This is a genomic window from Pseudomonas petroselini, from assembly GCF_045037875.1.
Taxonomy (GTDB): Bacteria; Pseudomonadota; Gammaproteobacteria; order Pseudomonadales; family Pseudomonadaceae; genus Aquipseudomonas; species Aquipseudomonas petroselini.
Window position 1 is genome coordinate 3,049,157 of sequence record NZ_CP173614.1, and the last position, 57,671, is coordinate 3,106,827.

A 57,671-nucleotide genomic window follows, 5' to 3' on the forward strand; every position below is an offset into this window, starting at 1 on the left:
CTGGCGTATCTGTTTTCCGGACTGTTGGTGGTGCTGGTCATGCGTATGTTGGGGGAGATGGCGGTGGCCAACCCGGACACCGGCTCTTTCTCAACCTACGCCGACCAAGCCATCGGGCGCTGGGCCGGGTTTACGATCGGCTGGCTGTACTGGTGGTTCTGGGTGCTGGTGATTCCCATCGAAGCGCTGGCTGCCGGGCATATCCTGAACCAGTGGTTCCCGCAGATCGACGCTTGGCTGTTTGCCTTGTTGTCGATCTTTTTGTTGGTGGTCACCAATTTGTTCAGCGTCTCCAAGTACGGCGAATTCGAGTTCTGGTTTGCCATGGCCAAGGTGGTGGCGATCATTGGTTTCATCGGCCTGGGGGGCGCGGTATTGATGGGCTGGATCCCGGAGCGCGAGGCCAGCGGCTTGAGTCGACTGATGGAAGAGCACGGCGGGTTCGCACCGAATGGCTTGTCTGCGGTGGTCGGGGCATTCATTACCATCATGTTCAGCTTTATCGGCACGGAAGCCGTCACCATTGCGGCCGCAGAGTCCAATAACCCGGCGCAGAATATCGCCCGGGCCACGCGTTCGGTGATGTGGCGCATCGGGGTGTTTTACGTGCTGTCGATCTTTGTGGTTATTTCCGTTGTGCCTTGGAATGACCCGCTGTTGGCGTCGGTCGGTTCTTATCAGCGCGCACTGGAGTTGATGAACATTCCCCATGCCAAGCTACTGGTGGACGTGGTGGTGCTGATCGCCGTGGCCAGTTGCATGAACTCGTCCATCTACATTGCGTCGCGCATGCTGTATTCCCTGGGCAAGCGGGGCGATGCGCCCACGCTGATGAAAAAGACATCGGCAGCGAGCGTGCCAAGGGCCGCAGTCATCGCCAGTACGGTACTGGGGGCTGGCGTGACCTTGCTCAGTTACTTCATGCCCGCGGGGCTGTTCCAGTTTCTACTGGCCAGCTCGGGTGCCATCGCCTTGCTGGTGTACCTGGTGATCGCGGTTTCACAACTGCGCATGCGCAAGGTCCTGCAACGCCGCAACGTCACGCTGACGTTCAAAATGTGGCTGTTTCCCTGGTTGACCTGGTTGGTCATCGCCTTCATTTGCACCGCATTGGCGGTGATGCTGTTGACGCCTGAGCATCGCTTTGAGGTGTCTTCGACCATCGGGTTGGCGTTGTTGATTTCCCTGGTCGGCGTCATCACGGCACGGCAACCCGACAGCGCGCAGAAGCCGATGCCCGTCGCTTCGCGCCCATGAACACCCGGCCTGTTACCCGTCTGGTTTTCTTGCTGCTGGACCAGTTCACCCTGATCTCCTTGGCGTCTGCGGTCGAGCCGCTACGCATGGCCAACCAGCTGTCGGGTCAGGAGCTTTATCGTTGGCACACCGCAAGTGTCGACGGTAATCCCGTATGGGCCAGCGATGGCATGCCCATCACACCTGACTGTTCGGCAGGCAGTGCGCCCGCTGCCGATATCGTGTTGGTGTGCGGCGGTACGAGCATTCAGAACACGGTGACCGGCGAGCTCGTGAAGTGGCTGCGCACCCAGGCGCGTTATTCGACGCGCCTGGGCGGTATTTGTACCGGCAGTTGGGTGTTGGCTCGCGCGGGGTTGCTCGATGGATTTGAATGCAGTGTGCATTGGGAGTGGTTGGCGGCCATGCAGGAAGCCTTCCCACGGGTGACCCTCAGTGCCAGCGTGTTCACCCTCGACAGGGATCGCCTCACCAGCTCGGGGGGGCACCGCGCCGATGGATATGATGCTGCATCTGATTGGTCATGATCATGGTCACGAGCTGTCGGCGGCGATTTCGGACATGTTTGTGTACGAGCGCATGCGCAATGAGCAAGACCACCAGCGCGTGCCGCTCAAGCATATGTTGGGCACCCAGCAACCGAAGTTACAGGAAGTCGTCACGCTGATGGAGGCCAACCTGGAAGAGCCGATCAACCTGGATCAACTGGCGGAGTATGTGGCCTTGTCGCGCCGACAGCTTGAGCGAATGTTCCAGAAGTATCTGCACTGTTCACCCTCGCGGTACTACCTTCGGTTGCGGCTGATTCGCGCGCGCCAGTTGCTCAAGCAAACGCCCATCTCGATCGTGGAACTGGCCTTGCTCTGTGGGTTTGTGTCCACGCCGCACTTCTCCAAATGCTATCGGGAGTACTTTGGCGTGCCGCCCAGTGATGAGCGTCTGGTGACGTCCAGCGAGCGAGCCAGCGTGTTGAAACCGATCCTTCAGGTCGTGCCGGTGTCCATGCCGATGAACACCTTGGAGCAGGCACGGGGGGAGTTGACGTTTGCCAGCGTTAAGAACCTGAAATCGTAGGCTCAGGTGAGGACACTCGTTTGAGTGGCCTTGCTAAACCCGAGGTCCATTTTTTTCGCCCAAGGAAACCTCTTCTTTGGCTTTCACCGCGCCCCCCCACCCAAGTGTCGTCGTCGGTGTTACCTTGTGGGACGCTCAGTGGGCCGAAACCCGCCATGGCCGCGCGCGAATAGGGCACTTTGATACTATGCTCATGCCAGTGCAGGCATTATCGCAGTGGCTTTCGTCGGCACTGCCGTGATCTGGGCTTGCTGCGACCCATTCTGCCTCATCAGTTTCGCCCGCGATGTTCGCATAGGTTTGAGCGTCGATGGCGTGCAATCCCAGGAGCAACCAGAGAGGCAAGCGCCTTCCCGACTATGAGCGACTGCTCCAACCAGACCAAGCAGTCGATCCAGGCTGTCGCCGGGTGCTGGTGGATTACTTTTTGGTAAATCCCATGCACGATGGAGAACAGCATGAACGCTAAATCAATCCACAGAAGCTTATGGCGCTTCGCCGGCTGCGTGACCGGGCTGGTGATGGTGGTTGCCAACCCAGCCCAGGCCGCCGGCGACTCAACCGCAAGTCATAGCATTGCCTTCAGCAACTCCTATGCCGGCAGCGATTTTCGCAAGGTGATGGTGCGCAACTGGCAGGAGATTGCGCTCCAAGCGCAAAAGGATGGCGTGATCCGGGAGGCCCCGGTGGTCAGCGCCAATAACTCGGCGTCGGAACAAGCAGCCCAGATCCAGGACATGATCGTCGAGGGCGTCAACGCGATCGTCATCCTGGCCGCGTCCGACACAGCCCTCAACGGAGTGATCCGCGATGCCTGCAATGCCGGCATCGTGGTGGTCGTCATGGCCAGCCTGGTCACCGAACCTTGCGTCTATACCGTGGACTACAATTGGTCCGCCATGGGCCGCGTGGAAATGGACTATATCGCCGAGCGCCTCAAGGGCAGCGGAACGCTGTTAGAGATCCGCGGCATTGCCGGCGACGCCACCGATAAAAATATCAGCGACGGCATTCGCAAGGCCGCCAGCGATTACCCTGGCCTGAAGTTCGCCAAGACCGTGTACGGGAACTGGACGGCGTCCGTCGCACGCAAGGAGGTGGCGCTGGCGCTGGCGTCGCTGCCCCGCATTGATGCCGTCGCTACTCAAGGGGGCGACGGTTATGGCGCCGCCATGGCGTTCAAGGCGGCGGGACGCCCGTTGCCGATCATTGTGATGGGGAACCGTCAAGACGAACTCGCCCTGTGGCAACAGGAACGCGATGCCAACGGCTACGAGACCGTCTCGGTCTCCGCCTCCCCGAGCGTCTCCCAAGTGGGGTTCTGGGTGGCCCAGCAGATTCTGGCGGGCAAGCAGGTGCCGAAGTTCGTCGAGGTACCGCTGGTGCGCATCGATGCGAAAGACCTGGACGCCTGGCTCGCCACTATGCCCGTGGGTGGCGCTGCCAATCCGCTCTACAGCCAGGCGTCCGTTGTGGGGATGATCGACGCGGCCAACAACAATACGGTGGCGCCCGCGCCTTTGCCAGAGGTGATGAAGCCGTAGCGGCGGGCGGGGATGCGAGGTGCCATGTTGACATTCAAACCCTTCAGGGACAGACCCATTGCCGTCAAAATTGGCCTGGCGGTCGCTGCACTGGTGTTCCTGATGCTGGCGGTATCGCTGGTGAACCTCTACGGCCTGCGAGGCATGGTACGTGCAGTGGATTCGGCCAGCCATTCTGCGGAAATCCTGGCGTCGGTCAACGCGGCCACGGGGCGGGTGGAAAATTTTATCGCCACCCGCGACCAGGAAAGCCTGATCCAGGCCGAAGGCATGGTGGCGACGGCTATCGTCGGCCTCACTGCCATTCCGGTGGCAGAGGCGCAATCGCTCAAGGGCAGTCTGCAGAGGCTTGCCGCGGCAATCGCTACCTTGCGGGCTGCGACCCTGACCATGGATGGCGAAACGGAGAACATGACCGCCCACTACGGCCGGATGCGAGAGGCGACGATCCTCGTCGAACAGGGCATTGCCGACGGGCTGAAGGAGATTGTTTCGCGTGCCGCCGACCATCAGGTGCGGGTAAGCAACATCGAAAGCGCCCACCGCATCCTGGATATCCTGCGCAACAGCGAACGGATCATCACCGCCAATCTGGCCAAGATGCTGGTGACCGGTGATCGTGCGGCCGGCATCGCGGCGCGGGACACCTGCGCGGCACTGCCGCCCGTGGTCGAGCAATTGCGCGAGGTGATGGCGGCGCCGCAGCAGGTTGAGGCCCTGGATCAGTTGACGACGGCGGTCGCTGCTGCCTGCCTGGCGGTCGAGCACCTTGGCGAGGCGCCCAAGCTCCGGGGCGGCGAGGCGTTGCGGCATCTCGCCGTCCTTGGGGATGTGGCCGAGCGCCTTGAAGCGATGTTGGGTGAACTGGACGAGCACGTTGCCCATGACGCCAATGACATTCAGGCCGCCACGGGTTTACTGCAAAATGCAGCCGCGCTGTCCAAGCGTTTCGCCGAGCGTGTTGCCACCCTTGAGGCGCAGACCTTGTCGTTTCGCTTGTCACCGTCGCCCGAGGTCGCCAGCGCGGTCGGCGCCATCCTGGACGAACTCTCCCGTCTCTCGCGGGTTCTCCCTTCGTCCGTAGGGTTGCAAACCAAGGCTACGGCCTTGACGGTCTACGATCAGATCGCCGGTTACCGGGCGGCATTCGCGAGGTTCCATCAGGCGAGCAACTCCTTGAGCGGCGCGCGCGACCAGGTTCGCAATGAGGCACGGAGCGCCGGCCTGTTGGTTGCGCGCTTCGCGGGTGAAGCGCGCTCCGAGGCCTTGGTTCACAATGATCGCGGAATGCTTGCGACGGTGGTCGCGGGTACCGTTGCCATCCTGCTCGCAAGCGCCATCGCCTGGAGCACGTCGCGGTTTGTCGCGCAGCCCATCGTGGCGTTGGCCTCGGCCATGCGCCGGCTTGCGGCCGGCGACCTGAACGCCGCGATTGCCAGCGCTGGACGCGGCGACGAGATAGGGATCATGACCCGCGCCGTAAGGGTGTTCCAGGAGAACGCCCTGCGTATTCGGGTACTGGAGGCCGAGGCCGAAGCCGAACGACAGCAAGTCCAGGCCTCTTTGGAAAGAATGGTCGCCGAACGCACCGACACGCTGCACCAACAGACCGAGGTGCTGGAGGCGCAGGCCGTCGAGCTGATTCAAGCGCGCAACCAGGCCGAGACAGCTAACCAGGCAAAGAGCGATTTTGTGGCCACGGTCAGCCACGAACTGCGCACCCCCCTGACCCTCATTCTCGCTCCACTGGAGCAGCTCTCGGCGGCGACCCTCCCGCCGGCGGACTGGCGTGTGCAAATCGACCGCGCCCAACGCAACGCACTGCGCTTGATGAACCGGGTGAACGACATCCTCGATTTCTCCAAGGCCGAAGCGGGCAAGTTTGAGTTGTGTCCGGCGCCCATTGACCTGAACAAGATGGTGGGGGTGCTGGCGGAGGATGCCGCCATGGTGGCCGAGGGCAAAGGCTGCACCTTGACCTGCAGCATTGATCCCGCCCTCGGTACGGTGTTCCTGGACCCCCGACACTTCGAGAAGATTCTCCTCAACCTGGTAAGCAATGCCATTAAGTTCACGCCCGCTGGCGGCACCATGCACCTGGCCGTCACTGCGCTTGATGGCGAGCGATTTGAACTCGCGGTGCAAGACTCGGGCATTGGCATTGCGCCAGACAAACTGCCGCTGCTGTTCCAGCGGTTTTCCCAGATCGACAATTCCGCCACGCGCCACTACAGCGGCACGGGCATCGGTCTTGCCCTGGTCAAGTATCTGGTCGAACTGATGGGGGGCGAGGTCGGCGTCAACAGTGAGCCCGGACAAGGCTCGTGCTTCTTCGTTCGACTTCCGCTGGGGGATGAGCAAGACACCTTGCCGACCGAAGCCAGCGATATGCATGAGCGATCGCTGGCGAGCACAACGAGCACCACCGAGCAGCGCCACCTGCGTTTCGACCACGGTCGCCAAGGCAGCGGCAACGACCGCGTTTCGATGCAAGGCGAAGATGACGAGCAGCACTTGGAACACGCCTCGCAGTCCAGGGTGCTCGTGGTCGACGACAGCCCGGAAATGCTGAGCTACCTCAGCGAGCTTTTGCACGATGATTACATCGTCGCCACCGCAGCTGATGGCGAGCAGGCCTGGGCACTCCTGCAGCGTCGGCCCATCGATGTCGTCCTCTCGGATGTAATGATGCCGGAGCTCGACGGCTTTGGCCTGACAGCCAGAATCAAAGCCAGCGCCGGCTTCGCCCATTTACCCGTGATCTTGTTGACCGCTCGCGGCGGCAGCGAGGCCTGCGTCTCCGGGCTGGAGAGTGGCGCCGACGACTATATCGCCAAACCGTTCTCGCCGCTGGAGCTCAAGGCGCGTGTACGTGCGGCGCTACGCATGAGCCAAGTGCAAACCGAACTGCAGGCAAAATCCCGTCAGGCGGGCATGGCCGAAATTGCCACGACGGTGCTGCACAACGTCGGCAACGTCCTCAACAGCGTGAACGTATCGGCGGAACTGGTCAGCAGCCAGATGCGCACCTCCAAAGCCCAAGGGCTGGGCAAGGTGGCTCAGATGATGAACGAACATGTCGATGACCTGAGCGATTTTCTCTCCAGCGACCCCAAAGGACAGATGCTGCCCGGCTACCTGCTCAAGCTGGCGGAAGTGGTGACGGCGGAGCAACAGGGCATCATCGAAGAACTCGAGCAACTCACCAAGGGCATTGACCACATCAAAGCCATTGTTGCTGCCCAGCAGTCCTATGCCGTTGCTGTCAGTGTCGTCGAAACCGTCTCGGTGCCAGTGTTAATCGAGGATGCCTTGCGCCTGAGCGCCGGATCACGGGCGCGCCAGGAGGTGGCGGTGGTCAAGGAGATTGCCGACTTGCCCCTGCTGTCTCTGGACCGGCACCGGGTGCTGCTGATTCTGGTGAACCTGATCGGCAACGCCAGGCAGGCGATGGACGGCGTGGTCAATCGCAACCCGTGCATCACCCTCGATGCGTCCCTCGTTGAGGGGTCAGTGTTGCGAATGTCGGTGGCCGACAACGGCACCGGGATTGCGCCTGAGCACCTGGCGCGTATCTTTTCGCATGGCTTCACTACGCGCAAAGACGGTCACGGTTTTGGCCTGCACAGCTGCGCGCTCGCCGCGCAGGAAATGGGTGGCCGCTTGACCATGCACAGCGACGGGGCTGGACAGGGCGCAACCTTCACCCTCGATATCCCGCTTGATACGCCTCAGAACAAGCCTTTGCTGATGTGAAATGGACTGACCGAGTGCCAGTGATCATTACTGTACCCACTGCACGCTATCGAACACAAAACCCGGGCTCAGAAAGCCTTTACCGGTGTTGCCCGATGCAACACCGATCTCCAGTGTGTTCGCGCCAACCTGCAACGCGCTGGCGGGGATACTGACCTCAAACACCACGTTATTACCCCGATAAGTCCCACGGGTGATGCCCCGGCTGTCCGGCTGGTTCGACGCCGGTGGCACGGGCGCCTGCCAGCGCTGATTGACGCTCACCTGCGGGCGCCCACCGGCTTGAGCCAGGGAAATGAACAGGCGCAGGCGAGCGTCGCGCACTTGGTGGGCGGCCAGCATGAAGGTGATGCGCGTGGGGGTGTTGATGTCACGCCATTGTGCGGCGGGAAATTCGTTGGGGCGGCTGGTGCCGAGGGTGTAGGTGACCGGCTTCCACGGTGCCATGCGTGAGTCGCTGGGATGAGCGGAGGCGAGCAGGTGCGCGTTAAGAAACCCTGCCGGAGTGCCATCAGGTGTACCGATTTGCCATTTCACTTGGCCTGTCGACGGTTGCGCCTGCAGGCGCGTCTGCGTAGTGGCTCCCGCGTTGATATCAACGCTGCGCTGCGCCACCTCCAACTCATTTTGATAGAGCGTTACCCGGTACTGCCCTGGACGTATCCCCGTCAACTGGAACCGGCCGCTGTCGTCGGCACGGGCCCAATATTCGGCGCCGGCATTGCTCAAGCCGATTACCGCCGGCAATGCACTGGCCATGCCCGAAACCTGACCGGCCAGCGCACCTCGTCCTGTGCTGCCCAGGAAGCCGGCAAGGCCGAGGTTATCGTTGACGAAGCTCAGGTCTTTCACGGTGTCGGAGGGCGCGCCACCGTCGGTAAACAACAGCCCGTACACCCCGTGCAAGCCGCCGCGATAGGCTTCGGTCTGGGTGTGATTGGAGAACATGTAGTTGTACAGCTCATGGGTGATCGGCGTTTTCTGGGTGGCGATATCTTTGAAAAACGGCCCCCCAGCACTGAGCTCACGGTTGCCCATCAACATGTAGACCGCCACGCCCGGGCCTTTGACCGCGTGCAGAGGGTCGTCGATCATCGCGTGTGCCGAATAGAACTTGGAGCTGGTGCGCCCGTCGGGCAGCAGAAACACATCCTTGCCTTCGATCGCCGTGCCGACGTTGGAGTCGGTGCCGCGATCGGCCTTGGGCAGCTTGCTGACGTTGAGCCGCGCAACAAAGCGCAGCTCGCCCACCGGTAGCAGGGTTGGCGCGTAGGTCGCCATGTAAATGGCTGCGCGTCCTTTTTTCGCCAGGTAGTAGTGGATCACATTGCCCGCGCGAGCACTGATGACAATCACGTCCGCCACCGTGCGCGCGTCTACTTGCGCGCTGCCCAGGCCGGATGCAAGCTGCGAGGCTTTGGGCTCGGTGGTCTCCAATTCACTGTCGCGGTACCGCATGGAGACCAGGTCGCCATTGCGTGTGTCCACGCTGAACAGCAGGTCTGCACCGGTGTCGACGTCGATTCGGGCGTCGGTGCGCGTGAAGCCGAAGCCGGCGGCGTGTGCCTGGGCCGCAAGCGTACAACACACCATCAGCAGGAATCGTCGCATCAGTGGTTGCCTGGATTGAGGTGGCCCGCACCCGAGTCGCGTGGGACTTCAATCCGCACACTATCGGCGGGCTGCGGGGTAACCAGGTATTGACGGTATGCCGTGAACGCCTCCAGTGCCGCGGCATCCTGGGGACGATAGTCATCGCCACTCAGGTGCTCCAGGTTAGCCACACAGGGCCTGCCTAGCGCGGCCTGGCAGGTGTCGGTGGCCGACTGCACGACGGGATCGAAGAGCGCGTACGCCGTGCCCGGTTGCCGGGTATCGTTGAACAGTGGGTGTGTCACGTCTTCGAACGCATTGCCTTCCACCAGCAAATGGGAGCTGGCGGTACGGGACATGATCGCGCCCTGGTACGTCAGGTGGGCAAACAGGTTATTGACCAGTTGCGCGCGCACCTCGGCATCGCCCATGCCGCCCGAATGGGGCGCCCGGCCCGACGTGTCGTGCACATAGTTTCTGAGCAGCGTCAGCGTGTCGTGATGGCCCAGAAACAGCCACACCCAGTAATGATGACCATCACAGGTCGCGGAGTAGGGCGTGCGGCCGTCGAATTCGTTGTTGGAAATCGTCACATGGGTCGCGCTGCCCCAACCGGTCACGATCATCTGCCGCCCAATACGCGCAAAGGTGTCGTGGTCGATCCACACGCCATCGGCATCGTCCAGGGTGAGTGCATCGCCGCCCCAGACCACGCGTGGGTTGATGTCCGACAGGGTCAGGTTGCGCACAATGACATTGTGCGCGCCGCTTCCGATGAACAACCCCATGCCCTGGATACCGGCATGGGCCCCAACGCCCAATAAGGTCTTGTTCGAGCCGACCTTCAGGCGCTGCAAGCCGGCTTTGTCATAGGTCACCGTGGCGGGTGGTTTCGACTGGCAGAAATGGTTGGCGCCGTCGATTGCCCATTGCCCACCGCCATGGGGACAGGCGTTGGCCATGCACCCGGCCTCTGTCACGTGGGCACTGCCGTCGCTCACCACCGAGCTGCGAAAATCGAAGACATGGTCCAAGGCAATAACGCGCGGAGTGTCATCGGTGCAATTGCCGCGCGTGTCGAAGCGTGCACACAGTGCTTTTTTCAGTTCGGCCGCCGTGGCGGGATGCACGGCCGCAACTTCGCCACCACCGGTTACGGCCTTGGCAAAACCGTCGGGATGACTTGCCGCCAGGGCCAACTGTGGTGTTAGCAAAGAGGCCGACAGCACGAAGGCTGACAGGTACCGCACAAAAGGATTCCGGAGGGGCAACGGCGTTGTCCTGAGTGGTTCATTCCAGGCGGCCAGGCCTTGTTAAACAGGCCGGCTATGATCCGAACACCCATGGGTATTAATCAAACGGTTTAATCGCGATAGCGATTGTCTTCAGCTGAGGTTCAGTTGGACGTTGGCAAATAGCCGTATTTGACCGGTTTTCGTGCGTCTACCGGTTCATCTCGGAAGGCGGAACACTGTACCTGTGGCGAGGGAGCAAGCTCCCTCACCACAGGTGGCTTTAGGCCTATCGCCCTTCAGCGCATATGCAAAATGATCGGGCTGCTGCTCGCCGGGTCCGTATGCCCGCGCAACTCGCGCACCGCTTTCGCGTCGACCGCGCCACCGTTGTTGCCCCATGTACTGCGCATGTAGGTCAGCACCTGGGCGATTTCCGGGTCGGACAATTGCTCACGAAACGCCGGCATGCGGTAGGCATCCGGCACGCCGGCGGCGACTACGCGTTGTGAGCCGTTGAGCGTGATGTTGATCGCGGATGCACTTTCCTTGGCCAGTGCCGAGGTGGCGCCGGCCAGGGGGGGCATCCATTCCGGCTGGCCCTTGCCGTCGAGGCCGTGGCAGGAGGCGCAGCGCGTCGCATAGGTGTGGGCACCGGGCGTGTCCTGGCCTGCGGTTACCGCCTGATACTGCCACGGCGCGCCGTCACGCTGCGGGTCGCCGGGCAGCGACTTGAGGTAGCGGGCGATGGCCGCCAGGTCGTCGTCCTGCATGAACTGCGTGGAGTTGTTGAAGGCCTCGGTCATCGAGCCGTAGACCACGGCATGGGCGTTGCGCCCGGTCTTGAGGAATTGCACGATCTGCGGCTCGCTCCAGCGGCCCAATCCGGTGTTGGGGTCTTGGCGCAGGCTGGGGGCGTACCAGCCGTCGAGCAGGGCGCCGGCGAGGAACGGCGTTCCGGACTCGTCCAGCGCCTTTTCATTGAACGCCAGGCCGCGTGGCGTGTGGCAACTGCCGCAGTGGCCGGGGCCTTGGACAATGTAGGCACCGCGGTTCCACAGTGCGTCTTGGTCGGGCTTGGCGGCGTAAGGGGCGGTCGGCGCGAACACCCCGTTCCACAGCGCGATCGGCCAGCGCAGGTTGAGCGGCCAGGGAATAGCGCTGGGGATATTCGGCTGCTTGGCCGGTTGCACGCCCTGCATGAAAAACGAGTACAGCGCGCGCATGTCGTCGTCGCTGAGCTTCACATAAGACGGGTAGGGCATGGCCGGGTACAGCCGCCGTCCACCCGGCGCGACGCCGTGGCGCACCGCCCGGTCGAAGTCGGCCAGCGTGTAGGCGCCGATGCCGGTGTCCCGGTCCGGGGTGATGTTGGTGGCGTGAATCGCCCCCAGCGGCGTGGCCATCTCCAGGCCGCCGGCGAACGGCGCCTTGCCGGGCAAACTGTGGCAGGCCACGCAATCGCTCAAGCGGGCGACGTACTCGCCGCGACTGACCACTGCGGGCTCGAAGGCGGCGGCGGCCTGTTCCTTTTCAAACGGTGTAGCAGGCTCACGGGTGACATACCAGGCCAGCAGGCCTGCCGCGACCAGGCAGGGCAGCGCCAGCCAGCCTGCGGTTCTTGCGAATCGACGGGTGTTCATGGGCATTTCCTGAAGGTCAACTGAAGGTGTGTCGGCTCATGGGCAGGCTGCGAATACGCTGGCCGGTCAGTTGCGCCACCGCATTGGCCACCGCAGGCGCCACGGCGGGCAGCGGCGGTTCACCGATGCCGCCCATCTTTTCGCCACTTTCGACAACCCGTACATGCACCCGCGCCATGCGCGATGGGGGCAGGATCGGGTAGAGGTCGTAGTTGCGCGCCCGTGGCAGGCCGTTCACGTACACCGCTTCTTCGAGCAAGGTCTGGGATAAGCCCAAGGCCACCGCGCCATTCACCTGCGCTTCGACGATTGCCGGGTTGACGATGCTGCCGGGGTCGATGGCCTGCCAGATATCGTGCACCTTGACTTGGCCGTTTTCGATCGACACTTCCGCGATCACTGCCGCGTGGGAACCGAACGGCGAAGCCATGGCCACGCCACGCGCACGTCGGCTGCCGTCCTCGGCGGTGAAGGGGCCCCGTTTCCAGCCACCGGACAATTCGCCCGCCGCTTGCAGCAGGGTGGTCAGCCGTGGGTTGTCGCGCAGCAGGTGCAGGCGCAGCTCATAGGGGTCGTGCCCGCCTTTGTCCGCCAGTTCATCGAGGAACGCTTCATAAAAGAAGTCATTCAGCGAATTGCCCACCGAACGCCAGTAGCCGAGCATCGCCGGGCCTTTGACGTAGATCTGTGCGATGCGTTTGTTGGGGATGGCGTACGCCTTGCCCGACAAGCCTTCAAGGGCGGTGGGGTCGAGCTTTTCGCCCTGTTTGCCGGCGATGGCTTCGGTCGGGCCTTCGGTGGCGCTCACGGCTTCAATGGCCACCGGCAGGCCTTTGTCATCCAGCGCGGCGCGGAACTTGACCACCGCGACCGGGCGCAGCACATCACGCAGGAACTCTTCCTCGCGGCTCCAGATCACCTTGACCGGACGGCCCACCGCCTTGGCCAGCGCGATGGCCTGCGGATACGGGTTGGCCGAGTCATACAGGAAATGCCGGCCGAAAAAGCCACCCAGCAGGGGCGAATGCAGGTTGATTTTCGCCACGTCGAGACCGGCGCGCTTGGCGATGTCGGCACGGAACATGTCCGGCGCCTGGTTGGGCAGCCAGATATCCAGCGTGCCGTCGGCGTTGTAGCGTGCGAGGGCCGATGGCGGCTCCAGCTGGGCGTGGTTGAGGTATTGGTTGTGGTAGGTGGCGTCGACTGTGGTCTTGGCGCCTGCCAAGGCGGCGGCTACGTCGCCTTCGTTTTCGTCGTCGCGGGCCGGGCCTTGTTGGGCGGCGAGAAAATCGCGGAAGCCATCGCTGGAAAAGTCCGCCGGCATCACGCGCACGGTCGAGTCAGACGCCGCTTCCTGCCAGTCGGCCTGGATCGCTTCCACGGCACGCTTGGCGTGCCACCAGCGTTCAGCGACCACGGCCACTGCGCCGGGCAGTACATGCACCGAGTGCACGCCTTTCATGGCTTCGACCTGCGCCTGGTTACGCACGCCGCCCACGGTCATGCCCAGGCGTGGCGCGTGTTGCACGGCAGCGTGGAGCATGCCGTCCACCTTCAGGTCGATGCTGTACAGCGCCTTGCCGGTGGATTTGTCATAGGCGTCCAGACGCTTGACCGGCTTGCCGATCCAGCGGAACTGGCTCGGGTCGCGCAGGGTGATGCTGGCCGGGTCGGGTACCGGCATGTCGAGGGCGCGACCGGCCAACTCACCGTAGCCCAGCGAGCGGCCGGACGCGGCGTGTACCACCCGGCCCGGCTGGGTGGTCAGTTCGGCCAGCGGTACACCGAGCTGCTCGGCCCCGGCCTGCAGCAACATCGCGCGGGCGAGGGCGCCCAGGCGGCGCATGGTCGGGTAGCTCATGCGCACCGACATGCTGCCGCCGGTAATGCGCATGCCGTTTTCCATCACCACATAAGCTTCGCCGGGCGGAGCGGCCTCGACCACGAAGGTGGCGGGATCGGCGTCCAGTTCTTCGCCGACAATCTGCGCCATGGCGGTGTGCGTGCCTTGCCCGCCTTCCATGAAGGGGCTGAGCAGGCGCACGCTGCCGTCCGGGCGGATTTCCAGGAACGCCGGCACTTGGGTGCCACGTTCTACGGTGGCGGCGGCCTGCACCCTGGCCGAGCCGAGTGGCAAGCCAAAACCGATGACCAGCGCACCCACGGCAGTACTCGCCAGAAAGCGGCGGCGCGACAGGTTGACGGGTTCACCGGATAACAGGTCGAGCAGTTCAGGAGGCGTGTTCATCAGACGCCCTCCTGCTTGGCCAACTCGTCGACGGCCGTGTGAATGGCGTTATACGTGCCGCAGCGGCACAGGTTGATCATAGCGGCGTCGATCTGCGCCTTACTGGGCGCAGGGGTGTGCTTGAGCAGCGCGGTGGCGGCCATCACCTGCCCGGACTGGCAGTAACCACATTGCGCCACCTGGTGCTCGACCCAGGCCGCGACCACGCGCTTGCCCACGTCATCGGTTTCAATGGCTTCGATGGTGGTGACTTCGCGTCCGACCACCCCGGCTACCGGCGTGACGCAACTGCGCACGACATTGCCGTCCACCAGCACCGAACAGGCGCCGCATTGGGCCAGGCCGCAGCCGTATTTGGTGCCGGTCAGCCCCAGGTCATCACGGATCACCCACAGCAGGGGCGTGTCGGCGTCGGCGTCGACCTGATAGGTTTTTTGGTTGATGCGTAATTCCATGGCTCACCTGCTCATCATCGGTGGAGGCGGCCATTTTTAGTATTGAGAGTGCGGCGGCCGCTCATTGTCGAACTCTAGACCAGCGCACAAGGGCTATCTATCCGAAATCCGATAAGTCGGAGGATTAGGCAAGTATTCAAGAGGATTGAGCGATGGCTTAAGCGTACGGATCGGCTGCGCTGTTTCTGACCGACTGTTGATCTGGGTCAGTACAACGCCGATTGGCGCCCATGAGCCGCTGTGGGACAAGGTCGACTCGTTTTTATGAGTGATATCATGATGCCACTATTTTGGCGTGCAGGCGTCAATGTGAACCATGGAAATGAGGCTTCAGGGAAATGCTTAAGAATGCTCCGCTGCGTCTGAAACTGTTGTTGATTCTGCTGCTGCCCATGCTCGGGTTCTTGACCTTGGCCGGCGTGTTTGTGGGAGACAACTACAAGACGCTGCGTGAAATGAACACCACGGTCACGGCCAGCGGCACTGCCCAGACGTTAAGTCGACTCATCACCATGCTGCAGCGTGAACGCGGTGCCAGTGGGGTATTCCTCGGCAGTGGCGGCAAGTCCATGGGCGAGCGGATGGCGCAGATGCGCACAGACTCCAGTGCGGCCGTCGCGGTGGTGCGGGGTTTATCGGTGTCAGGCAGCGCGACGTTGGACAGCGTACTGCGGGCCCTGGATCAGCTACCGGCGGTGCGTGCGCAGGTCGATAAACTCGGCATCACCAGCACTGAGTCAGGCGCGCGTTATACCGAAATCATTAACGTGCTGATCGGATACACCCATTCCCTGGAAGCGAGCGTCAACAACGCAACCATTGTCTACGCGCTCGGCGCACTGAACCAATTTATCGAAATGAAAGAACGCGCCGGCCGCGAGCGGGTGCTGCTGGGCCTGGTCTTCAACCAAGGGCATTTCGATGAGGCGCTGTTGTCGCGCTTCAGCCGCAACCTGGGCGAATTCGGCGCTTACTACGATGCGTTCCGGCGCAAGGCACCCACGGCCTCGCTGCAACAGTTCGACACGCAGATGCAAAACCCCGCCGCCGTCGACGTCGGCAAGTTGCAGCGCCTGGCGTTCGAGGTGCCGATGGGTCAGGCACTGGGGATCAAACCCGAAGCCTGGTTTGAAACTTCCACCCAGCGCATTGACCTGATGGGCCAAGTGGAAGACGCCCTGAGCCAAAGTGTCAGCAACCTGGCGATGCATGAGCGAGATGACGCCAGCCGCGCCCTGTGGTTGACCCTCGGCGCGGTGGTCGTGGCCCTGCTGGCGGTGGCGGTGTTGTCCTACCTGATTATCCGCATGATCGACTTGGCGGTACGGGACGTAAACCGCGTGCTCAACGACTTGGCGCAACGCGATCTGACGGCGCGGGCGACCTATGAGAGCAAGGACGAGTTTGGCCAGATCTCACGCAACCTCAATCGCATGGCAGAGGAGATCAGTGGGGTGGTGCAGGAAATCGGCAACGCCACCGCACAGGTCGCGACGGCGGCGGAGGAGTCGTCCACGGTGACGATTCAGACCAGCCAGAGCGTCGAGCAACAGCGCCAAAGCACCGAGCTGGTCGCCACGGCGATCAACGAGATGAGCGCCACCGTGCGCGAGGTGGCGCACAGCACAAACGATGCGGCGCAGATGTCGCAACAGGTCAACACCAGCACCACCCAAGGGCGCATCGAGATCGAAAGCACCATCGCGCTGATCCGCCAGCTCTCGGGGCAGGCCGAGCAAACAGCACTGATCATTGGCGAGCTCAAACACGAAAGCGATGGGATTTCTTCCGTGCTGGACGTTATCCGCGGCATTGCCGAGCAGACCAACCTGCTGGCGTTGAATGCGGCGATTGAAGCCGCGCGGGCCGGGGATCATGGGCGTGGCTTCGCGGTGGTGGCGTCCGAGGTGCGGGTGCTGGCCCAGAAGACGCAGGAATCCACCGGAAGCATCCAGCGGATGATCAGCAACCTGCAAACCGGTTCGGACCGTGCGACCACCTCCATGCAGGAAACCTTGGGCAAGGCCCAGGACGGTGCGATCAAGGTCGAGCGTGCGGGGGAGTTGCTGTTGGAGATTGCTGAGGGCGTGGCGCGTATCAGCGATCGCAACATTCAGATTGCCTCGGCGGCGGAGGAGCAGAGTGCGGTGTCGGAGGACATCAATCGCAATGTGAACGAGATTAATGACTTGGTTATTCAGGTGAGTGCCGGGGCAGAGCAGACGGCGGTCACCAGCCAGGAATTGGCACGCTTGGCCGAGTATCAGCAGCGTCTGGTCAATCGTTTCAAGGTGGCGTAAGGGGCTGCTATGTTGTCGTACAACTGCTTGAGCTATGATGAGGGTTCATTCGCAAACCGAGAATAACGCGCCCGATGGACTACCCGAACGTCCAACCCAGTGCACGTCGAAAGCACCGCAGCATGGCCGAGGACCTGGTGGCCGAGTTATCTCGGCGCATCCACGCCGGCGAGTTGGCGTGCGCCACCAAACTGCCGACCGAGTCGCAGGTCATGCAGGAGCATGGCGTCAGCCGCACGGTGGTCCGCGAGGCGATTTCGCGCCTGCAGGCGGCGGGGCTGGTGGAAACCCGGCATGGCGTCGGGACGTTTGTGTGTGACATCCCGAGCGCGAGTGGTTTTCGTATCGACCCGGCCAGCATTGTCACGTTGGAGGATGTACTGGCGGTGCTGGAGCTGCGCATCAGCCTGGAAGTGGAGGCCGCCGGCCTGGCCAGCCACCGGCGCACCCCTGAGCAGTTGCAGTTGATGCGTGACTCGCTGGATATTCTCCAATCCAGTGCCATCAGTGCCGAGTATGCGGTGGCCGCGGACTTTCAGTTTCACCAGCAGATCGCCCTCGCCACCGGCAACCGCTACTTCACCGACATCATGCTGCACCTTGAGGTGAGCATTATTCCCCGTGCGCGCATGCACTCCACGCGCCAGGCCAACAACGACAAAGAACCCTATGTAGAGCGCTTGAGCCGCGAGCACGAGGCGATCTACCAGGCCATTGCGCGCGGCGACTCCGACGCAGCGCGCGCGGCCATGCGCTTGCACTTGTCCAACAGCCGTGAGCGGATGCGCCGGTCTTACGCGGCGGCCAGCGCCGCTCAATCGGTGTCGAACGGCCCGGCTGCGGTGAACGCGCCGCCCTGAAACAGCCGGTCGGGATCGTTCTCGCCAGGCTCCGGCTGGCGCTCGACGGTGTCGCGAAACGCCTCCGAACTGTCCTGCGGGTTAAAGCCCAGGTGCGCTGCGTGGCGGTTGTCCCACCAGGTCGTGCGGTTGGCGGAAACGCCGTAGACCACTGTGTGCCCCACATCACGCGCGAGCAGGGCGCGCTCAATCAAGTGGTCCAGGTCGCGGTAGCTCAGCCAGGTCGACAGCATCCGTCGGTTGCGCGGCTGCGCGAATGAAGAGCCGATGCGCAAACTGACCGTTTCAATGCCATAGCGCTGGAAGTAAAAGCTCGCCAAGTCTTCGCCGTAGGCCTTGGACAAGGCGTAATAGCCATCCGGGCGTCGCTCGCTATGGGCATCCAGGGGTTGGTCCTGTGTGTGAAAACCGGTGACGTGATTGGAGCTGGCGAACACCACGCGCTTGATCCCGTGTTTGCGCGCCGCTTCATAAAGATGAAAAGTGCCGCGGATATTGGCGTCGAGAATCGCCTCGAACGCCCGCTCAACGGAAATCCCACCCATGTGCACGATGGCATCCACGTCCTCGACCAGGGCGTGCACGGCCTTTTTGTCGGCCAGGTCGCAGTGCACGACTTCGTCATGGGCGCCGGCGCTGGGTGTCAGGGGGCTGATGTCGGAGGCGCGCACGATATGCGCGTGGGCTTGCAGGGTTTCCCGCAGGATTTGCCCCAGGCCGCCGGCAGCGCCGGTCAACAGAATGCGGTTGAAGGGTTTGGTTGTGGTCACGTTGAATCTTCCTTGTCGAGGTGTAGGCGCGAGCTCGCCACAGCGAACTCGCGACTGCAGTACCAATAGGCGTTACATGAAGTTGTACTGCACCCCCAGGCGCCAGCGGGCCTGGCGGTCTTCGCTGGTGGCGTTGACCTTCACGTCCCCGATTTCCATGAACGGGGCCCACTCTTTGGTCAGTTTGTATTTGACGATCATGTTCTGTTCGTAATCGCTCTTCTTGTTGTCGTAGCGGATGTAGTCGGTCTTGAAATAGATGTACTGGTATTCAAAGGCCCACTTGCTGGCCGGGGTATAGCCCAGCCAGCCTTCGAAGCGATTGGTGTGCTGGTTGTCCTTGGCGCGATCCGGCATGTCCTCGTTGATCTGGTCGCGGTCGAGTTTCTTTGCGTCCAGTCGATAGCGCGTGGCGACGTAGAACGCGTCGTTGATCTTGTAGTTGTATTTGAGGCCGACCTTATAGGTTGTCGAGTCCTTCGAACTGTCCATCTGGAACGCCGGGGTCAGGGTCGATTGCGGGCTGAGCTTGTAGTTGTAGCTCACCGTGAACTCGTGGCCGTTGTTGATCATGTTGTCGTAGGCGACGTCTTCACGATCGCCGGCCGTGCGGTATTTCAACTCCCCCTCGAATCCCAGGCCGCTGTCCATGCGGTAGCCGAGTTTGATCCGGTCAGCGTGGGCGCTGTCGTCTTCGGTGAACTGATGGCGGTAGTTGATGTTGGCGGAGTCGGCGTTGACACAGAAGGGCAGGCCGAGCGCAGTGACAGTCAAAAGCGTGCGTAGGGTGGTGTTCATACGGTCTTCTTTTATTGTTTTTGTTGGAATGTTCTACCGGCCTGACGCCGGCAGTTGTTACGAACCTGTTACGTTTTGCGCGCCGACATACGTTATCGTATGACTATGCAGTGGTCTACGTGTTATCGGTCGTTTTGAAACACTTGGTTACAAATATACGCAATGAATACTGGGTTATTCTCTTGTCTTGTTATTTTGAGTTGTCTTTAAAAGCGAGGGGTTTCGGGGGTTTTAGTGAGATTTGCGGCGCGGAGTGGTTGGCTTTTCAAATGTTGTACGATGACCTATGATCATTCTCAGCAGGCGACGCTCCTGTCACAAATTCAATAAGAAGGCTAAAGACGTCCATGAGAATTACCGCAGTCAACGTCCAGGTGTTTTCCTACCCGACTCGCCGCGCAGTAGACAGTGCCGGCCACGCCCATCCCGGCGAAGTCGCCCAGGCCAAGATGGCCCTGTTGCGTATCCAGACCGAGGAGGGCACCGAGGGTTACGCGTTCGGGCCGCCGGAATTGATCCGCCCTTATGTGCTCGATGGGTTTGTGCGCAAGGTGCTGGTCGGGCAGAACGCTTTTGATCGAGAAAAAATCTGGCACGACCTCGCGCACTGGCAGCGCGGCAGTGCCAGCCAGTTGACCGACCGCGCGCTGGCCTTGGTGGAGCAGGCCTTGTGGGATTGGGCCGGGCGCAAGCTGGGCGTGCCGGTGCACAAACTGATCGGCGGTTTTCGCGACAAGGTTCCGGCCTACGGCTCGACCATGTGCGGGGATGAATTGCCCGGCGGCCTGGCCACGCCCGACGACTATGGGCGGTTTGCCGAGACCCTGGTCAAGCGCGGCTACAAGGCGATCAAGTTGCACACCTGGATGCCGCCTGTGTCCTTCGCCCCGAGCCCGCGCATTGACGTCAAAGCCTGCGCGGCGGTGCGCGAGGCGGTGGGTCCGGACATCGCGCTGATGCTCGACGGCTATCACTGGTACAACCGAACCGACGCCCTGTATATCGGCCGCGAGCTGCAGAAGCTCGATTTCGCCTGGTTCGAAGAACCGATGATGGAAGACTCCGCCGAATCCTATGCCTGGTTGGCGGGCCAGTTGGACATCCCGGTACTGGGCCCGGAAACCCTGTCCGGCAAACACTTGAGCCGCGCCAGCTGGGTGAAGAATGATGTGTGCGACATCCTGCGTGCCGGGGTGGCCGGCGTCGGCGGTATCGGCCCGTGCCTGAAGGTGGCGCACATGGCCGAGTCGTTCGGGATGGATTGTGAAATTCACGGCAATGGCGCGGCCAACCTGGCCGTGGTCGGTGCGATCAAAAACTGCACCTGGTACGAGCGTGGGTTGCTGCACCCGTATTTGGATTACGACGAAGTACCGGCCTACCTCAAGCGCCTGGTCGACCCGATGGACAGCGATGGGTTTGTACACCTGTCCGATTTGCCGGGCCTGGGCGAAGACATCGATTTCGAATTTGTCGAGGCCAACACGCTTAACCGCTTTTGATGTGAACTGAGGTCTCCCGGCCGCGGCCGGGACACCCACGAGCCCTATAAATATAAGAAAGGCGTTTTACTATGAGCATTCTTCCTTCGCTGTGGGCGCGGGTGCTGGCGGCGACCCTGGTGGTTGGCGCAGTCCCTGTGGTGCAGGCCAAGACCCCGGCTGATCAGTTGATCGTCGGCATGAGCATGATCAATCTGCTGTCGCTGGATCCGGCCGCGGCCACCGGGCTGGATGTGTCGGAGATCAATGCCAATCTCTATGACATGTTGCTGGTGCAGGACGTGGCCAGGCCCGACCAATTGGTGCCGGCACTGGCCGAGCGTTGGCAGGTCAGCGATGACCGCAAGACCCTCACCTTTAACCTGCGCACCGATGTGAAATTCCAATCCGGCAACCCGCTGAGTGCCGATGATGTCGCTTGGTCATTGCAGCGGGTGCTCAAGCTGAACCTGGCGCTGGCTTCCACCTGGAAGGCCTATGGCTTCAGCGCCGACAATGTCGAGCGCTACATGCGCGCCACCGACCCCAACACCTTCGTGATCGAACTGCCACGCCCGACCGACCCGCAGCTGGTGCTCAACACCCTGGCGACGTCGCCCAGTGCGTTTATCCTCGACCGTAAAACCGTGCTCGAACACCAGAAAAACAACGACATGGGCGCCGCTTGGCTGGTCACCCACGCGGCCGGCAGCGGCGCGTTCGTGCTCAACGACTGGCGCGCCAACGACGTGATCCTGATGACCCGTTTCGACGGCTACTGGGGTGGCCCGGCCAAACTCAAGCGGATCGTCATGCGCAACATGACCGAGTCCCAGTCGTTGCGCCTGATGATCGAGCGCGGCGACCTGGACATCGCCAAAGGCATGTCCGCACCCGATATCCAGGCCTTGCAGGGTAACCCCAAGGTACGCACCCAGACCCTGCAGCGCGGCACCTTGTATTACGTGGCGTTGAGCGTGAAGCAGCCGATGTTCGCCGACGCCCGCGTGCGCAAAGCCGTGCGTTCGCTGATCGATTACCAGGGCATCAACCAGACGGTGATGCCGCACTACGGCCTGATCAACCAGCGCCCACTGCCGCTGGGCCTGGCCGCGCGCCTGCCGGACCCGGGCTATCGCCTGAACGTCGAGGAAGCCAAGGCGCTCCTGGCGCAGGCCGGCTACCCCAACGGTTTCAAGACCACCATTCGCGTGCTGGCCGAGCCGCCGTTCATCAATATCGCTTCCAACCTGCAATCGACCCTGGCCCAGGCCGGGATCGAAGCCAGCATCATCACCGGCACCGGCAACCAGATCTACGGCGCGATGCGTGAGCGCAGCTTCGACATCATCGTCGGCCGCGGCGGCGGCGGGGCCGAGCGCCACCCGCATTCCAGCTTGCGTACCCTGGTGTACAACCCGGACAACCGTGACGAAGCCAAACTGAGCAACTTCCAAGGCTGGCGCACCTCGTTCTACAGCCCCGAGTTGAACCAGTTGATCGAACGTGCCGAGGTCGAGCCCGATGGCGCCAAGCAACTGGCCCAGTACCGGCAGGTCCAGCAACTGCTCGACGAGCAAGTGGGCGCGATCCTGCCGGTATCCCAGATGACCGACACCGTGCTGGTCTACAGCGACGTGACGGATTTCCAGGGGCACACGGCCGCCACTACCCGCTACAAGGACGTCTACAAGACGCGCTAAGGCCGCGCATCCTCGGATGCCGACTGCACAGGAGCTTCCCATGTTTGTTATGACTGCCTCGGTAATGGGCGCTCGCGCGTCCAACACAGCCCGGCGTGCCGGTACGGTCCTGGTGACCTTGCTCGGCCTGCTGGCGCTGACGTTCATCATCGGCCGGGTCATGCCGCTCGACCCCGTGCTGGCGGTGGTCGGGCCGGACGCCGACAGCTCCACCTACGACCAGGTGTACCGGGCCATGGGGCTGGATAAGCCGATCTGGACTCAGTTCGGCCTGTACCTCAACGACCTGTTGCACGGTAACTTCGGCAACGCACTGTTGACCGGCCACCCGGTACTGGATGACATCCGCCGGGTGTTCCCCGCGACCATCGAACTGGCGACCCTGGCAATCCTGTTCGGCATCGTCATCGGGCTGCCGCTGGGCGTGTGTGCCGCCAGTAACCAGGGGCGCATGGGCGATCACGTGGCGCGGGTCATCACCTTGTTCGGCTATTCCACGCCGATTTTCTGGCTGGGCATGATGGGCTTGCTGGTGTTCTACGCCTGGCTCGGTTGGGCCGGCGGGGCAGGGCGCATCGACCTGGCGTACGACGGCATGGTGCCCGACGTGACCGGCCTGTTGCTGATCGACACGGCGCTCGCCCGCGACTGGGAGGCCTTTACCAGCGCCTTGCGCCATATCGTGCTGCCGGCGCTGATCCTGGGGCTGAATTCGGTCGCTTACATCAGCCGCATGACCCGCAGCTTCATGCTGGAGCAGCTGTCCCAGGAGTACATCATCACCGCTCGCGTCAAAGGCTTGTCTCGGCGCCAGGTGGTGTGGGGCCACGCTTTTCGCAACATCCTCGTGCAATTGCTGACGGTGGTGGCCCTGGCCTACGGCTCGCTGCTCGAAGGCGCCGTGCTGATCGAGACCGTGTTTGCTTGGCCCGGTTTTGGCCAGTACCTCACCAGCAGCCTGATGCTGGGGGACATGAACGCGGTGATGGGGTGCGTGCTGGTGATCGGCTTGATCTTTGTCGCGCTCAACCTGATCAGCGATGCCCTCTACAAAGTGTTCGACCCGCGCACCCGTTAAGCGCTTCGCAGTACCGATAAAACTATAAAAAGAAGGATTCTTTCAATGACGACTGCATTTTCAACACTGCGCCTGAGCCTGCTGGCGGCCGCACTGGCGCTGGGCCCGATGACGCTGGCCCAGGCCAAGACCCCGGCCGATCAACTGATCGTGGGCATGAGCATGGTCAACCTGTTCTCCATCGACCCGGCCAACGCGCCCGGCCTCGACGCCTCCGGGGTCAACGCCAATCTCTACGACACACTGATCAAGCGCGACCAGGGCAACCCGGAAAAGCACCTGCCGCAGCTGGCCGAGCGCTGGGACATCAGCGAAGACGGCAAGCAAGTGACCTTTCATCTGCGCCAGGACGTGAAGTTCCACTCCGGCAACCCGCTGACCGCCGAGGATGTGGCCTGGTCGCTGTACCGGGTGATGAAACTCAATTTCGGCCTGGCCACCACCTGGAAAGCCTACGGCTACAGCGTTGAGAATATTCAGTCGCTGATCCGCGCCACGGATGCCCACACGCTGGTCATCGACCTGCCGCAGACCATGGACCCGCTGTTGCTGGTGGACTCGCTGGCCATCTCGCCGAGCGCCGTGGTGGTGGACCGCAAGACCGCCCTGGCCCACGAGAAAAACGGTGACCTGGGGGCCGGTTGGCTGGTGACCAACGAGGCGGGCAGCGGCCCCTTCGTGCTGACCAAATGGAGCGCCAACGACTCGCTGTTGCTGACCCGGTTCGACGGCTACTGGGGCGGGGCGGCCAAGCTCAAGCGTGTGGTGGTGCGGCATATGACCGAGTCCCAGTCGCTGCGCCTGATGCTTGAGCGCGGCGACCTCGACCTGGCGTATGGCATGGCCGCACCGGACATTCGCGCCATCGACGGCTCGGACAAGATCCAGGTGCAGTCATTGCCGCGCGGCACGATGTACTACGTCGCCATGAGCATGAAGCAACCCGAGTTCGCCAAGGCCCAGGTGCGTGAAGCAGTGCGCAACTTGATCGACTACAAGGGCCTGGATGAGCAGGTGATGCCGTATTACGGCACGCTCAATCAGCAGCCGATGCAGTTGGGGTTGGCGGCGCGTTTGCCGGATCCGGGCTATCACATGGATGTGCCGAAGGCGAAAAAGCTGCTTGCCGAGGCGGGGTATCCCGAGGGGTTCACAACCACTATCCGCACGCTGTCGGAGCCGCCGTTCATTGATATCGCCGCGCGCCTGCAAGCGACATTGGCCGAAGGCGGGATCAAGGCGAGCATCGTCACCGGCACCGGCAACCAGGTCTACGGCGCGATGCGTGCGCGCAATTTCGAGATCATTGTGGCGCGTGGGGCTGAGCGTTATCCCCATCCGTATTTCAGCCTGCGCACGTTCGCCTATAACCCCAACAACAGTGATGACGCCGGTTTGCCCAACTTCCAGGGCTGGCGCGCCTCGTTCTTCAGCCCGCCGCTCAACAGCCTGATCGACAAGGCCGGCGTGACGCGTGACGCGGCGCAGCGCATCAGCCTGTATCACCAGGCGCAGACCCTCTATGACCAACAGGTCGGGCCGATCCTGATGATCTCGCAAATGACCGACACCGTGGTCAGCGCCGCCGACGTCAAGGGCTTCAGCGGTGACGACGCCGAGGCCACCCGCTACCTGGGTGTCTACAAGGCGCGCTGAGTCGGGCCGGGTACGCCCGGCACTCCTGAATTCACACAGAGAACATGCTGATGAATGCCAACCTGTCTTCGATTGATTCCACCCTGAAGCGGCGGGCCGAGCGTACGCCCGGCTCCAGCTTCGATGCCTTGTGCAAGAGCGGCGTGCGGATTTTGCGCCACCTGTTGCGTAACCCCATGACCCTGGCCGGCCTGCTGGTGGCGTTGCTGCTGATCGTGGTGGCGGCGTTCGCGCCGTGGATCGCCACGCATGATCCGGTCGCGCAGAACCTCGCCAACGCCTTGCAGGCACCGGGCGCAGCACATTGGTTCGGCACCGATGAATATGGCCGGGACATTTTCAGCCGGCTGGTCTACGGCTCGCGCATCACCTTGTACATCATTGCGTTGGTAACGGTGATCGTCGGCCCCATCGGCCTGTTTATCGGCACCGTGTCGGGCTACTTCGGCGGCGCCGTGGATACGGTGTTCATGCGCCTGACCGACATCTTCATTTCCTTCCCCAGCCTGGTGTTGGCCCTGGCGTTTATCGCCGCTCTCGGCCCTGGCCTGGAACACGCCGTGGTGGCGATTGCGTTGACCTCCTGGCCGCCCATCGCACGCCTGGCGCGGGCGGAAACCCTGTCGCTGCGCAATGCCGATTTCGTTGTGGCCGTGGAGCTGCAAGGGGCGTCGCCGGCGCGGATTATCCTGCGCCATATCGTGCCGATGTGCCTGTCGTCGGTGATCATCCGCCTGACCATGAACATGGCCGGGATCATCCTCACGGCGGCAGCCCTGGGCTTCCTCGGCCTGGGCGCGCAGGCGCCGCTGCCCGAGTGGGGCGCGATGATTTCCACCGGGCGCCGCTACATGCTCGAGTGCTGGTGGCTGGTCGCCGTGCCGGGGGCGGCAATCATGTTGGTCAGCCTGGCATTCAACCTGTTGGGCGACGGCCTGCGGGACATTCTTGATCCGCGTAGCGAATAACGGAGCCACACCTATGTCCGCCATCAAATTGAACGTCGAAGGGCTCAACGTGCGCTTCTTCAACGGCCAGAAAGAAACCCATGCCGTGCGCGATGTGTCGTTTGCCCTGGGCCGCGAAAAGCTGGCGATCGTCGGCGAGTCCGGTTCGGGCAAATCCACGGTCGGCCGCAGCCTGCTCAAGCTGCACCCGCCGAGCGCGAGGATCAGCGCCAAAGCCATGGCGTTTGGTGAGGTCGACCTGCTCTCGGCCAGCGAAAAAGCCATGCAGAAGATTCGTGGCCAGCGCATCTCGATGATCATGCAAGACCCCAAGTATTCGTTGAACCCGGTGGTCAAGGTGGGCGACCAGATCGCCGAAGCCTACCTGGCCCACCACAAGGCCAGCCGCAGCGAGGCCCGTGAGCGGGTCATGCAGATGCTGGAGCAGGTGCATATCCGCGATCCAAAGCGGGTCTACAACCTCTACCCCCACGAAGTCTCGGGCGGCATGGGGCAGCGCATCATGATCGCGATGATGGTCATCACCCGCCCGGAGGTGATCATTGCCGATGAACCCACCTCGGCCCTCGACGTCTCGGTACGCCAGCAAGTGCTCAGCGTGCTGGAAGAGTTGGTGGAGCAGCAGCAGATGGGCCTGATCTTCGTCAGCCACGACCTCAACCTGGTCCGCAACTACTGCGACCGCGTGCTGGTGATGTACGCCGGACGCGTGGTGGAATCCCTGGCGGCGTGCGACCTGCAATACGCCGAACATCCCTACACCCGTGGCCTGCTGGCCGCATTGCCAAGCATGGACAACCGCCGCGTGCACCTGCCGGTGCTCCAGCGCGACCCGCTTTGGCTGACCCACTGAGGAACCTGACCATGCCCATGATCCAAGCCCACGCGCTCAACCTGAGTTTCGGCACTGGCGCGAGTCTCAATCAAGTGCTGCACGATGTCAGCCTCAGTGTTGCCGACGGCGAATCCTTTGGCCTGGTGGGGGAGTCCGGTTCGGGCAAGACCACCGTGCTGCGCTGCCTGGCCGGGCAATACCGGCAGTGGAGCGGTGAACTGAGCATTGCCGGCGCACCGCTGCAACACAAGATTCCCAAGGCACATTTTCGTAAAGTGCAGATGGTCTTCCAGGACCCCTACGGCTCCTTGCACCCGCGGCACACCATCGATACCGCCTTGCGTGAGCCGTTGATTATCCATGGGGTAGGGGACAAGGACGACCGGATCGACGAGATCCTGCGCAAGGTCGGCCTGAATGACAGCTTCCGCTTCCGTTACCCGCATCAATTGTCCGGCGGCCAGCGCCAGCGCGTGGCCATCGCCAGGGCGCTGATCCTTGAGCCTCGCGTGTTGTTGCTGGATGAGCCGACCTCGGCCTTGGACGTTTCCGTGCAAGCCGAAATCCTCAATCTGCTCACCGACCTGCGCGCGCAGGAGAAGCTGACCTACCTGATGGTGACCCACGACCTGGGGGTGGTGACGCACCTGTGCGACCGCGTGGCGGTGATGCAGCAGGGGCGGATTGTCGAACTCCTCGACAGTCAGGGCCTGAGCCAGGACCTGGCGGCACACGACTATACGCGGATGCTGGTGCAGGCCAGTCGAGACTTCAGCCAGGCGTCCGAGCGGCGTCAAGCCAGTTAATAAAATCAAAGTCATCGTACAACATGGTCATTGAGTTGCTGGGCGTACTTCTGTGCGTCCGGCATTAATCGGCATGTTTTATTGAGTATTACCGCAAATTACCGTTAGGTAAAATATCTCGTTGGCTTAAGTATTTATATAGTTGTACGATGACGTACCTCTTAAGGTATCCCTTCATTTTCGATCTGAGGTTTGCGAACCATGACGCCACAAGAACTAAAAACAGTCCTGTCTTCCGGCTTGCTGTCGTTCCCTGTTACTGACTTTGACGCGGCCGGTGACTTCCGCGCCGACACCTATGCCCGCCGCCTGGAATGGCTGGCGCCGTACGGCGCCAGCGCGCTGTTCGCCGCCGGCGGCACCGGGGAATTTTTCTCCCTGGAAGCCAAGGAATACACACAGATCATCAAGACGGCCGTCGACACCTGCAAAGGCCAGGTGCCGATCCTTGCCGGGGCAGGGGGCCCGACCCGCCAGGCCATCGCCTATGCCCAGGAAGCTGAGCGCCTGGGCGCCGCCGGGATTCTGCTGATGCCCCACTACCTGACCGAAGCCAGCCAGAAAGGCTTGGTGGCCCACGTTGAGCAGGTGTGCAACTCGGTGGATTTCGGCGTAGTGGTGTACAACCGCAACCTGTGCCGCCTCAACGCCGACAGCCTGGAGCAATTGGCCGAGCGCTGCCCTAACCTGATCGGCTTCAAGGATGGCATTGGCGAGGTCGAGTCGATGGTGTCGATCCGTCGCCGCCTGGGTGATCGCCTGACCTACCTCGGTGGGCTGCCGACCGCCGAAGTCTACGCGGCGGCCTACAAGGCCCTCGGCGTGCCGGTGTACTCCTCGGCGGTGTTCAACTTCATCCCGAAAACCGCCATGGATTTCTACCGCGCCGTCGCTGCCGACGATCACGCCACCGTGGGGCGCTTGATCGATGATTTCTTCCTGCCGTACCTGGCCATCCGTAACCGCTGTGAAGGCTACGGCGTGAGCATCGTCAAGGCCGGCGCACGCCTGGTCGGCCACGACGCCGGCCCGGTGCGCGCGCCGCTGACCGACCTGTTGCCTGAAGAAGTGGAGCAACTCGACGTGCTGATCAAGGCCCTCGGCGCCCAGTAAAGCCACTGCGAGGCTCAACTGTGGGCGCTGTCGAGCCCCGCTTGCATCACTGAAGCTCGACGGCGTCCACAGTCCACCATGAGGATCCACCATGCCCCATTGCATCATCGATTGCCCTGCCACCCTGGCCCAGCGCATCGGCGAACACACCCTATTGGCCACCGTGCACGATGCCCTCGACAGCTTCGGCCTATTCAAGCCGGGCGACATCAAAGTGCGACTCAACGGCTTCACCCATTACCGCTGCGGTACGACGCAAGACGACTTCGTGCATGTGGCGCTGTACCTGTTCGCCGGGCGCAGCGCCGAGCAACAGCGCAGCCTCGCTTCGGCGACACTGGGCGCCCTGATCGAAGTGCTGCCGCAGGTTGAAGCGCTGTCCATGGATGTGCGGGAAATGCCTCGAGAGACCTTCGTCAATCGCAGTCAATACCTCGAAGAAGCCGGGCGGCAGGCTTAACGCCCTCGGTGTGATAACCGGCAAAAACAAGGAGAACAACATGCCGCATCAACCCTCGCAAAAAACCTCGACCCGTTGGCTGCTGGCCATCGCGGCCCTCGGTTGCAGTCCGCTGTCATGGGCGCTGCAGGCACCGTCCAAGCTGCAAGTGCCGACCCTGGCCTATGACGACCAGCAGATCATCCTGGTCTGGGAAAAACCCCTCGCGCACGACGGCATCAAGGACTACCGGGTCTACGCCAACGGCGCCTTACTGGGCAGCGCCAACGCCAACAACGACCAAGTGTCGCCGGCCAAACCCTACATTGACCATTTCTACCAACAGGACCGGGCGAACTTTCACCATCGCATCGGCATTCACAGTTACACCGCCCAAGGCCTGAAGCCGGACACCCCGTACCGGTTTACCGTGCGCTCGGTCGACAGCAGCGGCAAGGAATCGGCCGACAGTGCCGCCGTGCTGCAACGCACCACGCCGGTCCCGGTGGTGTTCGACGTGAAGCACTATGGTGCCAAGGGCGACGGTATTCATCTCGACACCCTGGCGATCCAGCGCGCTATTGATGCCTGCACGGTGGGCGGCAAAGTGTTGCTGCCCAAAGGCACCTACAAAAGCGGGGCGCTCTACCTCAAGAGCAACATGACCCTGGAGATCGCTGACGGCGCGACCCTGCTGGGTTCCGAGCGCGCCGAGGATTACCCGCTCGCGGGGTACATCCAATACCCGTATTCCAGCACCGTGCGTCCGGCCTCGCTGATCAACGCACTGCCGCGCGATCCGCGTCAGCACCAAACGTTCGAGAACATCCGTATCGTCGGCAAGGGCACCCTCGACGGCAACGGCTGGAAGCGTAACGCCGATGTACGCGACGAGCGCGGGCAAACCCTGCCGTTCTATGTGCCCAGCGACAACACGCGCTACCTGCAGGATGGCCTGCTGGCCAAGGCTCAAGTGGAGCAAGCGGTGGCGCGGGGCATGAACGTCAAGGACGCCTACGGGCAGATGCGCTCTTCGCTGATCACCCTGCGCAACGTGAAAAACGTGTTTTACGGTGGCTTTACCGTATTGAACCCAGCGTTCCACGGCATCATGAACCTGGAGACCGAAAACGTGGTGCTGGCCAACACCACCCACACCACGTATGACGCCAACAACGGTGACGGCATCGAGTTCGCCAACAGCAAGGGCGCGATGGTGTTCAATAACTTCTTCGACACCGGCGATGACTGCGTCAATTTTGCCGCCGGCACCGGGGCCGACGCGGTGCACCAGCGGCCGCAGGAGGATGCGTGGATCTTCAATAACTACTTCCGTAAGGGCCATGGCATGGTGGTTGCCGGCAGCCACACCGGCGCCTGGATCCAGAACATCCTGGCCGAAGACAACGTGTCCGACGGCACCGATGCCGGGTTGCGCATGAAGAGCACCAACTTCATGGGCGGCGGCGCGCGCAACGTGATATTCCGCGACTCGGCGATCCGCAACACCGTCAAGCAGGCGTTCATTTTTACCCTGGATTACAACGACCCGAACGCCAAGCTCGACTACCAACGCTCGACGGTGGCAGGGCAGTTCAAGGACATCCGCGTCAGTGATGTCAGCGTCGAGAATGCCCAGGGCGCTGCGATCGAGGTCAAGGGAGACGCCCAGCACAATGCCTATCATCAGGGCCTGGTGTTCGAGCGCGTGCGGTTCAGTGGCGCGGCCAAGGCGCGCATTGACGGTTTGAAAGACTCGCGCTTCGACCACGTGGTATTCAGCCAGACCGGGGCAGCCAACCCATGGCAGGTGAGTGACAGCCATGGGTTGGTGTTTGAGGCCGTGCAGCCGCCGCCGCGTTGACCTGTCTGCCGCGCGTGACGTTGACCCGGTGACTGCCCTTGCCCGACGTGTGCAGCACCGGGGCGTTGGGCGTGCGCAGTCAGTCTGCCCAGCCGTCGCGCACGGCGTTGCGAATCCCGTCCAGCAACATCGCGAACGCCGGGTTGTCATTGTTCTCGCGCCAGATCAAGTGCAGCTCGCTCTGTGCCCCTTCGCCCAGGTCTATATCGCGGAACACTACGTTCTTGAACACCACGCTGCTGGCGCAACGCGGCACCAGCGCCAGGCCCATGCCGGCGTTGACCAATGCCAGGATGGTCAGGGATGAGCCCAGCCACTGCACGTACTCCGGCGCAACGCGGGCCGAGCGCAACAGGCCGGTCAGCAGTTCGTTGAACGGCGGGTAGGCCGAGTGGGCGTACATCAGGAAGGGCTGGGCGTCCAGGTCGTGCACGCTGACCGTCTCGGTATTGGCCAGCCGGTGGCTGCTCGGCACCGCCAGCACGAAGGGTTCGCGCACCAGGCATTCGGTGGCATACCCCGGTTCCAGCAACGGCGCACGGACGATACCCAGGTCGATGCGGCGGGCGCGCAGGGCTTCGTATTGCTGGTAGGTGTTCATTTCCGCCAGGTCGATTTTGACGTGGGGCTGCTTGAGCCGCGCCTCGGCGATGACGCTGGGCAAAAACTCATACACCGCACTGCCGACGAAGCTGATGTTCACCGTACCGATATCGCCCTCGGCGAAGCGGCGCGCGGTGACGGCCGCTTGCTGGGCGCGCTCCAGCAGGTTCTGCGCCTCGATGAAAAACGCCCGGCCGGCGGCGGTGAGTGCCACGCTGCGAGTGGTGCGGGTAAACAACTCGACCCCCAAGTGATGCTCGAGCAATTGGATCTGCCGGCTGAGGGGCGGCTGGGTCATGTTCAGGCGTTCGGCCGCGCGCCGAAAATTCAGCTCGGTGGCCACGGTGGTGAAGCAGCGCAGTTGAGTCAGCTCGAACATTGATCTAATCCCGGTATCAATCGAATGCCAAGTTAGATTAGACGGGAACAATCTCTGGCGTCCATGCTTCAAGCGTCCCTAAAACAATAATGAGTGGGAGTTGCCCTTGGATACCCTCCAGAATCCGCCAGACCCTAACGTGCTCGCCCGCGCGGCCGCCAAGGTCAAGCGTCATGTCCTGCCGTTGTTTGTGGTGATGTTCATCGTCAACTACATCGACCGGGTCAATATCGGCTTTGTGCGCAGCCATTTGGAGACCGACCTGGGCATTGGTGCGGCAGCCTATGGCCTGGGTGCCGGGTTGTTCTTCATTGGCTACGCGATCTTCGAAGTGCCCTCCAACCTGCTGTTGCAGCGCTACGGCGCACGGGCCTGGCTGACGCGCATCATGTTCACCTGGGGCGCGGCCGCGATGGCCATGGCCTTCGTCAAAGGTGAAACCAGTTTCTATATCCTGCGCTTTGTCCTTGGCGCTGCCGAAGCCGGGTTTTTCCCCGGCATCATCTACTACTTCACCCAATGGCTGCCGGCGGCCGAGCGTGGCAAGGCGATGGCGATTTTCCTCAGTGGTTCGGCGATTGCCTCGGTGATTTCCGGGCCGGTGTCGGGGGCGCTGTTGCACGTCAACGGCTTGAGCCTGCATGGCTGGCAGTGGATGTTCCTGATTGAGGGCTTTGCTTCCATCCTGCTCTGCGGGTTTGTGTGGTTCTGGCTGCAATCCCATCCGCATCAGGCGAAGTGGCTCAGCGACGAAGAAAAACAGGCGCTGGTCAGCGCCATCGACCTTGAACAGCAGGCCCGTGAAGCGTCCCAGGCCACCCGGCCGTCGATGTTCAAGTTGCTGGCGGACAAACAGATCGCGCTGTTCTGCTTTATCTACTTTTCCATTGCCCTGACCATTTACGGCGCCACCTTCTGGCTGCCCAGCATGATCAAGAAAATGGGCGATTTGGGCGACTTCCAGGTGGGCCTGTTCAACTCGATTCCGTGGTTGATTTCCATCGTCGCCATGTACGCGTTCGCCGCCCTGGCCAGCAAGTGGAAACATCAGCAGGCGTGGGTTGCGCTGATGCTGGTGATCGCCGCCTTCGGCATGTTCATGTCCACCACCGGCGGGCCGGTGTTTGCCTTTATCGCCATCTGTTTTGCCGCGATTGGCTTCAAGGCCGCGTCTGCCTTGTTCTGGCCGATCCCCCAGGGTTACCTGGATGCACGGATCGCGGCGGCGGTGATTGCCTTGATCAATTCGGTCGGCAACCTGGGCGGCTTCGTCGCACCCACCACCTTCGGTTTGCTGGAGCAGACCACCGGCTCCATCGAAGGCGGGCTGTATGGCCTGGCCGCCACATCGCTGGTGGCGGCGGTGGTGGTGTTTTTTGCCCGTACCGCACCGCGCGGCGGAGTGCCGCCTACGTCCACACCGACTACTCACCCACACGCCTTGCGTCCAGGCCCACAGGGAGCCGCCTCTTGAAAATCGTCCGCGTTACCGTCACACCTATCGCCTTTCGCGACCCACCGTTGCTCAACGCCAGCGGTATCCACGAAGCCTACGCACTGCGCTCGATCATCGAAGTCGAGAGCGACACCGGCTACATCGGCCTCGGCGAAAGCTACGGCGATGCCCCGGCGCTGGCGATCCAGCAGCAGGTGCAGCCGCAACTGATCGGCCTGGACCCCTTCAACCTCAACGGGCTGCGCGCCATCGTCCAAGCCACGGTGGCTGCGCACAAACCCGCGAGCCTCAGCGGCGCGGAACTGGCGCCGGGCTCCCATGCCAGCAAGGCGGTGAGCAATGCCTATTCGGCGTTCGAAGTGGCCTTGCTCGACCTCCAGGCCCACGCCTTGAACGTGCCGCTGGTGGACTTGCTCGGTGGGGCGATCCGCGACCGGATCCCGTTCAGTGCCTACTTGTTTTTCAAGTACGCCGAACACATCGACTCGCCCTACAAGCCCGATAGCTGGGGCGAAGCGCTCAACGAAGAGCAGATCGTCGCCCAGGCCCGGCGGATGATCGAAGCCTATGGCTTCAAAAGCATCAAGCTCAAGGCCGGAGCCCTGGAGCCGGAACATGAAGTGCGCTGCATCAAGGCGCTTAAAAAGGCTTTCCCCGGTGTGCCGCTGCGCATTGACCCGAATGGCAACTGGTCGCTGCACACCTCGATTCGCATGGCTGAACTGCTCGGCGATGACCTGCAGTATTACGAAGACCCGACCCCCGGCCTGGAGGGCATGGCCGAACTGCACACACGTACGGGCTTGCCCCTGGCGACCAATATGGTGGTCACCGATTTTGACGAGTTCCGCCGCAGCGTGGCCCAGGACAGCGTGCAGATCGTACTCGCCGACCATCACTACTGGGGTGGCCTGCGCGACACTCAAGCGTTGGCGAAAATGTGCCAGACCTTCGGCCTGGGCGTGTCGATGCACTCCAACTCACACTTGGGCATCAGCCTGATGGCGATGGCGCATGTGGCCGCGTCGGTCCCCAACCTCGATTACGCCTGCGACACCCATTACCCCTGGCAGGAACCGGACGAGGAGGTGATCAAGGGCGGCAAAGTGCCGATTGTCGATGGCTGTGTGACGCTCACCCGCGCGCCGGGGCTGGGCCTTGAACTTGACCATGATCAACTGGGCAAGCTGCATGACCAGTACCTGAGTTGCGGCATCCGCCAGCGCGATGACGTGAAACAGATGCAGCGTTACCAACCGGATTGGAAGACCGTCAAACCGCGTTTCTGAAGCTGGTCGCTTCACGTTGCCCGGCGATGCCTTGTGAGGTCGCCGGGCTTTTTTTCAGCCAAAATCTTCCTCGAAATGTTCCTGCTCTCCGCGTGTATCGCTCTGGCGGCGCAGCACCTCCATCTGGCGCAGTTCCACCCGGCGGATCTTGCCGGAGATGGTCTTGGGCAGTTCACTGACGAACTCGATACGCCGCACCCGCTTGTAAGGCGCCAAATGCTCACGGGCGAAGGCCAGGATGTGCTGGGCCAGTTCGGCGCTGCCGGGGGCGTTGTGGGCCAATATCAGGAACGCCTTGGGCACCGCCAGGCGCAAGGGATCGGGGCTGGGCACTACGGCAACTTCCATCACCGCCGGGTGTTCGATCAGCGCGCTCTCCAGTTCGAAAGGGCTGATGCGGTAGTCGGAAGCCTTGAACACATCATCCGCGCGGCCCACGAAGGTGATGTAGCCGTCGGCGTCGATTTGCGCGGTATCGCCGGTGCGGTAGTAGCCGTCACGCATGACCTCGGCGGTTTTTTCCGGGCTGTCTTCGTAGCACAGCATCAGGCCGAGCGGGCGCACGTCCAGGGGCAGGGCGACTTCGCCCTCAGTGCCGGGGTTGCCATCGGGATCGAGCAAGGCCACTTGGTAGCCCGGCAACGGGCGGCCCATGGAACCGGGCTTGAGCAACTGGCCAGGGGTGTTGCCCACCAGTGCGGTGGTTTCCGACTGGCCAAAACCATCGCGCAGCGGCAAGCCCCAGGCCTGCTGGATCTGTTCGATGATTTCCGGGTTCAGCGGCTCGCCGGCGCCGACCAGTTCGCGCAGGCTCAGGCGCGGCTTGTAGCTGGCCAGGTCTTCCTGGATCAACATGCGCCACACCGTGGGCGGCGCGCACAGGCTGGTCACGCCGTAGCGTTCCAATGTGCTGAGCAGGGTGGGGGCGCTGAAACGCGCGACGTTATGGATAAAAATGCACGCGCCGGCATTCCACGGCGCGAACAGGCAGCTCCACGCGTGCTTGGCCCAGCCCGGCGACGAGATATTCAGGTGCAGGTCGCCCGGTTGCAGGCCGATCCAGTACATGGTCGACAGGTGCCCCACCGGGTAGCTCTGGTGGCTGTGCAGCACCATCTTCGGCTTCGACGTGGTGCCGGAGGTGAAATACAGCAGCATCGGGTCAGTGGCCAGGGTGCGGCCTTCGGCCTCGAAATGTTCGGGGTATGCAAAGGCGGCGCTGTGCGCGACCCAGCCGGCAGGCGCCGAACCCACGCAGATGCGGCTGCAACCGTCCGCCAGGCCGGCGAACTTGCTGACATGCGCCTCGCCGACCACCAAGTGACGCACCTGCCCGCGCTCGACCCGGTCGCGCAGGTCATCAGCGTTCAGCAGGGCCGTGGCGGGGATGACCACCGCCCCGAGCTTGAACGCGGCGAGCATGGTTTCCCACAGTGCCACATCATTGCCGAGCATCAACAGCACGCGATCACCACGCCGCACGCCGAGTGCACGCAGGTGGTTGGCCACCTGGTTAGCGCGCGCGGCCAGCTGCTGGAAGCTGTAACGCTGCTCGCTGCCGTCTTCTTCGACGATCCACAGCGCATTGGCCGGATTGCCCTCGGCCATGGCGTCGAAATAGTCCAGGGCCCAGTTGAATTCGCCCAGTTGCGGCCAACGGAAATCCCGTACGGCAGTGGCGTAGTCGGTGCGGTGAGCGAGCAGGAAATCCCGAGCGGCCAGGAAGGGCTGGGTCATGGTGGCTGTCCTTAATTATTGTTGTGGGACTGCCCCTCGGCTGGGCCGAGAGGCTGGACCGAGTATAGGCACGCATAAATCAGAGCAGAACGCCCAAAAATACCCGAGCGTTGTGCAAAAAAGTGATGGGTGTACTGAGCGGGCTTGCCCCGCGCTGGGGTGCGAAGCAGCCCAAACACCTAGCGTGATGTTTACCTGAAAAAATGCGCTGACTGGATCAGGGCTGCTTCGCACCCCAGCGCGGGGCAAGCCCGCTCACCACAAGAGCTTCCAAAACCACAATGGCAGGTCAGTCCTTGAGTTGCTTCAGGTGCTTATAGGCTGTCGTCCGCCCCATGCCCAGCTAGAGCTGTTGTAGTGAGCGGGCTTGCCCCGCGCTGGGCTGCGAAGCGGCCCCAACACCTAGCAGTGATGTTCACCTGAAAAAATGCGCTGACTGGATCAGGGCTGCTTCGCACCCCAGCGCGGGGCAAGCCCGCTCACCACAAGAGCTTCCGAAGCCGCAATAGTAGGTCAGCCCTTGAGTTGCTTCAGGTGCTTATAGGCTGTCGCCCGCCCCATGCCCAGCTAGAGCTGTTGTAGTGAGCGGGCTTGCCCCGCGCTGGGCTGCGAAGCGGCCCCAACACCTAGCAGTGATGTTCACCTGAAAAAATGCGCTGACTGGATCAGGGCTGCTTCGCACCCCAGCGCGGGGCAAGCCCGCTCACCACAAGAGCTTCCAAAACCACAATGGCAGGTCAGCCCTTGAGTTGCTTCAGGTGCTTATAGGCTGTCGTCCGCCCCATGCCCAGCTAGAGCTGTTGTAGTGAGCGGGCTTGCCCCGCGCTGGGCTGCGAAGCAGCCCCAACACCTAGCAGTGATTAACCGCCGGTGTATCGAAACCCGCCTGACAATTTCTCCTTCAAATAGCTGACCAATGCACTCACTGACTTCGGCACATGGGGCGAGTAAGGGCGGATCAGGTAGATCTCATCGGCAAACGCGCCCTTGAGCGTCCAGTCGTTGAGCACCTGCACCAGCGTGCCGCTGGCCAGGGCGGCATGGGCGCTGAAGTCCGGGAGCAGGGCGATGCCCAGGTGGTTGAGCGCCGAGTCGCGCAAGGCCTCGCTGTTATTGGTGGCGAAGCTGCCGGCGATGGGCACGGTGAGGCGCTCGACGTTTTTGCTGCCGCGTTCGAAGGTCCACGCGGGCTGGTCGGTGCCGCGTGGGTAGAACAGGCAGTTGTGGGCCGATAAGTCGCCGGGCTCGCGTGGCTCGCCGTGGCGTTGCAGGTAGTCCCGAGTGGCGACCAGCACCGAGCCGGTGTCGCACAGTTTCCAGGCCACATGGGTTTCCGGGACCTGGAAGCCGTGGCGCACGGCCAGGTCGTAGCCCTCGGCGGCCAATGAACTCAGGGCGTCCGACACGTCGAGTTGAATACGCACCTGCGGGTACTGTTGCAAGAACTCCGACAGGTGCGGCACCAGTTGCTGACGGGCGAACGCCACGGGTGCGGTGAGGCGCACCAGCCCGCGAATCTCCCCGGCCGAGTCGCGCACCGACGAGAAGCTGCGGGCGATCTGTTCATAGGCGCTGCGCACCTCTCGCGTCAACGACAGCCCCGCATCGGTCAGCCGCACACTGCGCGTTGTTCGCGTCACCAGCCGTGTGCCGGTGGCTTTTTCCAGGTCGGAAATACGCTGGCTGACGGCCGACTTGCTCACGCCAAGACGCGCGGCAGCGGCGGTGTAGGTGCCTTGTTCCTCCAGCACGGAGAGCCAGTGGATATGGGTCCACAGGCCTTCGATCTCGGATTTTTCCATGGGTCTATTGTTCGCATATATGGACAATAAGTTCTGGATTCTGCTCTGGTTTGGAACAAACCGAAAGTCTATCGTGTGTCCCAACGCTACCCACCTGGGATCTACTGCCATGACAACGACAATCGAGCACTACATTAACGACCAGCGCGTGAGCCGCGATGATCGTTATCAGGACGTCTACAACCCGGCCACCGGCGAAAAAACTGGCCGTGTCGCCCTGGCCAGCCGCCAGACCGTTGCCGAAGCCGTCGCCGCTGCCCAGGCCGCGTTCGCCGGTTGGGCCGACACGCCGCCGATCCGCCGTGCCCGTGTGTTGTTCGAATACCTGCATCTGTTGCGCGAGCGCAAGGACAACCTGGCGCGCATCATCGTCGCCGAACACGGTAAGGTCTTCACCGATGCCCAGGGCGAAGTCGACCGTGGCATCGACATCCTCGAATTTGCCTGCGGCATTCCTAACCTGCTCAAGGGCGAGCATTCCGACCAGGTTTCCCGTGGCATGGACAACTGGACGATGCGCCAGCCGCTGGGCGTGGTGGCCGGTGTTACGCCGTTCAACTTCCCGGTGATGGTACCGATGTGGATGTACCCGATCGCCATCGCGGCGGGCAACACCTTCATCCTCAAGCCAAGCCCGACCGACCCGAGCGCGTCGTTGTTCATGGCCGAACTGCTGCGTGAAGCCGGCTTGCCCAAAGGCGTGTTCAACGTGGTGCAGGGCGACAAGGAATCGGTGGACGCACTGATCGAACACCCGGACGTCAAGGCCGTGAGCTTTGTCGGCTCCACGCCGATTGCCCAGTACATCTACGAGACCGGCGCGCGCAACGGTAAGCGCGTGCAAGGCCTGGGCGGCGCGAAAAACCACATGGTGGTGATGCCCGACGCCGATATCGAAAAAACCGTCGATGCCCTGATGGGCGCCGCCTACGGCAGTGCGGGCGAACGCTGCATGGCCATCTCGGTGGCGGTATTGGTGGGCGATGTGGGTGACAAAGTCATCGCCGCCCTGACTGAACGCGCCAAGCAACTGCGCATCACCGACGGTCGCGATTTGAAAGCCGAGATGGGCCCGATTGTTTCCCGTGCGGCGCTGGAGCGCATCAGCGGCTACATCGAACAAGGCGTGCAGGCCGGCGCGCAATTGCTGCTCGACGGGCGTGACTACGTGCCCACCGAAGCGGGCCTGGAAAACGGTTTCTGGCTCGGCGCGACGTTGTTCGACCATGTGACCAAAGAGATGAGCATCTACCGCGAAGAAATCTTCGGCCCGGTGCTGGCCTGCGTGCGCGTGAATGACTTCGGCGAAGCGATCAAGCTGGTCAACGACCACGAATTCGGCAACGGCGTCAGCTGCTTCACCCGCGACGGCAACATCGCCCGCGAGTTTGCACGCCGGATCGAAGTGGGCATGGTCGGCATCAACGTACCGATTCCGGTGCCGATGGCGTGGCACGGGTTTGGTGGCTGGAAGAAGAGCCTGTTTGGCGACATGCATGCCTACGGCACTGAGGGCGTGCGCTTCTACACCAAGCAGAAGTCGATCATGCAGCGCTGGTCGGAGAGCATCGAGCAGGGCGCGGAGTTTGCGATGCCTGTGTCCAAGTAACGGCCAAAAGAACACAGCAGGGCAAATGTGGGAGGGGGCTTGCCCCCTCCCACATTTTTTTTGGCTGCGTAAGGGTTGACGATGCAGCGAATCAAGAATACTGTACATAAGCACAGTGTTTGAGCGCTGATCGACCAACACCCGGCAACCTCAGTCCTGCCAAACACTGTGTGCAAGTTAACGGATTAACTTGATGCACAGGCTCGTCTTATCGAGCCATTTTTATTGATAGAGAGGGAACTCATGTCTTATCCAGAAAGCAAACTCACCGGTTTGATCGGTTTCGCCCAAGCGGCAAAAGTGACAGGTGGCTGGTCCGGCCCTGTGGTCAGTATCACCACACTCGATCAACTCAAGGCCAATATCGGCGATACCACCCCACGGGTACTGGTGATCAACAGTAATATCTCGGCGTCGAGCCTGACCAAAGTCAACATGGGCGCCAACAAGACCCTGATTGGCTCGTTCCAGAACCGCACCCTGGAGAATATTCACCTGCGTGCAACGGCGCAGTCGCAGAACATTATTCTGCAGAATCTTATCTTCAAGCATTCGGCAAGTATCAAGGCCAATGACGATATCCAGGTCTACTTGAACTACGGCAGCAAGTATTGGATTGACCATTGTTCTTTCGTCGGGCACAGCTGGTCCACCACTGACGGCAGTGAAGATAAATTGCTGTATATCGGTGAAAAGGCCGATTATGCCACCATCAGCAACTGCTTCTTTGGCAGCCACAAGTATGGCCTGATCTTCGGCCACCCGGCGGATGACAATAAAGCGGAGTTTAATGGTTACCCGCGGCTGACGCTGTGCCATAACCGCTTCGACAACATGGAAGTGCGTGCGCCTGGCTTGATGCGTTACGGTTATTTTCATGTGTACAACAACTACATCAATAACTTCCACCTCGGTTTTACCCTGGCACAAAACGCCAATATCCTTTCTGAAAGTAACTACTTTGGCGAAGGCAGCCAAAATAAAGGCATGTTGGACGACAAAGGCACTGGCACGTTCACCGATACCAACAGTGTCCCGCCGATCACCAACCAGAAGTCGCCTAAAGCGCAATGGACGGCCCTTTCCAACTATGGCTATACCTTGAAGACCGCCGCACAAGCCAAGGACTTTACCCAGAAGAATGCCGGCGCTCAGTCGGTAGCCCTGATCTTTGGTAGTTGATTAGCTAGCTGTCTACTTAACGATCATTTAATGCGGGTGCCACTGTATTTATATCAAGGATATAAATACAGTGATGGCCTTTGTACTCTAAATAATTCTTCATGTTGCGACAGGCAGGCTTCCATGTTAAACCTTGTTTCGCACTTGCAGAGCCAACTATCTCTTGCTCTTTCAGCCACTCTTAAGTTGTTGGCTGTCATGTGCTATTTAATCTTCGCTTGTCACTTAAGCGTCAGCAAAAGGACATCATCATGAAACACGCGAATCACACACCCACTCGCTGGACACGGGCCGATGCGCTGAAAGTTAATGAAAATGACCCGACGACGACACAGCCGTTAGTGAGTCCTGACTTTCCTGTCATGAGTGACACGGTCTTTATCTGGGACACCATGCCCTTGCGTGAACTGGATGGCACGGTGGTATCGGTCAATGGCTGGTCAGTGATCTTCACCCTGACTGCCGACCGTCGTCCCCATGATCCACAATTCATCAACGCCGATGGCCGTTACGACATCAAGCGCGATTGGGAAGACCGCCATGGCCATGCGCGTATCTGCTACTGGTACTCGCGCACCGGAAAGGACTGGATCTTCGGCGGCCGTGTCATGGCGGAAGGCGTATCGCCGACCACGCGTGAATGGGCAGGCACACCGATCCTGCTGAATAACAACGGTGATATCGACCTGTACTACACCTGCGTCACACCGGGCGCCACCATTGCCAAAGTCAGGGGGCAAGTGGTTACGTCGGATACCGGCGTTACCCTGCAGGGCTTTGATCAGGTCAAATCGCTGTTTGATGCCGACGGCCTCTATTACCAAACCGAAGCGCAAAATTCGACCTGGAACTTTCGCGATCCCAGCCCCTTTATCGACCCAAAAGATGGCAAGTTGTACATGGTGTTCGAAGGCAACGTTGCCGGCGAGCGCGGGACGCACGAAGTGGGCCCGAATGAAATTGGCCTAGTGCCGCCTGGGCATGAAGATGTCGGCGGTGCGCGTTATCAGGTCGGCTGTATCGGCATCGCGGTGGCCAAAGACCTCAACGGTGACGAGTGGGAGATTTTGCCGCCGCTGGTGACGGCCGTTGGCGTGAACGACCAGACCGAACGGCCGCACTATGTGTTCCAGGACAACAAGTACTACCTGTTCACCATCAGTCACAAGTTCACCTATGCAGATGGCGTGACGGGCCCGGATGGCGTTTATGGGTTCGTCAGTGATCAGCTGTTCGGCCCTTACACACTGATGAATGCCTCTGGTCTGGTGCTCGGCAATCCGCCTTCGCAGCCCTTCCAGACGTACTCTCACTGCGTGATGCCCAATGGCCTGGTGACGTCGTTTATCGACAGCGTGCCCACCACCGGCGATGACTACCGTATCGGCGGCACCGAAGCGCCGACGGTCAGGATTGTGTTGAAGGGCGATCGTTCGTTTGTGCAAGAGGCTTATGACTACGGCTACATCCCGGCGATGCGCGATGTGGTGTTGAGCCAGTAATCGCAGTGCAAAACCCAGCCTGATTTCATCAGGTAGGTGGGAGGGGGCTTGCCCCCTCCCACTTTTTTTTGACCAGCAGCCTGTGTTCGATGCTCAAGTCCCAGCCCCCCAAGCCGATACAGGCACTAGCATCATGAGTGATCCCGGACTCGTAGGTGCACGCCTGGTCGTCGCTCAGGTCAACGAATAAAAATCAAAAGGGGTGGCCATGACCATATTGCAGCGTGTGATCGGCGGATTTGCGGTGTTGGTGCTGTTATTGCTGATCATGGCGGGGATCAGCTATCAGAACACGCAGTCCATCAGCAGTCGCTTGACCATTATCACCGGCCAGTCGGCACCTCTGAGCCGGGCCGCCAGTGAACTCTACGTGCATATCCTGCGCGCCAACCAGGCCTTGCTGGCCATTCAGATCAGCACCGACCCCAAGCAGATCGAGGACGGTAAGCGACCGTTTACCGAGAGCATCGCCCAGTTCAATCAGTTGCTCGACAGCACCGTTGCCTACACCGGCGAGCATGAGGCACTGCGGGCGAACCTGGCGCAGCAGCGCCAACAGGTAGCGGCCTACGCCGAACAGGCGCAGGCGTTGATGACGTCCCACATGCAACATGTGCAGCAGTTGGCGCTGACGCGCAAACTGCAAGGCTACAGCAGTGCGCAGGCGATGCAGCTGACCAGCTACCTGCGGGATTACATCGCGCATGCGCGCAGTGTCGGCGAACCGCAACAGGTGGCCGCGGCTGAAAAACTGCTGTTGGAAGTCAACAAATCCTACGATGGCTTCGCGGCCCACACCGTGATGCCCGCCATTGATAAATTACAGCGTGTGCTCAACCTGCAAGACGAAGTGATCAGCACCCGCGCGCAGGCCCTGACGGCGATTGACCCCAGGGTCGGGCGTATTGCCGGCGTCATGGTCAATCGCCTGCTGACTGACCTGACCGCCCCTGACGGCCTGTTCCAGGCTTATCAGGTGGAAGCGAAACTGGCCGCGCAGGTGCAGCAGCAACGCAATGCCGTTGAGGCGGCGCTGAAAGCCACCCTGGACCGGATTGGCGAGTTTGGCAGCCAGTCCCTGGAGGTCGCTAACCAGGCCAGTCAGTCGGCCAATGCCACCATCGGCACCAGCCGCAGCTTGCTATTGATCGCGTGTGTGCTGGCGGTGCTGGCGGCGGTGTTGATTGGCACGTGGGTCGCCTTCAGCTTGCGGCGTCCGCTGGCGGCGTTTCGCGAAGTGCTCAAGACGCTCACAGCGGGTGACATGCGGGTCAGTTTCGATGTCAGCCGTAAAGACGAGTTCGGTGAGTTGGGCGGTTACCTGAACGAACTGACCGCAGCCCTGCGCAAAACCTTCCGTGAATTGATCGGCTCTGCCGATGCACTGGCCGTGACCGCCGGGAGCAACGCCTTGAACAGCGAGCAGACCACCCGTGTGGTGGATGAGCAGAAGGACCGCTTGCAATCGGCCGCCTCGGCCATGACGCAGATGGAAAGCACGGTGGAAGAGGTGGCCCGGCGCGCGCAGGACACCCGCCAGGCCGTGGACGACACCAGTGAGCTGACGCACAAGGTACAGGCGCGCGTGGCCGAGACCATCGTCAATATCCGCCAGCAGGCCGACCAGGTGAACAAGGCCACGCAGGTGACCGATGAGTTGCAGAAGTACGGGCAGAATATCGAGGGCATTGTTGTTGCCATTCGCACCATTGCCGAACAGACCAACTTGCTCGCCCTGAATGCGGCGATCGAAGCGGCCCGTGCCGGCGAGCAGGGACGCGGTTTTGCGGTCGTGGCCGATGAAGTGCGCTCCCTCGCCAGCCGTACCCAGACCTCGACCAGCGAAATCCAGGACATGATCGGGCTCATGCAGGAAAAGATTCACTCGGTGGTGCACGTGATGAACGAGAGCCAGGCGCAGTCCACCCAATGCGTGTCCCTGGCCTCGGGCGCTGGTGACTTGCTGCTGTCGATGAGCGACTCGGTCGACAGTATCCGCGACATGAATATTCAGATCGCCGCCGCCACCGAGGAGCAGAGCGCCACGGTGCAGGAAACCAGTCGGATGGTCATCCAGATCAACGATTCGGCCCAGCAGACGGCACAGGGCGCCGAGCAGTCGGCCATCAGCAGCCACGAGCTGTCGGACATGGCCAAAGTGCAGCGCGAGCTGCTCCATCATTTCAGCGTTTGAGCCGCGGGAGTCAGAACATGAAAACATGGTTAATGCTCGCCTTGGGGGCGACGCTGCTCATTCCGGGCCCCGCCCAGGCCGCCACGCCCTTGCTGGGTGTGGGCATGGCAAAGTATGACGATAACTTCCAGACCCTGCTGCGCAACGGGGTGCAGCAGCAGGCCGGCGTCATGAACGTCGACATCTTTATGGAAAACGGGCAGGACAGCGTCGATTTGCAGATGCGCCAGTTCCGCAACCTGGTCAATGCCAAGGTGGATGCGATCATCGTCGCGATGGTTGACGGCAAAAGTGCGGCGCAGATGATGCAGCTGGCCTCGGACGCCAAGATCCCGCTGGTATTCGTCAACCGCAATCCGAACCCGGAAAAGTGGCCGGCGCAGACCGCGTTTGTCGGCTCCAACGAGCTGGAGTCGGGGACGTTGCAGATGGAAGAGCTGGCGCGCCGTGCCGGTTACAAGGGCAACGTGGTGATTCTGGTAGGCGACCCGGCCAACGCATCCTCCTTGATGCGTACCGAGGACGTGGAGAAAGTCGTCGCCAAATACCCCGATATGAAAGTCGTGCAGAAAAAAGTCGGCAACTGGGAACGTAGCCAAGCTGCCACGATTGTCATTGACTGGGTCAAGCAGGGCGTCGATTTTTCGATCATTGCGGCCAATAACGATGAAATGGCGATCGGCGCGATCATGGGGCTGGAAAAGGCCGGCAAGCAGGCCAAGGACTATTGGGTCGGCGGCATCGACGGCACCCCGGACGGTTTGAAATTGATGGCTGAGGGCAAGATGGCGGTCAGCGTGTTTCAGGATGCCGCCGGCCAGGCCGGTGGCGCAGTGGACACCGCGCTACGCCTGGTACGCGGCGAGGTGCTGGAGTCGACGGTGGTCTGGGTGCCGTTCAAGTTGATCACGCCTGAGAATCGACAGGCGTTTGAATAGGACTGACCACCTCGATCCAACCTTGGAGTGCAGTCAACTGTGGAAGGGGCAGTGGGACGATTCCACTTGCCCCCCGATAGCGCTGGGTCAGGTAAATGGATATTGACTGATCTGTCGCCATCGGGGGCAAGCCCCCTCCCACATTTCTAACCGGGTTCAGGCAGGAGTTTTGGTGCCGTTCAGGCACTCGATGGAGCGATCCACCGTGGTCTTGGCAATTTCCAGCAAATGCCACACCGCCAGGATTTTCGACCGCTCGGGGCTTTGCAGCAGCTCGCCGTAGTCCAGGGCGGTGGCGGAGGCGCTGTCGAGCAAACTGGCGGTGTAGAGAAGGGCATCTTCGAAACTCAGGTCGTCGCTGACGCAGTGGAAGCCGTGGGTGGGCAGGTAGTGGTCGATGGCGCGGTTGAAGGCGGCGCGGCTTTTTGCCGGATCATGGGGTGGATCGGGTAGGACTTTGTTCATGGTGTCTTTCCTGTCTGAATATCAAGGAGCCGACACGCTTTGCGACTAAACGAAGGTGGCGGCTGTACGCAGGTTAGTCGACCGGTCAGAACAGGAACCCGGCGCGCCCGAGGGCGCCCTGCGCACAGCTACCATGAAGCTTCATGGGAGACGTGCGCCTGTTCTGAATCCGGGCGACTAAACCCGATCACTGATGAGCAGTGACGGACCGCAGACTAGCCAGCGATTCCAACAGGCACAAGGCGGCGAGGATTGTCTAGGAAACGTCCTGCAATTAAAAGGGACCTGCCTTGCTGGCCCTTTACAAACCATGACTAAACGCCACTAACCCAACAATGGAACGCGATCAATGTGGGAGGGGCGGTGCGATGATTCCACTTGCTCCCCGATAGCTTTGGGTCAGGTGAATGGATATTGACTGATCTGCCGCCATCGGGGGCAAGCCCCCTCCCACAGGGGATTTGTGGTGTTTGTGGGCGTGGGTTCAGCGCCGGCCTGTGCGCGTACTCACATCCACCCACACCGCCAGCACCAGGATGCTGCCCTTCACGATCATCTGCCAGTAGCTGTCCACATCCAGCATCGACATGCCGTTATCCAGGCTGGTGATCACCAACGCCCCGAGCAACGCGCCATACACCGTGCCCGAGCCGCCGCGCATCGAGGTGCCACCGATAAAGCACGCCGCAATGGCATCCAGCTCGCCCATGTTCCCCGCCGACGGTGATCCAGCCGCCAGCCGCGCGGTGTTGACCAGGCCGGCGAGGGCGCACATCACGCCCATGATGCCGAAGATCCACAGTTTCACCGCCTGCACGTTGATGCCCGACAGGCGTGTGGCTTCCATGTTGCTGCCCACCGCGTACACGCGGCGGCCGAACACTGTCTGGCTGGTGACGTAGCTGAATACGCCGAGCAGCACCAGCAACAGCAGCACCGGTACCGGGATGCCGTCATAGCTGTTGAGGGTGGTGACGAACCCGGCCAGCACCGCGCCGATCACTGCCACACGCACGCCATCGCGCACCCGCGAGTGAGCGGCCAGGCCATGCAGTGCGCGGTTGCGCCGTTGTTTCCAGGTCAGGAACAGGGTCAGGGCAAACAGCAAGACCCCGAGGCCGATACCGACCGAATGCGGCAGATAACCCTGACCTACATACACCAGTGACGGCGACACCGGCGCGATGGTGGTGCCGCCGGTAATCCCCAGCAGAATCCCGCGAAACGCCAACATGCCGCCCAGGCCGACAATAAACGACGGGATCCGCAGGTAAGCGGTCATGTAGCCGTTCGCCAGGCCGATCATCAAGCCGCACAGCGCCACCAGGCTCAGGTTGGCCAGCAGCGGGATGTGATACACCACATCCAGGATCGCCGCCAGGCCGCCCAATAATCCGAGCAATGACCCCACCGACAAATCGATTTCGCCGCTGATGATCACCAGCACCATGCCGCACGCCAAGATGCCGGTGATCGACATCTGCCGCAGCAGGTTGGACAGGTTGCGCGGCGTGAGGAATCCGCCCTCGGTCTGCCAACTGAAAAACAGCCAGATCACCGCCACGGCGATCACCAGTGCGAGCATTTTGTAGCGGGTAAACAGCTGTTTGAGCTGATTCATCTACGCGGTCTTCCGATCATTATTATTGTGTTGGCTGAGCGCCGCGGCGAGTACCTGTTCCTGGGTGAGCCCTTCGTTGATGAAGTCGCCACGCAGCTGGCCTTCGCCGATCACCAGCACGCGGTTGGAAACGCCGAGCACTTCGGCCAGCTCCGAGGAGACCATGATGATCGACACGCCTTCGGCCGCCAGGGCGCCCATCAGTTTGTAGATCTCATACTTGGCACCCACGTCCACCCCACGCGTGGGTTCATCGAGGATCAGCACCTTGGGCTTGGCCATCAGCATTTTCGCCAGCACGGCCTTTTGCTGGTTGCCGCCGGACAGGCTGGTGATCGGCAGGAGTGGACTGGCGGTCTTGAGGTGCATGCGCGTGATCTGCTGGTCGATGCTGCCCAGTTCGGCTTCGGCGTCGATGCGGGTCATATGTGCGTAAGTGTCGAGCACCGCCAGGGTAATGTTCTGGCCCACGCCCAAGTCGGGAATGATGCCCTGGCGCTTGCGGTCTTCGGGCACCATGCACAGCCCGGCGCGGATCGATTTGAGCGGTGTGCGGGTGTCGATCACCTGGCCGTCCAGCCAGACTTCGGCGCTGTAGCGGCCGGGGTAGGCGCCGAACAGCGCCGACACCAGCTCCGTACGCCCGGCGCCCACCAGCCCGGCGATGCCGAGGATTTCCCCGCGCTTGAGCACAAAGGACACATCGTCCACGCGTTTGCGCTTGGGGTTGTCGACGTCATAGCAGGTGACGTGGCGCGCCTCGAAAATCACCTCGCCCACCGCATGGGGCGTGGTGGGGTAGAGGTTGCTCATTTCGCGGCCGACCATTTGGGTGATGATCTGCGCAATGTCCATGTCGGCCATGGCCGTGGTCGCAATGTGCTTGCCGTCGCGGATTACCGCAATGGTGTCGCACACGGCCGCCACTTCATCGAGCTTGTGGGAGATGTACACGCAGGCCACGCCCTTGGCCTTGAGGCCGCGGATGATGTCCAGCAGCACGTCGATTTCCGAGCGGGTCAGCGCCGAGGAGGGCTCGTCGAGGATCAACAGGCGCGCCTGTTTATTCAGGGCCTTGGCGATTTCTACCAATTGCTGGTAACCGCCGCCGTACTGCGACACCGGCAACGCCACGTTCATGTCCGGCACCTTGAGCTCGCGCATCAAGGCTTCGGCGCGGTGGAGCATCGCCGGGTAGTTCATGCGCCCCCCCGGCAAGGTCAGTTCGTGGCCCATGAAGATGTTTTCGGCCACCGACAGGTCCGGCACCAGGGTCAGTTCCTGGTGGATGATGACGATACCGGCCGCCTCGGTTTCGCTGATGGACTGGGCCTTCAGCGGTTGGCCGTCCCAAAGGATTTCGCCCTCCCAGGTGCCATACGGGTAGACCGCCGACAGCACCTTCATCAAGGTGGATTTGCCGGCACCGTTCTCGCCGCACAGGCCGACGCATTCGCCCGGTCGTACCTTGATGTCGATGCCGTTGAGCGCGTTGACACCGCCAAAGCTTTTGACGATGCCGTTCATTTGCAGCAAGTAGTCGGCCATGGCGGTCATTGCCCGGCAAGCTGCTCTTTGGTGTAGAACCCGTCCTTCTCCAACAGGTCGATATTGGCCTTGGTCAACGGCGTCGGCGTGAGCAGGATGGTATCGACCTTCTTGCTGCCGTTGTCGTATTGCGAGCTGTATGTCGGCTTCTCGTTGCGTGCCAGTTGCACCGAGAGCTTGGCCGCTTCCGAGGCGATCAGCTTGAGCGGCTTGTACACGGTCATGGTCTGAGTGCCATCGATCACGCGTTTGACCGCGGCGAGGTCGGCGTCCTGGCCGGAGATCGGCACCTTGCCCGCCAGCTTCTGCGCGGCCAGGGCCTGGATCGCGCCGCCGGCGGTGGCGTCGTTGGAGGCGACGATGGCGTCGATCTTGTTGTTGTTCCGGGTCAGGGCGTTTTCGACGATGCTCAAGGCTTCGGTGGCGTTCCACTCCTTGACCCACTGCTGGCCGACAATCTTGATATCACCCTTGTCGATGGCCGGTTGCAGCACCTTCATCTGGCCTTCGCGCAGCACCTTGGCGTTGTTATCGGTGGGCGCGCCGCCCAGCAGGAAGTAGTTGCCCTTGGGCGCCGCTTGCAGCACGCCGTTGGCCTGCATCTCGCCGACTTTTTCGTTATCGAAGGAGATGTAGGCGTCGATATCGGCGTTGAGGATCAGGCGGTCATAGGACACCACCTTGATCCCGGCCTTTTTGGCTTCGGCGACGGCGTTGGTGAGCACGGTGGCGTTGAACGGCACGATCACAATGACGTCGACCCCACGGGAAATCAGGTTTTCGATCTGGGAAATCTGCTTTTGCTCGTTGGCATCGGCGGATTGGACGAAGACCTTGGCGTCGAGTTTTTCCGCTGCGGCGACGAAGTAATCGCGGTCACGGGACCAACGCTCCAGGCGCAGGTCGTCGATGGAGAAACCGATCTTCGGGTGGGCGGGGTCAGCCATGACCGGCAGGGCGAGCAAGGCCAGGGCAGTGGCGAGCAGGGTACGTTTGAATGACTTCATGGTGGTGCGTCCTTTTATTGTTGTTGGAAGACTCTAGACGAACACTGTAACTGTGGTGAGTAGGCTTACTGTGGTGAGCGGGCTTGCCCCGCGCTGGGCTGCGAAGCAGCCCCAAAACCAGGCACCTCAGCGTGTCAGGTAAAAACACATCGCCTGTAGTGGGGCCGCTAAGCGCCCCAGCGCGGGGCAAGCCCGCTCACCACACCTGCCAGTGTTCCCCCCTATCAGGTGTAGATAAAGCGATTCACGACGCCTTCAAGCATCTCCTGACGACCACTCACCGCCTGCGGGTTCAGTTCATGGGCAAACGCATGCTCGGCCAGCGATGCCAGGCTGAACTCTCCGGCCAGCACTGCTTGGCCCAACGGTTGCTGCCACCCGGCATAACGCTGGTCCTTGAACTGCTGCAAGCGGTCGTTCTGCACCATCGCCGCCGCACGTTCCAGCGCCAGGGCCAGCACATCCATGGCCGCGACATGCCCGTGGAACAGGTCCACATCGTCCAGGCTCTGGCGGCGTACCTTGGAGTCGAAATTGTAGCCACCGTTCTTGAACCCGCCGGCCTTGAGGATTTCATAGGTGGCCAGGGTCATTTCCTCGACGCTGTTGGGGAACTGGTCGGTGTCCCAGCCGTTCTGCGGGTCGCCGCGGTTGGCGTCGATGCTGCCGAAGATACCCAGGGACACGGCCGTGGCGATCTCGTGATGGAAGCTGTGCCCGGCCAGGGTGGCGTGGTTGGCCTCGATGTTCACCTTGATCTCATGCTCCAGCCCGTACTCATGCAGGAAGCCGAACACCGTGGCGCTGTCGTAATCGTATTGGTGCTTGGTCGGTTCCTGGGGCTTGGGCTCGATCAGCAGGTCGCCCTTGAAGCCGATCTTATGCTTGTGCTCCACCACCATGCGCATGAAGCGCCCGAGTTGCTCGCGTTCGCGCTTGAGGTCGGTATTGAGCAGGGTTTCATAGCCTTCACGGCCACCCCACAGCACATAGTTGGCGCCCTTGAGCCGCAGGGTGGCATTCATGGCGCTGAACACCTGGGCGGCGGCGTAGGCGAACACCTCCGGGTCCGGGTTGCTCGCGGCGCCGGCGGCAAAGCGCGGGTTGCTGAAGCAATTGGCGGTGCCCCAGAGCAGCTTGATCCCGGTCTGTTCCTGATGGCGCTCGAGGTGATCGACCATCTGCGCGAAGTGGTGGCGGTACTCCTTGAGCGAGCTGCCTTCAGGGGCGACGTCCGTGTCGTGAAAGCTGTAGTAGTCGATGCCCAGTTTGGAGAAAAATTCGAACGCCGCGTCGGCTTTGCCGATGGCCAGTTCCATCGGGTCGCCGCTGCGCTGCCAGGGCCGCTTGAAGGTGCCTACACCGAACATATCCGCCCCCGGCCATACGAAGGTGTGCCAATAGCAGGCCGCCATGCGCAGGTGTTCGCGCATGGGTTTGCCGAGGATGATCTTGTTGGCGTCGTAATGGCGAAAGGCGAGGGGGGCGTCGCTGCTGGGGCCTTCGAAGCGAACCTTCTCGACACCGGGGAAGTACGGCATGGCGTTTTCCTTATTGTTCTTGGCGGTGTCTCGATACTAGCAACGGCATCGGCCTTGCCGATTATGAAAATCACCAAAGGACAGTGCGATTTTGAGTGGCAGGGTCTAGTCTGTGGCGACTGGCCCCAGGACAACAACAATGAAAACCCTACCGCCCGTGCACCGCATTGCCTTGCTCTTCAACGGCAGCAAAATCTACGACCGCGGCATCATCGCCGGCATCGGCAACTACCTGAGCAGCACCCGCGCGTCCTGGGACTTGTTCCTGGAAGAGGACTTTCTCTGTCGCCTCAAAGGCATCGAGCGCTGGCAGGGCGACGGCATCATCGCCGACTTCGACGACCCGCTGATCGGCGAGGCGTTGTCCGGGAGCACGCTGCCGGTGGTGGCGGTGGGGGGCTCTTATGAGGATGCGCGCGCCTACCCCAAGGGCATTCCTTATGTGGCCACCGATAACCACGCCTTGATGAAATTGGCCTACGAACATTTGATCGAAGCGGGCCTGACGCGGTTTGCCTGTTTCAGCCTGCCCGAGGCCCAGGCCAATCGCTGGGCCCAGGAGCGCGAAAAAGCCTTTCGCCGTCTGCTGCAACGCGATGGCCTGCACGTCGAGGTGTATCGCGGCCTGGGCACCAGCGCGCCGTTGTGGGACAGCGCGGTGGAACAACAGATCGCCTGGCTGCACAGCCTGCCCAAGCCCATCGGTATCATCGCCGTCACCGACGCCCGCGCCCGGCAGTTGCTGCAAGCCTGCCTCACCGCCGGCATCGCCGTGCCGGAGGAGGTGGCGTTGATCGGCATCGACAACGACCCGCTGACCCGCACCCTTACGCGGGTGCCGCTGAGTTCGGTGATCCAGGGCACGGAAACCATGGGCCGCACCGCGGCGGCGTTGCTGCACCAGATGCTGCACGGCAAACCCTGCGCCGGGACGCAGATCCTGGTGCCGCCGGATGCGATCAATGTGCAGGCCTCCAGCTTGCATCAACCCTTGGGCAATCCCTATGTGATGCAAGCGTTGCTGTTTATCCGGCAGTACGCCTGCCAGGGCATCAAGACCGCGCAGGTGGCGGCGTATGTGGGGGTGTCGCGTTCCTCCCTGGAAGCGCACTTTCGCAAGGTGCGCGGCTGCAGCGTTCATGACGAGATCCTGCGCTTCAAACTCGCCGCCGCCGCCAAGGGCCTGGCCGACCCCGACCTGGCCATCGCCGACATTGCGTCGAGCTGCGGCTTCACCTCCGCGCAGTACTTGCATACGGTGTTTCGCCGTGAGTTCGGTTGTACGCCACGGGAGTACCAGCAGGGTGTGTAGTGTGCGTTGCCCGTGCCTGAGTAAGGCCTTACATACGCTGCTGGACCCAATGTGGGAGGGGCGGTGCGACGATTCGACTTGCCCCTCCCACCTTTTTAACGTGTTCAGGCAGTTGCTTTAGCGGGCTTCAGGCATTCGATGGAGCGATCCACGGTGGTCTTGGCAATTTCCAGCAAATGCCACACGGCCAGAATCTTCGCCCGTTCGGGGTTTGGTAGCAGGTCACCGCAATCCAACGCCGTGGCGGAAGCGCTGTCGAGCAAGCTGGCGGTGTAAAGCAGGGCATCTTCGAAGCTCAGGTCTTCGTTGACCGAGTGGAGGCCTTGGGTGGGTAGGTAGTGGTCGATGGCGCGGTTGAAGGCGGCGCGGTTTTTGGCGGGGGCGTTCGGTGGATCGGGGATGACTTTATTCATGGTGTACCTTCGCGTTGGATTAGGGGCCGACACTCTTCGCGACTAAACGAGGGTGGCGGCTGCACGCAGGTTAGTCGACCGGCTCCAACGCGAAAATACCGGCGCACCCGAAGGTGCCCTGCGCACAGCCACCATAAAACTCATGGAGGACCATGCACGCGTTGGAAGGTCAGGCGACTAAACCCGATCACTGATTTGGCAGTGACGGACCGAAGACTAGCCAGCGATTCCAACAGGTACAAGGCGGCAGGGATTGTCTAGGAAACGTCCTGCAATTAAAAGCGAGCCGACTTGCTGGCCCTTTACAAACCATGACCAAATGCCACTAACGATGCCGCTCACCTATTGAAATGCAGGCGATGTGGGAGGGGGCTTGTTGCCGATGCCGGAGCGCGCGGTGTTGGGGCACCGCGCGGACAGAGGGGTTATGGCAGGGCGTAGGCGATCACGTAGTCGCCACGGTCGGTGGACTGGCGTGCGCCACCAGCGGTGATGACGATGTACTGCTTGCCGGTTTTCGGCGACACGTAGGTCATCGGACCGCCTTGGCTGCCGACCGGCAGGCGGGCTTTCCAGATTTCATCGCCGTTGCCGCTGTTGAAGGCGCGCAGGTAGAAGTCCTGGGTGCCGGCGATGAAGATCAGGCCGCCCTGGGTGGAGAGGGTACCGCCGAGGGTCGGCAGGCCGATCTTGATCGGCAGGTGCATGCGAATCCCCAGCGGGCCGGTGTCTTCAACGGTGCCGACCGGCACTTGCCAGGCGACCTTTTGCGTCTTCATGTCGATCGCGGTGAGGGTGCCGAACGGCGGCGCCTGGCACGGGATGCCGGCCACCGACAGGAAGCGGTTTTTGTTCACCGCATACGGCGTGCCCTTGAGCGGTACGGCGCCCATGCCGGTGTTCAGTGCTTCGCCACCGGACGAGGCCTGGGCCTTGTTTTGCGACGGTATCATCTGGATCCACAGACCCAGGCGCATGTCGTTGACAAAAATGAAGCCGTGCACCGGGTCGGTGGAGATGCTGCCCCAGTTCATGCCGCCCAGCGAGCCCGGGAAGCTCAGGGATTTATCGGTGCCGGGCGCGGTGTAGAGGCCGTCGTAGCGCATGCCCTTGAAGTCGATGCGGCACAGCAACTGGTCAAACGGCGTGGCGCCCCACATGTCCGACTCGGTCAGGGTCTGCGCGCCGATCTGTGGCATGCCGACCGACTTTGGCTGGGTGGGCGAGTAGGGCTCGTTAGGGATATTGGCGGCCTTGACCGGGACGTCCTGCACGTCGGTCAGCGGCTTGCCGGTCGCGCGGTCGAGCACGTAGATCTGCCCGGCCTTAGTACCGATCACCACTGCCGGCACGGTTTTGTCGCTGCCTGGCGGCGTGAAATCGATCAGGCTTGGCTGCATCGGCAGGTCGAAGTCCCACAGGTCATTGTGGACGGTCTGGTACACCCACTTTTCCGTGCCGGTGGAGGCGTCCAGCGCCAGCACCGAGGCGCCGTACTTGTGGTTGAGCTGGGTGCGTTCCACGCCGTAGATGTCGGTGGACGAGCTGCCCATCGGCAGGAAAACCGTGTTCATCAGCGGGTCATAGGACATCGGCGCCCAGCTGTTCGGCGTGCTGCGCACATAAGTGCTGCCGTCTGCAGGGGCATGCTTGTCTTCCGGGTTGCCCGGGTCGAAGGCCCAGCGCATCTGGCCGGTGATCACGTCGAAGCCACGGATCACGCCGCCCGGCATGTCGGTCTGGACGTTGTCGGCCACGCGGCCACCCACCACCACGGTGGTGCCGGCCATCAACGGCGCCGAGGACAGTTGGTAGTAGCTGTCCGGCACGTTACCCAGGCCGGCCTTCAAATCCACTTGACCGTGGGTGCCGAAGTCTTCGCAGAACTTGCCGGTGTCAGCATCCACGGCGATCAGGCGTGCATCGATGGTGTTGGTCAGCAAGCGACGCTGGCACTGCGCACCGGCAGGCACGCTGGCGGCAATGATCGGCGAGCTGTTGGGCTGGGTCGGCTGGGCGATCGGCGCGCTGGCGTCGAAGTAAGCCATGCCCCGGCAACGCTGCCACACCGCCGATTTGGCGTTGACCTCGTTCTTCCACAGCTCTTTGCCGGTGTCGGCGTCGAGGGCAATCAGGTTGTTGTGCGGTGTGCAGATAAACACCTTGTTGCCGATCTGCAGGGGCGTGAGTTGGTCTTCGGCACCGTTGCCGTCGCTGATCGCCACGTCACCGGTGTGGTAGGTCCAGGCCACTTTGAGCTTATTGACCGTGTCACGGTTGATCTGGTCCAGCGCGGCGAAGCGGCTGCCGCCTTCGGTGTTGCCGTAGTGGGCCCAGTCTTTCTGGGCATCGGCCGGGGCTACGGGTGTGATGCCAGGGCCGGCACCGGTCGGGGCGACGCTTGGGTGAGCAACGAACATATTGCCTGCCGCCACCGCCACGCCCACTGCCAGCACGGCGGCAACGCCATAGGCGCCCCGGGCAGGCTTGTTGACGAGCAGCGGATAAACCAGTGCCACCACCATACCGATGGCCGCAAACATGAACACCCGCGAGAACAGCGGCCAGAACACCAGGCCCACGTCGGCCACGGCCCAGATCGCGGTGCCCACCAGGAACGCCGCGAATAACCACGCGCCGGCCGGTTTGCGCAGGGCAATCAACAGGCCGGAAACGGCCATCACCGCACCGCCGACCAAGAAGTACCAAGAACCTCCCAGGCTGACCAATTTAACGCCGCCGACGGCAAGCGCGAGGCCGAGCAAGGCGATGATCACGCCCAGGCCCAGCAGGAGGAATCTAGAGGCGCCAAGGGCGCTCGATGCTCGTTTCATATCGACAGGACTCGAAGGTGAGAGGGCAAAGACGCGATTTTAGCAAGATAAGTAACCAGTTAGTACATTGTGCGGCGCAATAGACTTTTACCGATAGGGTGATGATAGCTGACAACAAAAAGCCGCTTGCTCCGTGAAGAGGCAAGCGGCTGGGTTATGCAGCGATCAACGAAACGCCGGCACCACCTGCTCGATAAACAGCGCCAGCGACTTCTTCTTCTCGGCATGGGGCAGGCTGTTGTCGCACCAGAAGCTGAACTCATCCACCCCCAGTTCCTGGTAGTAGCGGATGCGCGGGATGATTTCTTCGGCGGTGCCGATCATCGCGGTCTTGTGCAGGCTGTCCAGTTCGAACTCCGGGCGGGCGGCGAATTTTTCTTCCGGGCTCGGCGCCAGGAAGCCATTTACCGGCACCTCTTTATTGCCGAACCAGGCATCGAAGGTGCGATAGAACTTCGAGATCGCCTTGGCCCCGACTTTCCAGCCGTCCGGATCATCGGCGGCATGCACGTGCGTGTGGCGCAGCACCATCAGTTGCGGGCGTGGTACGCCGGGGTTGTTGTCGAGGGCGGTCTGGAATTTGTTTTTCAGGTCGAGGACTTCTTCGTCACCCTTCATCAGCGGCGTGACCATCACGTTGCAGCCGTTGGCCACCGCGAAGTTATGCGAGTCCGGGTCGCGGGCGGCGATCCACATCGGCGGGTTGGGCTGCTGGATCGGCTTGGGCACGCTGGTGGAGGTGGGGAATTTCCAGATGTCGCCGTCG

40 protein-coding genes and 5 pseudogenes (2 of these 45 running past the window's edge) are annotated in these 57,671 nt (G+C 61.8%); 27 read left to right on the forward strand and 18 right to left on the reverse strand.

What is annotated here, in order from left to right; genetic code table 11:
- The 6 genes and pseudogenes from gabP to ACI512_RS14380 all read left to right on the forward strand — a co-directional run.
- On the forward strand, positions 1 to 1,257 hold the 3' portion of the coding sequence (gene gabP / locus ACI512_RS14355; protein ID WP_012723493.1) for a GABA permease. Its footprint begins 153 nt before the window's first position; the window shows 1,257 of its 1,410 coding nt (coding positions 154-1,410); its start codon lies off the left edge, out of view; its stop codon occupies positions 1,255 to 1,257.
- A pseudogene (locus tag ACI512_RS14360) lies at positions 1,254 to 2,331 on the forward strand (GlxA family transcriptional regulator). The gene gabP and the pseudogene ACI512_RS14360 overlap by 4 nt, the downstream one beginning before the upstream one ends.
- A gap of 458 nt (positions 2,332 to 2,789) precedes the next feature.
- Positions 2,790 to 3,875 (forward strand): ABC transporter substrate-binding protein, encoded by a 1,086-nt coding sequence (locus tag ACI512_RS14365; RefSeq protein WP_236378651.1) that lies wholly within the window; start codon positions 2,790 to 2,792, stop codon positions 3,873 to 3,875.
- Between the two features lie 1,287 nt (positions 3,876 to 5,162).
- Positions 5,163 to 6,212 (forward strand): annotated as a pseudogene (locus ACI512_RS14370) (sensor histidine kinase); the annotation flags it as partial.
- A 213-nt stretch (positions 6,213 to 6,425) separates the two neighbouring features.
- Positions 6,426 to 6,761 (forward strand): annotated as a pseudogene (locus ACI512_RS14375) (response regulator transcription factor); the annotation flags it as partial.
- 519 nt (positions 6,762 to 7,280) lie between these two features.
- Positions 7,281 to 7,631 (forward strand): annotated as a pseudogene (locus ACI512_RS14380) (ATP-binding protein); the annotation flags it as partial.
- Positions 7,632 to 7,658: 27 nt separating this feature from the next.
- Here the strand turns inward: ACI512_RS14380 and ACI512_RS14385 are convergent.
- From ACI512_RS14385 to ACI512_RS14405, 5 genes are all read right to left on the reverse strand, one after another.
- Positions 7,659 to 9,242, reverse strand: a complete 1,584-nt coding sequence (locus ACI512_RS14385) for a rhamnogalacturonan lyase B N-terminal domain-containing protein (RefSeq protein WP_236378663.1) — start codon at positions 9,240 to 9,242, stop codon at positions 7,659 to 7,661.
- Positions 9,242 to 10,474, reverse strand: coding sequence for a pectate lyase (locus ACI512_RS14390; protein WP_236378666.1), 1,233 nt, complete (start codon positions 10,472 to 10,474; stop codon positions 9,242 to 9,244). Before ACI512_RS14390 ends, ACI512_RS14385 begins: the two co-directional genes overlap by 1 nt.
- A 281-nt stretch (positions 10,475 to 10,755) precedes the next feature.
- Positions 10,756 to 12,099 carry a c-type cytochrome gene (locus ACI512_RS14395; protein ID WP_405121850.1) on the reverse strand — a complete coding sequence of 448 codons (1,344 nt, stop codon included), beginning with the start codon at positions 12,097 to 12,099 and terminating at the stop codon, positions 10,756 to 10,758.
- A 16-nt stretch (positions 12,100 to 12,115) separates the two neighbouring features.
- Positions 12,116 to 14,347, reverse strand: a complete 2,232-nt coding sequence (locus ACI512_RS14400) for a molybdopterin cofactor-binding domain-containing protein (protein WP_405121851.1) — start codon at positions 14,345 to 14,347, stop codon at positions 12,116 to 12,118.
- Entirely contained in the window at positions 14,347 to 14,802 is a 456-nt protein-coding gene (locus ACI512_RS14405) for a (2Fe-2S)-binding protein (protein WP_046035403.1), read from the reverse strand. Before ACI512_RS14405 ends, ACI512_RS14400 begins: the two co-directional genes overlap by 1 nt.
- Before the next feature lie 392 nt (positions 14,803 to 15,194).
- Between ACI512_RS14405 and ACI512_RS14410 the strand changes: the two genes are divergently transcribed.
- Together ACI512_RS14410 and ACI512_RS14415 are read left to right on the forward strand one after the other, a co-directional pair.
- Positions 15,195 to 17,102 carry a methyl-accepting chemotaxis protein gene (locus ACI512_RS14410; protein WP_405121893.1) on the forward strand — a complete coding sequence of 636 codons (1,908 nt, stop codon included), beginning with the start codon at positions 15,195 to 15,197 and terminating at the stop codon, positions 17,100 to 17,102.
- A gap of 74 nt (positions 17,103 to 17,176) precedes the next feature.
- Positions 17,177 to 17,962, forward strand: a complete 786-nt coding sequence (locus tag ACI512_RS14415) for a FadR/GntR family transcriptional regulator (RefSeq protein WP_012723502.1) — start codon at positions 17,177 to 17,179, stop codon at positions 17,960 to 17,962.
- Here the strand turns inward: ACI512_RS14415 and ACI512_RS14420 are convergent.
- Both ACI512_RS14420 and ACI512_RS14425 read right to left on the reverse strand, forming a co-directional pair.
- A complete protein-coding gene (locus ACI512_RS14420; protein WP_236378680.1) occupies positions 17,917 to 18,732 on the reverse strand; it encodes an NAD(P)-dependent oxidoreductase in 816 nt (271 codons plus the stop codon). The genes ACI512_RS14415 and ACI512_RS14420 overlap by 46 nt on opposite strands.
- A 72-nt stretch (positions 18,733 to 18,804) precedes the next feature.
- A complete protein-coding gene (locus tag ACI512_RS14425) occupies positions 18,805 to 19,530 on the reverse strand; it encodes an oligogalacturonate-specific porin KdgM family protein (RefSeq protein WP_012723504.1) in 726 nt (241 codons plus the stop codon).
- Positions 19,531 to 19,877: 347 nt separating this feature from the next.
- On the opposite strand from ACI512_RS14425, the gene ACI512_RS14430 reads away from it, so the two are divergent.
- The 10 genes from ACI512_RS14430 (at position 19,878) to ACI512_RS14475 (ending at position 31,473) form a co-directional block, all read left to right on the forward strand.
- On the forward strand, positions 19,878 to 21,032 hold the full coding sequence (locus tag ACI512_RS14430; protein ID WP_064052565.1) for a mandelate racemase family protein: 1,155 nt from the start codon (positions 19,878 to 19,880) through the stop codon (positions 21,030 to 21,032).
- Between the two features lie 71 nt (positions 21,033 to 21,103).
- Positions 21,104 to 22,714: an ABC transporter substrate-binding protein gene (locus tag ACI512_RS14435; RefSeq protein WP_064052566.1), complete on the forward strand. Its 1,611-nt coding sequence runs from the start codon at positions 21,104 to 21,106 to the stop codon at positions 22,712 to 22,714.
- Positions 22,715 to 22,754: 40 nt separating this feature from the next.
- Positions 22,755 to 23,792: an ABC transporter permease gene (locus ACI512_RS14440; RefSeq protein ID WP_012723508.1), complete on the forward strand. Its 1,038-nt coding sequence runs from the start codon at positions 22,755 to 22,757 to the stop codon at positions 23,790 to 23,792.
- A gap of 45 nt (positions 23,793 to 23,837) precedes the next feature.
- On the forward strand, positions 23,838 to 25,448 hold the full coding sequence (locus tag ACI512_RS14445) for an ABC transporter substrate-binding protein (protein ID WP_064052567.1): 1,611 nt from the start codon (positions 23,838 to 23,840) through the stop codon (positions 25,446 to 25,448).
- A gap of 50 nt (positions 25,449 to 25,498) precedes the next feature.
- A complete protein-coding gene (locus ACI512_RS14450; RefSeq protein WP_012723510.1) occupies positions 25,499 to 26,416 on the forward strand; it encodes an ABC transporter permease in 918 nt (305 codons plus the stop codon).
- Positions 26,417 to 26,429: 13 nt separating this feature from the next.
- Positions 26,430 to 27,269 (forward strand): ABC transporter ATP-binding protein, encoded by an 840-nt coding sequence (locus tag ACI512_RS14455; RefSeq protein ID WP_012723511.1) that lies wholly within the window; start codon positions 26,430 to 26,432, stop codon positions 27,267 to 27,269.
- A gap of 11 nt (positions 27,270 to 27,280) precedes the next feature.
- The gene (locus tag ACI512_RS14460; protein WP_046035396.1) at positions 27,281 to 28,057 is read left to right on the forward strand and encodes an ABC transporter ATP-binding protein; all 777 of its coding nucleotides are present in this window, start codon (positions 27,281 to 27,283) and stop codon (positions 28,055 to 28,057) included.
- A 201-nt stretch (positions 28,058 to 28,258) separates the two neighbouring features.
- Positions 28,259 to 29,170 carry a 5-dehydro-4-deoxyglucarate dehydratase gene (kdgD, locus tag ACI512_RS14465; protein WP_046035395.1) on the forward strand — a complete coding sequence of 304 codons (912 nt, stop codon included), beginning with the start codon at positions 28,259 to 28,261 and terminating at the stop codon, positions 29,168 to 29,170.
- A gap of 91 nt (positions 29,171 to 29,261) precedes the next feature.
- Complete coding sequence (locus tag ACI512_RS14470; RefSeq protein ID WP_122810594.1) at positions 29,262 to 29,630, forward strand: 5-carboxymethyl-2-hydroxymuconate Delta-isomerase; 369 nt, start codon at positions 29,262 to 29,264, stop codon at positions 29,628 to 29,630.
- Positions 29,631 to 29,670: 40 nt separating this feature from the next.
- Positions 29,671 to 31,473, forward strand: coding sequence for a glycosyl hydrolase family 28 protein (locus ACI512_RS14475; RefSeq protein ID WP_405121853.1), 1,803 nt, complete (start codon positions 29,671 to 29,673; stop codon positions 31,471 to 31,473).
- Positions 31,474 to 31,552: 79 nt separating this feature from the next.
- On the opposite strand, the gene ACI512_RS14480 is transcribed toward ACI512_RS14475, so the two are convergent.
- On the reverse strand, positions 31,553 to 32,455 hold the full coding sequence (locus ACI512_RS14480; protein WP_405121854.1) for a LysR family transcriptional regulator: 903 nt from the start codon (positions 32,453 to 32,455) through the stop codon (positions 31,553 to 31,555).
- Between the two features lie 106 nt (positions 32,456 to 32,561).
- On the opposite strand from ACI512_RS14480, the gene ACI512_RS14485 reads away from it, so the two are divergent.
- Both ACI512_RS14485 and ACI512_RS14490 read left to right on the forward strand, forming a co-directional pair.
- Positions 32,562 to 33,929, forward strand: a complete 1,368-nt coding sequence (locus tag ACI512_RS14485; RefSeq protein WP_231809380.1) for an MFS transporter — start codon at positions 32,562 to 32,564, stop codon at positions 33,927 to 33,929.
- The gene (locus ACI512_RS14490) at positions 33,926 to 35,200 is read left to right on the forward strand and encodes a glucarate dehydratase family protein (protein WP_405121855.1); all 1,275 of its coding nucleotides are present in this window, start codon (positions 33,926 to 33,928) and stop codon (positions 35,198 to 35,200) included. Before ACI512_RS14485 ends, ACI512_RS14490 begins: the two co-directional genes overlap by 4 nt.
- A gap of 54 nt (positions 35,201 to 35,254) precedes the next feature.
- Here ACI512_RS14490 and ACI512_RS14495 read toward each other — a convergent pair whose 3' ends face one another.
- Both ACI512_RS14495 and ACI512_RS14500 read right to left on the reverse strand, forming a co-directional pair.
- On the reverse strand, positions 35,255 to 36,937 hold the full coding sequence (locus ACI512_RS14495; RefSeq protein ID WP_236378695.1) for an AMP-binding protein: 1,683 nt from the start codon (positions 36,935 to 36,937) through the stop codon (positions 35,255 to 35,257).
- A gap of 860 nt (positions 36,938 to 37,797) precedes the next feature.
- Positions 37,798 to 38,739, reverse strand: a complete 942-nt coding sequence (locus ACI512_RS14500; protein WP_093545229.1) for a LysR family transcriptional regulator — start codon at positions 38,737 to 38,739, stop codon at positions 37,798 to 37,800.
- Positions 38,740 to 38,848: 109 nt separating this feature from the next.
- On the opposite strand from ACI512_RS14500, the gene ACI512_RS14505 reads away from it, so the two are divergent.
- The 6 genes and pseudogenes from ACI512_RS14505 (at position 38,849) to ACI512_RS14530 (ending at position 46,164) form a co-directional block, all read left to right on the forward strand.
- Complete coding sequence (locus ACI512_RS14505; protein ID WP_236378696.1) at positions 38,849 to 40,348, forward strand: CoA-acylating methylmalonate-semialdehyde dehydrogenase; 1,500 nt, start codon at positions 38,849 to 38,851, stop codon at positions 40,346 to 40,348.
- A gap of 243 nt (positions 40,349 to 40,591) precedes the next feature.
- The gene (locus ACI512_RS14510) at positions 40,592 to 41,530 is read left to right on the forward strand and encodes a pectate lyase (protein WP_012723522.1); all 939 of its coding nucleotides are present in this window, start codon (positions 40,592 to 40,594) and stop codon (positions 41,528 to 41,530) included.
- 251 nt (positions 41,531 to 41,781) lie between these two features.
- A complete protein-coding gene (locus ACI512_RS14515) occupies positions 41,782 to 43,032 on the forward strand; it encodes a glycoside hydrolase family 68 protein (RefSeq protein WP_093545235.1) in 1,251 nt (416 codons plus the stop codon).
- A gap of 916 nt (positions 43,033 to 43,948) precedes the next feature.
- A pseudogene (locus tag ACI512_RS14520) lies at positions 43,949 to 44,368 on the forward strand (HAMP domain-containing protein); the annotation flags it as partial.
- Positions 44,369 to 44,470: 102 nt separating this feature from the next.
- Positions 44,471 to 45,226 carry a methyl-accepting chemotaxis protein gene (locus tag ACI512_RS14525; protein WP_370636462.1) on the forward strand — a complete coding sequence of 252 codons (756 nt, stop codon included), beginning with the start codon at positions 44,471 to 44,473 and terminating at the stop codon, positions 45,224 to 45,226.
- 17 nt (positions 45,227 to 45,243) lie between these two features.
- Complete coding sequence (locus ACI512_RS14530; RefSeq protein ID WP_012723525.1) at positions 45,244 to 46,164, forward strand: substrate-binding domain-containing protein; 921 nt, start codon at positions 45,244 to 45,246, stop codon at positions 46,162 to 46,164.
- 156 nt (positions 46,165 to 46,320) lie between these two features.
- Here ACI512_RS14530 and ACI512_RS14535 read toward each other — a convergent pair whose 3' ends face one another.
- The 5 genes from ACI512_RS14535 to xylA all read right to left on the reverse strand — a co-directional run bounded on the left by ACI512_RS14535 (position 46,321) and on the right by xylA (position 52,346).
- A complete protein-coding gene (locus ACI512_RS14535) occupies positions 46,321 to 46,629 on the reverse strand; it encodes a DUF6124 family protein (protein WP_405121856.1) in 309 nt (102 codons plus the stop codon).
- A gap of 484 nt (positions 46,630 to 47,113) precedes the next feature.
- The gene (locus tag ACI512_RS14540) at positions 47,114 to 48,250 is read right to left on the reverse strand and encodes a sugar ABC transporter permease (RefSeq protein WP_012723527.1); all 1,137 of its coding nucleotides are present in this window, start codon (positions 48,248 to 48,250) and stop codon (positions 47,114 to 47,116) included.
- Positions 48,251 to 49,807 (reverse strand): D-xylose ABC transporter ATP-binding protein, encoded by a 1,557-nt coding sequence (xylG, locus tag ACI512_RS14545; RefSeq protein ID WP_236378728.1) that lies wholly within the window; start codon positions 49,805 to 49,807, stop codon positions 48,251 to 48,253.
- Entirely contained in the window at positions 49,804 to 50,805 is a 1,002-nt protein-coding gene (gene xylF, locus ACI512_RS14550; RefSeq protein WP_046035384.1) for a D-xylose ABC transporter substrate-binding protein, read from the reverse strand. The genes xylG and xylF overlap by 4 nt, the downstream gene beginning before the upstream one ends.
- Before the next feature lie 224 nt (positions 50,806 to 51,029).
- On the reverse strand, positions 51,030 to 52,346 hold the full coding sequence (gene xylA / locus ACI512_RS14555; protein ID WP_012723530.1) for a xylose isomerase: 1,317 nt from the start codon (positions 52,344 to 52,346) through the stop codon (positions 51,030 to 51,032).
- Between the two features lie 139 nt (positions 52,347 to 52,485).
- Between xylA and ACI512_RS14560 the strand changes: the two genes are divergently transcribed.
- Positions 52,486 to 53,658, forward strand: coding sequence for a DNA-binding transcriptional regulator (locus tag ACI512_RS14560; protein ID WP_236378733.1), 1,173 nt, complete (start codon positions 52,486 to 52,488; stop codon positions 53,656 to 53,658).
- A gap of 104 nt (positions 53,659 to 53,762) precedes the next feature.
- Here the strand turns inward: ACI512_RS14560 and ACI512_RS14565 are convergent, their stop codons facing one another.
- From ACI512_RS14565 to ACI512_RS14575, 3 genes are all read right to left on the reverse strand, one after another.
- On the reverse strand, positions 53,763 to 54,071 hold the full coding sequence (locus ACI512_RS14565; RefSeq protein ID WP_236378735.1) for a DUF6124 family protein: 309 nt from the start codon (positions 54,069 to 54,071) through the stop codon (positions 53,763 to 53,765).
- A 425-nt stretch (positions 54,072 to 54,496) separates the two neighbouring features.
- Positions 54,497 to 56,905, reverse strand: a complete 2,409-nt coding sequence (locus tag ACI512_RS14570; RefSeq protein WP_236378738.1) for a glucose/quinate/shikimate family membrane-bound PQQ-dependent dehydrogenase — start codon at positions 56,903 to 56,905, stop codon at positions 54,497 to 54,499.
- Between the two features lie 165 nt (positions 56,906 to 57,070).
- Positions 57,071 to 57,671, reverse strand: partial view of an LLM class flavin-dependent oxidoreductase gene (locus ACI512_RS14575; RefSeq protein ID WP_236378740.1) — the 3' portion only. 443 nt of this gene lie beyond the right edge of the window; the window shows 601 of its 1,044 coding nt (coding positions 444-1,044); the start codon falls outside the window, past its right edge; its stop codon occupies positions 57,071 to 57,073.

Excerpts from the sequence above, each read along its gene's own strand:
- ACI512_RS14460 (WP_046035396.1), top strand. The coding sequence starts at position 27,281 with ATGCCCATGATCCAAGCCCACGCGCTCAACCTGAGTTTCGGCACTGGC.
- ACI512_RS14475 (WP_405121853.1), top strand. The coding sequence starts at position 29,671 with ATGCCGCATCAACCCTCGCAAAAAACCTCGACCCGTTGGCTGCTGGCC.
- ACI512_RS14405 (WP_046035403.1), bottom strand. The coding sequence starts at position 14,802 with ATGGAATTACGCATCAACCAAAAAACCTATCAGGTCGACGCCGACGCC.
- ACI512_RS14450 (WP_012723510.1), top strand. The coding sequence starts at position 25,499 with ATGAATGCCAACCTGTCTTCGATTGATTCCACCCTGAAGCGGCGGGCC.
- ACI512_RS14500 (WP_093545229.1), bottom strand. The coding sequence starts at position 38,739 with ATGGAAAAATCCGAGATCGAAGGCCTGTGGACCCATATCCACTGGCTC.
- ACI512_RS14515 (WP_093545235.1), top strand. The coding sequence starts at position 41,782 with ATGAAACACGCGAATCACACACCCACTCGCTGGACACGGGCCGATGCG.
- ACI512_RS14505 (WP_236378696.1), top strand. The coding sequence starts at position 38,849 with ATGACAACGACAATCGAGCACTACATTAACGACCAGCGCGTGAGCCGC.
- ACI512_RS14510 (WP_012723522.1), top strand. The coding sequence starts at position 40,592 with ATGTCTTATCCAGAAAGCAAACTCACCGGTTTGATCGGTTTCGCCCAA.
- ACI512_RS14570 (WP_236378738.1), bottom strand. The coding sequence starts at position 56,905 with ATGAAACGAGCATCGAGCGCCCTTGGCGCCTCTAGATTCCTCCTGCTG.
- ACI512_RS14535 (WP_405121856.1), bottom strand. The coding sequence starts at position 46,629 with ATGAACAAAGTCCTACCCGATCCACCCCATGATCCGGCAAAAAGCCGC.
- xylA (WP_012723530.1), bottom strand. The coding sequence starts at position 52,346 with ATGCCGTACTTCCCCGGTGTCGAGAAGGTTCGCTTCGAAGGCCCCAGC.
- xylG (WP_236378728.1), bottom strand. The coding sequence starts at position 49,807 with ATGACCGCCATGGCCGACTACTTGCTGCAAATGAACGGCATCGTCAAA.
- ACI512_RS14365 (WP_236378651.1), top strand. The coding sequence starts at position 2,790 with ATGAACGCTAAATCAATCCACAGAAGCTTATGGCGCTTCGCCGGCTGC.
- ACI512_RS14560 (WP_236378733.1), top strand. The coding sequence starts at position 52,486 with ATGAAAACCCTACCGCCCGTGCACCGCATTGCCTTGCTCTTCAACGGC.
- ACI512_RS14530 (WP_012723525.1), top strand. The coding sequence starts at position 45,244 with ATGAAAACATGGTTAATGCTCGCCTTGGGGGCGACGCTGCTCATTCCG.
- ACI512_RS14440 (WP_012723508.1), top strand. The coding sequence starts at position 22,755 with ATGTTTGTTATGACTGCCTCGGTAATGGGCGCTCGCGCGTCCAACACA.
- ACI512_RS14385 (WP_236378663.1), bottom strand. The coding sequence starts at position 9,242 with ATGCGACGATTCCTGCTGATGGTGTGTTGTACGCTTGCGGCCCAGGCA.
- ACI512_RS14495 (WP_236378695.1), bottom strand. The coding sequence starts at position 36,937 with ATGACCCAGCCCTTCCTGGCCGCTCGGGATTTCCTGCTCGCTCACCGC.
- kdgD (WP_046035395.1), top strand. The coding sequence starts at position 28,259 with ATGACGCCACAAGAACTAAAAACAGTCCTGTCTTCCGGCTTGCTGTCG.
- ACI512_RS14410 (WP_405121893.1), top strand. The coding sequence starts at position 15,195 with ATGCTCGGGTTCTTGACCTTGGCCGGCGTGTTTGTGGGAGACAACTAC.
- ACI512_RS14430 (WP_064052565.1), top strand. The coding sequence starts at position 19,878 with ATGAGAATTACCGCAGTCAACGTCCAGGTGTTTTCCTACCCGACTCGC.
- ACI512_RS14425 (WP_012723504.1), bottom strand. The coding sequence starts at position 19,530 with ATGAACACCACCCTACGCACGCTTTTGACTGTCACTGCGCTCGGCCTG.
- ACI512_RS14470 (WP_122810594.1), top strand. The coding sequence starts at position 29,262 with ATGCCCCATTGCATCATCGATTGCCCTGCCACCCTGGCCCAGCGCATC.
- ACI512_RS14480 (WP_405121854.1), bottom strand. The coding sequence starts at position 32,455 with ATGTTCGAGCTGACTCAACTGCGCTGCTTCACCACCGTGGCCACCGAG.
- ACI512_RS14455 (WP_012723511.1), top strand. The coding sequence starts at position 26,430 with ATGTCCGCCATCAAATTGAACGTCGAAGGGCTCAACGTGCGCTTCTTC.
- ACI512_RS14415 (WP_012723502.1), top strand. The coding sequence starts at position 17,177 with ATGGACTACCCGAACGTCCAACCCAGTGCACGTCGAAAGCACCGCAGC.
- ACI512_RS14540 (WP_012723527.1), bottom strand. The coding sequence starts at position 48,250 with ATGAATCAGCTCAAACAGCTGTTTACCCGCTACAAAATGCTCGCACTG.
- xylF (WP_046035384.1), bottom strand. The coding sequence starts at position 50,805 with ATGAAGTCATTCAAACGTACCCTGCTCGCCACTGCCCTGGCCTTGCTC.
- ACI512_RS14565 (WP_236378735.1), bottom strand. The coding sequence starts at position 54,071 with ATGAATAAAGTCATCCCCGATCCACCGAACGCCCCCGCCAAAAACCGC.
- ACI512_RS14395 (WP_405121850.1), bottom strand. The coding sequence starts at position 12,099 with ATGAACACCCGTCGATTCGCAAGAACCGCAGGCTGGCTGGCGCTGCCC.
- ACI512_RS14435 (WP_064052566.1), top strand. The coding sequence starts at position 21,104 with ATGAGCATTCTTCCTTCGCTGTGGGCGCGGGTGCTGGCGGCGACCCTG.
- ACI512_RS14445 (WP_064052567.1), top strand. The coding sequence starts at position 23,838 with ATGACGACTGCATTTTCAACACTGCGCCTGAGCCTGCTGGCGGCCGCA.
- ACI512_RS14400 (WP_405121851.1), bottom strand. The coding sequence starts at position 14,347 with ATGAACACGCCTCCTGAACTGCTCGACCTGTTATCCGGTGAACCCGTC.